54 protein-coding genes and 1 other RNA gene are annotated in these 50346 nt (G+C 44.1%); 20 read left to right on the forward strand and 35 right to left on the reverse strand.

The genetic code is table 11. The features are described 5' to 3' along the window. Positions 1–240, reverse strand: a 240-nt coding sequence (locus tag BCT34_RS24690) for a VOC family protein (RefSeq protein ID WP_241906877.1), incomplete at its 3' end; no start/stop codon positions are given. Positions 241–579: 339 nt separating this feature from the next. Here BCT34_RS24690 and ahpC point away from each other — a divergent pair. Further along, complete coding sequence (gene ahpC / locus BCT34_RS19340; protein WP_061018894.1) at positions 580–1137, forward strand: alkyl hydroperoxide reductase subunit C; 558 nt, start codon at positions 580–582, stop codon at positions 1135–1137. A 198-nt stretch (positions 1138–1335) separates the two neighbouring features. Next, on the forward strand, positions 1336–2928 hold the full coding sequence (gene ahpF, locus BCT34_RS19345; RefSeq protein WP_076650933.1) for an alkyl hydroperoxide reductase subunit F: 1593 nt from the start codon (positions 1336–1338) through the stop codon (positions 2926–2928). 151 nt (positions 2929–3079) lie between these two features. Here the strand turns inward: ahpF and BCT34_RS19350 are convergent, their stop codons facing one another. After that, positions 3080–3679: a LysE family translocator gene (locus tag BCT34_RS19350; RefSeq protein ID WP_076650932.1), complete on the reverse strand. Its 600-nt coding sequence runs from the start codon at positions 3677–3679 to the stop codon at positions 3080–3082. A 122-nt stretch (positions 3680–3801) separates the two neighbouring features. Between BCT34_RS19350 and BCT34_RS19355 the strand changes: the two genes are divergently transcribed. After that, positions 3802–4287, forward strand: a complete 486-nt coding sequence (locus BCT34_RS19355) for an Lrp/AsnC family transcriptional regulator (protein WP_076650931.1) — start codon at positions 3802–3804, stop codon at positions 4285–4287. A gap of 377 nt (positions 4288–4664) precedes the next feature. Here the strand turns inward: BCT34_RS19355 and BCT34_RS19365 are convergent, their stop codons facing one another. Next, positions 4665–6035, reverse strand: a complete 1371-nt coding sequence (locus tag BCT34_RS19365) for an L-serine ammonia-lyase (RefSeq protein WP_076656600.1) — start codon at positions 6033–6035, stop codon at positions 4665–4667. Between the two features lie 26 nt (positions 6036–6061). Further along, positions 6062–7603 (reverse strand): sodium/solute symporter, encoded by a 1542-nt coding sequence (locus BCT34_RS19370; RefSeq protein WP_076656597.1) that lies wholly within the window; start codon positions 7601–7603, stop codon positions 6062–6064. A 348-nt stretch (positions 7604–7951) separates the two neighbouring features. Between BCT34_RS19370 and BCT34_RS19375 the strand changes: the two genes are divergently transcribed. The 4 genes from BCT34_RS19375 (at position 7952) to BCT34_RS19390 (ending at position 12989) form a co-directional block, all read left to right on the forward strand. Continuing rightward, positions 7952–9247 carry an MFS transporter gene (locus tag BCT34_RS19375; RefSeq protein WP_076656594.1) on the forward strand — a complete coding sequence of 432 codons (1296 nt, stop codon included), beginning with the start codon at positions 7952–7954 and terminating at the stop codon, positions 9245–9247. 125 nt (positions 9248–9372) lie between these two features. Next, positions 9373–10389: a nuclear transport factor 2 family protein gene (locus BCT34_RS19380; protein ID WP_048616719.1), complete on the forward strand. Its 1017-nt coding sequence runs from the start codon at positions 9373–9375 to the stop codon at positions 10387–10389. Between the two features lie 248 nt (positions 10390–10637). Further along, positions 10638–11759 carry a porin gene (locus tag BCT34_RS19385; protein ID WP_076656591.1) on the forward strand — a complete coding sequence of 374 codons (1122 nt, stop codon included), beginning with the start codon at positions 10638–10640 and terminating at the stop codon, positions 11757–11759. Between the two features lie 198 nt (positions 11760–11957). Then, positions 11958–12989, forward strand: coding sequence for a LacI family DNA-binding transcriptional regulator (locus BCT34_RS19390; protein WP_102305865.1), 1032 nt, complete (start codon positions 11958–11960; stop codon positions 12987–12989). Positions 12990–13102: 113 nt separating this feature from the next. Here the strand turns inward: BCT34_RS19390 and BCT34_RS19395 are convergent, their stop codons facing one another. Next, entirely contained in the window at positions 13103–14605 is a 1503-nt protein-coding gene (locus BCT34_RS19395; protein WP_076656586.1) for an arylsulfatase, read from the reverse strand. A 9-nt stretch (positions 14606–14614) separates the two neighbouring features. After that, entirely contained in the window at positions 14615–15004 is a 390-nt protein-coding gene (locus tag BCT34_RS19400) for a DUF4345 domain-containing protein (protein ID WP_076656583.1), read from the reverse strand. Between the two features lie 139 nt (positions 15005–15143). Here BCT34_RS19400 and BCT34_RS19405 point away from each other — a divergent pair, with 139 nt between their 5' ends. Continuing rightward, the gene (locus BCT34_RS19405; protein WP_076656580.1) at positions 15144–15914 is read left to right on the forward strand and encodes a hypothetical protein; all 771 of its coding nucleotides are present in this window, start codon (positions 15144–15146) and stop codon (positions 15912–15914) included. A gap of 190 nt (positions 15915–16104) precedes the next feature. Here BCT34_RS19405 and BCT34_RS19410 read toward each other — a convergent pair whose 3' ends face one another. The 3 genes from BCT34_RS19410 to BCT34_RS19420 form a co-directional block, all read right to left on the reverse strand. Further along, positions 16105–16506 carry a globin gene (locus BCT34_RS19410; protein ID WP_076656577.1) on the reverse strand — a complete coding sequence of 134 codons (402 nt, stop codon included), beginning with the start codon at positions 16504–16506 and terminating at the stop codon, positions 16105–16107. 99 nt (positions 16507–16605) lie between these two features. After that, positions 16606–16986 (reverse strand): VOC family protein, encoded by a 381-nt coding sequence (locus BCT34_RS19415; RefSeq protein ID WP_076656574.1) that lies wholly within the window; start codon positions 16984–16986, stop codon positions 16606–16608. Positions 16987–17062: 76 nt separating this feature from the next. After that, entirely contained in the window at positions 17063–17947 is an 885-nt protein-coding gene (locus BCT34_RS19420; protein WP_076656571.1) for a LysR substrate-binding domain-containing protein, read from the reverse strand. A 104-nt stretch (positions 17948–18051) separates the two neighbouring features. Here BCT34_RS19420 and BCT34_RS19425 point away from each other — a divergent pair, with 104 nt between their 5' ends. After that, positions 18052–19389 (forward strand): 6-phospho-beta-glucosidase, encoded by a 1338-nt coding sequence (locus tag BCT34_RS19425; RefSeq protein ID WP_076656569.1) that lies wholly within the window; start codon positions 18052–18054, stop codon positions 19387–19389. A 75-nt stretch (positions 19390–19464) separates the two neighbouring features. Then, a complete protein-coding gene (locus BCT34_RS19430) occupies positions 19465–20235 on the forward strand; it encodes a carbohydrate deacetylase (RefSeq protein ID WP_076656566.1) in 771 nt (256 codons plus the stop codon). Positions 20236–20284: 49 nt separating this feature from the next. On the opposite strand, the gene soxR is transcribed toward BCT34_RS19430, so the two are convergent. From soxR to BCT34_RS19445, 3 genes are all read right to left on the reverse strand, one after another. Further along, positions 20285–20725: a redox-sensitive transcriptional activator SoxR gene (soxR, locus tag BCT34_RS19435; protein ID WP_076656563.1), complete on the reverse strand. Its 441-nt coding sequence runs from the start codon at positions 20723–20725 to the stop codon at positions 20285–20287. A 163-nt stretch (positions 20726–20888) separates the two neighbouring features. Further along, positions 20889–21410, reverse strand: a complete 522-nt coding sequence (locus BCT34_RS19440) for an NAD(P)H-dependent oxidoreductase (RefSeq protein WP_076656560.1) — start codon at positions 21408–21410, stop codon at positions 20889–20891. Positions 21411–21675: 265 nt separating this feature from the next. After that, positions 21676–22233, reverse strand: a complete 558-nt coding sequence (locus tag BCT34_RS19445) for a DUF1439 domain-containing protein (protein WP_076656557.1) — start codon at positions 22231–22233, stop codon at positions 21676–21678. Positions 22234–22395: 162 nt separating this feature from the next. Here BCT34_RS19445 and BCT34_RS19450 point away from each other — a divergent pair, with 162 nt between their 5' ends. The 4 genes from BCT34_RS19450 to BCT34_RS19465 all read left to right on the forward strand — a co-directional run bounded on the left by BCT34_RS19450 (position 22396) and on the right by BCT34_RS19465 (position 25606). Beyond that, positions 22396–22782: a DUF393 domain-containing protein gene (locus tag BCT34_RS19450; protein WP_076656555.1), complete on the forward strand. Its 387-nt coding sequence runs from the start codon at positions 22396–22398 to the stop codon at positions 22780–22782. Between the two features lie 398 nt (positions 22783–23180). Beyond that, positions 23181–24527: an AarF/ABC1/UbiB kinase family protein gene (locus tag BCT34_RS19455; protein WP_076656552.1), complete on the forward strand. Its 1347-nt coding sequence runs from the start codon at positions 23181–23183 to the stop codon at positions 24525–24527. 69 nt (positions 24528–24596) lie between these two features. Beyond that, the gene (locus BCT34_RS19460; RefSeq protein ID WP_076656549.1) at positions 24597–25142 is read left to right on the forward strand and encodes a glutathione peroxidase; all 546 of its coding nucleotides are present in this window, start codon (positions 24597–24599) and stop codon (positions 25140–25142) included. After that, complete coding sequence (locus BCT34_RS19465) at positions 25139–25606, forward strand: DUF3429 domain-containing protein (RefSeq protein ID WP_076656547.1); 468 nt, start codon at positions 25139–25141, stop codon at positions 25604–25606. Before BCT34_RS19460 ends, BCT34_RS19465 begins: the two co-directional genes overlap by 4 nt. A 35-nt stretch (positions 25607–25641) precedes the next feature. Here the strand turns inward: BCT34_RS19465 and BCT34_RS19470 are convergent, their stop codons facing one another. The 5 genes from BCT34_RS19470 to BCT34_RS19490 form a co-directional block, all read right to left on the reverse strand. After that, a complete protein-coding gene (locus tag BCT34_RS19470) occupies positions 25642–26076 on the reverse strand; it encodes an N-acetyltransferase (RefSeq protein ID WP_076656544.1) in 435 nt (144 codons plus the stop codon). 46 nt (positions 26077–26122) lie between these two features. Continuing rightward, a complete protein-coding gene (locus BCT34_RS19475) occupies positions 26123–26737 on the reverse strand; it encodes a LysE family translocator (RefSeq protein ID WP_076656541.1) in 615 nt (204 codons plus the stop codon). A 109-nt stretch (positions 26738–26846) separates the two neighbouring features. After that, positions 26847–27179 (reverse strand): hypothetical protein, encoded by a 333-nt coding sequence (locus BCT34_RS19480; RefSeq protein ID WP_076656538.1) that lies wholly within the window; start codon positions 27177–27179, stop codon positions 26847–26849. Between the two features lie 135 nt (positions 27180–27314). After that, complete coding sequence (locus tag BCT34_RS19485; RefSeq protein ID WP_076656536.1) at positions 27315–28751, reverse strand: lipopolysaccharide biosynthesis protein; 1437 nt, start codon at positions 28749–28751, stop codon at positions 27315–27317. 16 nt (positions 28752–28767) lie between these two features. Continuing rightward, the gene (locus BCT34_RS19490) at positions 28768–29694 is read right to left on the reverse strand and encodes a glycosyltransferase family 2 protein (protein ID WP_076656533.1); all 927 of its coding nucleotides are present in this window, start codon (positions 29692–29694) and stop codon (positions 28768–28770) included. A gap of 315 nt (positions 29695–30009) precedes the next feature. Here BCT34_RS19490 and BCT34_RS19495 point away from each other — a divergent pair, with 315 nt between their 5' ends. Continuing rightward, complete coding sequence (locus BCT34_RS19495) at positions 30010–31158, forward strand: glycosyltransferase family 4 protein (protein WP_076656530.1); 1149 nt, start codon at positions 30010–30012, stop codon at positions 31156–31158. Between the two features lie 176 nt (positions 31159–31334). On the opposite strand, the gene BCT34_RS19500 is transcribed toward BCT34_RS19495, so the two are convergent. The 4 genes from BCT34_RS19500 to BCT34_RS19515 all read right to left on the reverse strand — a co-directional run bounded on the left by BCT34_RS19500 (position 31335) and on the right by BCT34_RS19515 (position 34182). Beyond that, the gene (locus tag BCT34_RS19500; RefSeq protein WP_076656527.1) at positions 31335–32102 is read right to left on the reverse strand and encodes a ribonuclease H family protein; all 768 of its coding nucleotides are present in this window, start codon (positions 32100–32102) and stop codon (positions 31335–31337) included. 81 nt (positions 32103–32183) lie between these two features. Beyond that, positions 32184–32513, reverse strand: coding sequence for an AzlD domain-containing protein (locus tag BCT34_RS19505; protein ID WP_076656524.1), 330 nt, complete (start codon positions 32511–32513; stop codon positions 32184–32186). A gap of 2 nt (positions 32514–32515) precedes the next feature. Next, entirely contained in the window at positions 32516–33244 is a 729-nt protein-coding gene (locus tag BCT34_RS19510; RefSeq protein ID WP_076656521.1) for an AzlC family ABC transporter permease, read from the reverse strand. A 104-nt stretch (positions 33245–33348) separates the two neighbouring features. Then, entirely contained in the window at positions 33349–34182 is an 834-nt protein-coding gene (locus BCT34_RS19515) for an AraC family transcriptional regulator (protein WP_076656518.1), read from the reverse strand. 236 nt (positions 34183–34418) lie between these two features. Between BCT34_RS19515 and BCT34_RS19520 the strand changes: the two genes are divergently transcribed. After that, on the forward strand, positions 34419–34757 hold the full coding sequence (locus BCT34_RS19520) for a hypothetical protein (RefSeq protein ID WP_083702856.1): 339 nt from the start codon (positions 34419–34421) through the stop codon (positions 34755–34757). Positions 34758–34839: 82 nt separating this feature from the next. Here BCT34_RS19520 and ffs read toward each other — a convergent pair. Together ffs and BCT34_RS19530 are read right to left on the reverse strand one after the other, a co-directional pair. Continuing rightward, positions 34840–34936, reverse strand: an RNA gene (gene ffs, locus BCT34_RS19525) — signal recognition particle sRNA small type. 196 nt (positions 34937–35132) lie between these two features. Next, positions 35133–35876: a hypothetical protein gene (locus BCT34_RS19530; protein WP_076656512.1), complete on the reverse strand. Its 744-nt coding sequence runs from the start codon at positions 35874–35876 to the stop codon at positions 35133–35135. A gap of 214 nt (positions 35877–36090) precedes the next feature. Here BCT34_RS19530 and BCT34_RS19535 point away from each other — a divergent pair, with 214 nt between their 5' ends. Further along, positions 36091–36393, forward strand: coding sequence for an MGMT family protein (locus BCT34_RS19535; RefSeq protein WP_076656510.1), 303 nt, complete (start codon positions 36091–36093; stop codon positions 36391–36393). 75 nt (positions 36394–36468) lie between these two features. Here the strand turns inward: BCT34_RS19535 and BCT34_RS19540 are convergent, their stop codons facing one another. Continuing rightward, the gene (locus BCT34_RS19540; protein ID WP_076656507.1) at positions 36469–36909 is read right to left on the reverse strand and encodes a YbaY family lipoprotein; all 441 of its coding nucleotides are present in this window, start codon (positions 36907–36909) and stop codon (positions 36469–36471) included. A 168-nt stretch (positions 36910–37077) separates the two neighbouring features. On the opposite strand from BCT34_RS19540, the gene tesB reads away from it, so the two are divergent. Further along, positions 37078–37938, forward strand: a complete 861-nt coding sequence (gene tesB, locus BCT34_RS19545) for an acyl-CoA thioesterase II (RefSeq protein WP_076656606.1) — start codon at positions 37078–37080, stop codon at positions 37936–37938. 104 nt (positions 37939–38042) lie between these two features. Here tesB and BCT34_RS19550 read toward each other — a convergent pair whose 3' ends face one another. Both BCT34_RS19550 and BCT34_RS19555 read right to left on the reverse strand, forming a co-directional pair. Then, positions 38043–38708, reverse strand: coding sequence for a hypothetical protein (locus BCT34_RS19550; protein WP_076656504.1), 666 nt, complete (start codon positions 38706–38708; stop codon positions 38043–38045). Between the two features lie 63 nt (positions 38709–38771). Beyond that, positions 38772–39245: an Lrp/AsnC family transcriptional regulator gene (locus BCT34_RS19555; RefSeq protein WP_076656501.1), complete on the reverse strand. Its 474-nt coding sequence runs from the start codon at positions 39243–39245 to the stop codon at positions 38772–38774. A 128-nt stretch (positions 39246–39373) separates the two neighbouring features. Here BCT34_RS19555 and BCT34_RS19560 point away from each other — a divergent pair, with 128 nt between their 5' ends. Continuing rightward, positions 39374–40441 (forward strand): PLP-dependent cysteine synthase family protein, encoded by a 1068-nt coding sequence (locus BCT34_RS19560; RefSeq protein WP_076656498.1) that lies wholly within the window; start codon positions 39374–39376, stop codon positions 40439–40441. Between the two features lie 89 nt (positions 40442–40530). Here BCT34_RS19560 and BCT34_RS19565 read toward each other — a convergent pair whose 3' ends face one another. The 6 genes from BCT34_RS19565 to BCT34_RS19590 form a co-directional block, all read right to left on the reverse strand. After that, complete coding sequence (locus BCT34_RS19565; RefSeq protein WP_076656495.1) at positions 40531–40812, reverse strand: hypothetical protein; 282 nt, start codon at positions 40810–40812, stop codon at positions 40531–40533. Positions 40813–40896: 84 nt separating this feature from the next. Beyond that, positions 40897–41424: a DUF3332 family protein gene (locus tag BCT34_RS19570; RefSeq protein WP_076656603.1), complete on the reverse strand. Its 528-nt coding sequence runs from the start codon at positions 41422–41424 to the stop codon at positions 40897–40899. A gap of 36 nt (positions 41425–41460) precedes the next feature. Next, positions 41461–42138, reverse strand: a complete 678-nt coding sequence (locus BCT34_RS19575; RefSeq protein ID WP_076656492.1) for a hypothetical protein — start codon at positions 42136–42138, stop codon at positions 41461–41463. A gap of 162 nt (positions 42139–42300) precedes the next feature. Then, positions 42301–43167 (reverse strand): DUF302 domain-containing protein, encoded by an 867-nt coding sequence (locus BCT34_RS19580; protein WP_076656489.1) that lies wholly within the window; start codon positions 43165–43167, stop codon positions 42301–42303. A gap of 54 nt (positions 43168–43221) precedes the next feature. Beyond that, the gene (locus tag BCT34_RS19585) at positions 43222–43938 is read right to left on the reverse strand and encodes an NAD(P)H-binding protein (RefSeq protein WP_165690311.1); all 717 of its coding nucleotides are present in this window, start codon (positions 43936–43938) and stop codon (positions 43222–43224) included. 433 nt (positions 43939–44371) lie between these two features. Next, positions 44372–44866 (reverse strand): hypothetical protein, encoded by a 495-nt coding sequence (locus BCT34_RS19590; RefSeq protein ID WP_076656486.1) that lies wholly within the window; start codon positions 44864–44866, stop codon positions 44372–44374. Between the two features lie 232 nt (positions 44867–45098). Here BCT34_RS19590 and BCT34_RS19595 point away from each other — a divergent pair, with 232 nt between their 5' ends. After that, positions 45099–45422: a DUF1244 domain-containing protein gene (locus BCT34_RS19595; RefSeq protein WP_076656483.1), complete on the forward strand. Its 324-nt coding sequence runs from the start codon at positions 45099–45101 to the stop codon at positions 45420–45422. A gap of 195 nt (positions 45423–45617) precedes the next feature. On the opposite strand, the gene vexH is transcribed toward BCT34_RS19595, so the two are convergent. From vexH to BCT34_RS24765, 3 genes are all read right to left on the reverse strand, one after another. Beyond that, a complete protein-coding gene (vexH, locus tag BCT34_RS19600) occupies positions 45618–48731 on the reverse strand; it encodes a vibriobactin export RND transporter permease subunit VexH (protein ID WP_076656480.1) in 3114 nt (1037 codons plus the stop codon). Further along, positions 48731–49807 (reverse strand): efflux RND transporter periplasmic adaptor subunit, encoded by a 1077-nt coding sequence (locus tag BCT34_RS19605; RefSeq protein WP_076656477.1) that lies wholly within the window; start codon positions 49805–49807, stop codon positions 48731–48733. The genes vexH and BCT34_RS19605 overlap by 1 nt, the downstream gene beginning before the upstream one ends. Positions 49808–50001: 194 nt before the next feature. Then, a complete protein-coding gene (locus tag BCT34_RS24765) occupies positions 50002–50124 on the reverse strand; it encodes a hypothetical protein (RefSeq protein WP_277869196.1) in 123 nt (40 codons plus the stop codon). Positions 50125–50346: the final 222 nt, after the last annotated feature.

Below are 50346 nucleotides of genomic sequence, written 5' to 3' on the forward strand. Positions count from 1 at the left end.
GCCGATTGCTGATTCGCGCTCTTCCATCACTTTAGTGTTGTTCATTACAACTCTTAGACCTAGAGCCTTGGTGTAGAACTCTACCGCTTGGTCCATATCGCCAACCATGATGCCTACGTGATTCATTTTCATAACTTTCTCCAATTCGTTTTTTATTCTGTGCTTTTCGAAGTCTAGCTTCGGTATCTCGTTTCGATGAAGAGAGTATAGGTAGAGATTTTGATTAACTGAAATTATCATAATTTATGTTAATAATAATTTTTTGTTATTTGATGATTGAAATGGGATCTCAGCTCACTTAAAGAAACGCTATCTACATACATGCTCTCACTATAAATAGACACTCACGTTAGTCAGAGGAAAGCCCAATATAGAGAACAACCTAAAGAGCATAGTCACTCAAATCGAGTATTGCTGATGTTTGATAGCTTCTGTCGATAGCTTTCTCCTTTCAAAGATAGGAATCGCCTATTGAATCTATAGAAATGTCCGATTTCACTAATTTTCGGTGTGGATGCAATATATCTCCATCGACGCGGGATAGCGTTAAACACTACAAATTAGAAAGAGAGTCAAAACATGATCAACACAGAAATCAAACCATTCAACGCAACAGCATTCAAAAACGGCGAATTCGTAGAAATCACTGAGCAAGACGTTAAAGGTAAGTGGGCAGTGTTCTTCTTCTACCCAGCAGACTTCACGTTTGTATGTCCAACTGAGCTAGTTGACCTACAAGACAAATACGCAGAGCTTCAATCTCGCGGCGTAGAAGTTTACTCAGTATCAACTGACACTCACTTCTCTCACAAAGCATGGCACGATACTTCTGACAAGATCGGCACTATCGAATACTTCATGGTAGGCGACCAAACAGGCACTATCACAAACAACTTCAACGTAATGCGTGAAGGTCAAGGCCTAGCAGACCGTGCTACGTTCCTTATCGACCCAGAAGGCGTTATCCAAGCAATGGAAATCACTGCTGAAGGTATCGGTCGTGACGCAGAAGACCTACTACGCAAGGTTAAAGCAGCACAATACGTAGCGGCTAACCCAGGTGAAGTTTGCCCAGCTAAATGGAAAGAGGGCGAAGAGACACTAGCACCATCTCTAGACCTAGTAGGTAAGATTTAATCTAAGCCTATCTAAAAAGAACAAATAAAACGGTTCTACAGGCGCGCTTCGGCCCCCCTCCTAAAGGGCAGTTGCGCGCCACCCTTTCAAACCATCGACACCACAATATTTGCCGACTTGCGCCCCCTTTTTATTTTCCTTTTTCAGCAAGAAGGTATTGTCAATACCAAGACACAGAATTTAAGAGCAGGCACGATTATGTTAGATCAAGCAATGAAGCAGCAGCTAAAAGCATACCTAGAAAACCTAAAAACCAACGTTCAGTTAGTGCTGACCCTAGATGACAGCGATACCGCAAACAAACTCCAAGACCTAGCGAATGATATCGCGTCTTTAACCGACAAAATTGAAGTGACTCGCGATGATAGCGCAAGCACGCGCAGCCCTATCATGCAGGTAGTGAACCAAGAGAAAGGCACTGCGATCGGTTTCGCGGGTTTACCTATGGGTCACGAGTTCACATCATTGGTTCTTGCACTGCTTCACAGTGGTGGTCACCCTATCAAGCTTGAAGCTGATGTAATCGAGCAAATTAAAGAATTAGATCAAGAACTTAATGTAGAAGTTTTCATCTCATTATCGTGCCAAAACTGCCCAGAAGTAGTTCAGGCATTCAACATGATGTCGGCGCTTAACCCTCTGGTTAAAACAACCATGATTGATGGCGCTGCATTCCAAGACGAAGTGAAGTCTCGCGATATTATGGCGGTACCAAGCGTGTTCATTAATGGTGAACTATTCGGTCAAGGCCGTATGTCACTGGCTGAGATTCTTAATAAAGTAGACTCAGGCGCAGCGGAAAAAAAAGCGGCAAACCTAAATCAACAAGCACCATTTGATGTACTGGTTGTGGGTGGTGGTCCTGCTGGTTCTTCAGCAGCTATCTACGCAGCACGTAAAGGCATTCGCACTGGTGTTGTTGCTGACCGGTTTGGCGGTCAAGTGATGGATACCATGGCGATTGAGAACTTTATCTCAGTGAAAGCGACAACGGGTCCTAAGTTAGTCGCAAGCCTGGAAGAGCACGTAAAAGAGTACGGTGTTGAAGTAATGACAGAGCAGCGCGCTGCCAACATCATTGCTGCGGAAGACACGAAAGACGGCTACATCCACGTTGAATTAGAGAGTGGCGCAACACTGCGAGCTCGTACCGTCATCACAAGTACGGGTGCACGCTGGCGTGAAATGAACGTTCCGGGCGAGCAAGAGTACCGCAACAAAGGCGTAGCTTACTGCCCACACTGTGATGGCCCTCTGTTCAAAGGCAAGAAAACAGCCGTTATTGGCGGTGGTAACTCTGGCATTGAAGCTGCAATCGACCTAGCAGGTATTGTGGAGCATGTAACTGTACTTGAATTTGCCGATACATTGCGCGCTGACCAAGTGCTTATCGACAAAGCAAACGCAACGCCAAACATCGAAATCATCAAGATGGCGCAAACGACACAAGTGCTGGGTGACGGCAACCGTGTAACAGGTCTGGAATACAAAGACCGCAACACCGATGAACTTAAACAGATCGAACTCGCAGGTATCTTTGTTCAAATTGGCCTAATGCCAAACAGCGAATGGTTGAAAGGTTCAAAAGTTGAGCTTTCACCACGCGGTGAAATTGAAATTAATGCTCATGGCGCAACATCAATGAAAGGTGTATTTGCAGCGGGTGACGTAACAACCGTCCCTTACAAACAGATCATCATTGCGATGGGTGAAGGTGCGAAAGCAAGTTTAGGCGCATTCGACCACCTAATCCGTAACTCGGCTCCTGTTAAAGAGGCTGAAACCGCTTAATCGTTAAACTGAAAAGCTTAAAACTGAAAGGCTTAAAGATTTTAACTTAAGTTCCTTAAATATTTGTTAACTTAATTCTTTACTGTTAACGACTTAGTCGACATTTAGACGCCACTCCTATGGATTTAGGAGTGGTTTTTTTCTTTGTAATTTATGCTGGTTGATAAAGCATGAAAGCAACAACCAGAGCCAGGCTTCCACCCAAGCAACGATTCACAAACATCATCTGTTTTGGTGACTGAAGCAGCTTTTTAAGCATAGTGCCGCAATACGCCCACACCAACATGCAAGGTACACCCGTAACAACCATACCCGCGATAATGGTCACTACTTGAATCAAATAGTCTGCATTTGGAGTAATGAACTGCGAAAACACGGTTAATGATGCTATCCAACCTTTAGGGTTTAACACCTGCACCAACACGCCTGACATGAAACCCGAGCGATTGTCGATAGCGCTCTCTTCGATTTGCATATTCGCAATCGACCACGCCATGAACAGCAAATAAGCCGCACCCGCGTATTTCAAAATATTGTAAAGCTCTGGGTAAAGGGTAAACAGGCTCACCAATCCAACACTGGAACCCGCCAATACAATGATGATGCCAACAGCGTTTCCAGAGATAAAAGGTAAAGTCGCAGCAAATCCATAACGACTTGAAATCCCAAGTAATGCGATATTGCCTGCCCCAGGTGTAATTGCGATTGATGTTGAAAATAGCAAGAACGCCAGCATTAATTGAGAGCTCATTTCCTCTCACTCCTAGTAAGCAAAGTATTTATACGGAGAGAGTTTACAGATTCGACGAGGAATTAAATTGCTATATACGCTAGTATTAATTCAAATTTGAGCAGAACTTTCCCGAAATAACCATGAAACAGAAAGAATCCACCAAAGAAGTGTTAGATGACACAGATATCGCCATCTTGGAACACATTCAACAAGACGGACGCATGAGCAACAGCAAGCTCGCAGAGAAGGTTAACCTGAGCGAAACCCCATGCTGGCGCCGTTGGAAACGCATGGAAGAAACGGGCTATATCGATGGTTACGCTGCGAAGCTAAATCGCAAGAAGCTTGGTTTGCATGTGGCGGGTTTTACTCTTGTGACCTTAGGCAACCATGAAGTTGAAAACACAGAGCCATTCGAAGAGTTTGTCGCAGTAACCGATTGGATTCCCATGTGTCACTGTATTGCAGGCGGTGCCGATTACATGGTGCAAGTGTTGGCGAAAGATTTGGAAGAGTACTTTGAGCGCATTAGCTCGATCAGAAGAGTCAAAGGCGTGAGTGCGATTCAATCAAATATCTCAGTAAAAGAGTTGAAAAACAGTTATCAACTGCCCCTATCAGTTTAGGGCGTGTTGATCTTTCGAGCTGATTTTTGCAGCGAGTTGCTGGGTATTTATACAAGGCAGAGGCGTCGATGTGTAGCTAGCCTACATGAGAAGCCGATAACGTAGTAGAAATGACCAGCAAACGCTGCCCGAAGGGTTCGGCTAAAAGCGTTTTACTCTTTGTTGAGGGAGATTTGCTTAGAATGACTAGGCTACTTCGCCCTCGCCGCGATTAAAACGCTTTTATCTCGAACAAAATTTAACCACGAAAGGTCAACAAGCCCTAGTCAGCTATCTCTCCCTAAAAAACACCAAACAAAAAGCCCAGCCGCTATAGATTTCTGAAGTCTAAAAGCTCTGGGCTTAACATGATTGTTTGCTTGGTTTAACTAACTTAGTTATTCACAAGGGGGAGCTAAATGAATCAAGGCTAAACCGCCTAATGATGTTTCACGATACTTCTTGTTCATGTCCTTGCCCGTTTGGTACATGGTCGCGATAACCTTATCCAACGAGATCAAAGATTTACTGTTACGTTTCAATGCCATGCGAGATGCATTAATCGCCTTCATCGCACCCATCGCATTTCGCTCAATACACGGTACTTGTACTAGGCCACCAATAGGGTCACACGTCATACCCAACGAGTGTTCCATCGCGATTTCCGCCGCGATACAGATCTGCTCGTTACTGCCGCCGCGCAGTGCCGTTAATCCCGCAGCCGCCATAGAAGACGACACGCCAACTTCACCTTGGCACCCTACTTCCGCACCAGAAATTGAAGCATTAGTTTTATACAAAATACCAATCGCGCCCGATACGGCTAAGAAATCTTTTAACTGCTTGGTATCCAACTCTTTAATGAAGCGATGGTAATACATCAATACAGCAGGAATCACGCCCGCCGCGCCATTGGTTGGAGATGTGACAACTTGGCCACCTGCGGCATTTTCTTCGCTAACCGCAAACGCAAACAAGTTAATCCAATCCATGATTTCCATTGGGTCATTTTCAACGGCTGCGTTGGCTTCAAGTTTTTTCAGTAGATTTGGTGCACGACGAGTAACGTTCAACCCACCATCAAGAATGCCTTCAGTTTCAAAGCCACGTTCCATGCAACGGCTCATCACTCGCCAGATTTGATCCGCTTTGTCTGAAATAATGTCAGCGCCTTCGAATTCCGCTTCATTTTTCAGAATCATGCCACCGAGGCTCATCCCGCTATTGTCAGCTTGTTGCAGCATTTCATCGGCGTTTTTGAACGGGAAAGGGACTTCTACTGCTTGGGTTTGAGTGCCATTTTGCAACTCATCAGCAGTTGCGATAAAACCGCCACCTATCGAGTAGTAAGTTTCATCAACAAGCACATTTCCTGCTTGGTCAAATGCGGTGATCATCATGCCATTTTCATGCAAAGGCAGATTGTCTTCATGGAACAACATGTCGGTTTCATAGTTGAAGGCAATGTGCTTCGTGCCCGCAAGATCCATCTCACCACTATCTACGGCATGACGCATTGCTTGGTTCGCACTGGTGATCTTGATGGTGTCTGGCTTATTGCCAAGTAAACCTAATATAGTTGCTCTGTCGGTGTGGTGACCAATACCAGTCAACGACAAAGAACCATATAAATCCACCTGAACACGCGTTACTTCTGCGATTCTATCGGCGATTAATTGTGTGAAATGAAAACCCGCAATCATTGGGCCATTGGTGTGTGAGCTCGATGGCCCCACACCAATTTTGTAGATATCAAAGATCGATAACATAGATATACCAGTAAAAAATCGGTCAATTAAGAAAGAACGGCATAAAGCCAATCAGGGATAACAGTACAAGCAGCAATCGTCACAACAGCGAACACCAACAAGCCGTAATGACTCGCGGTAGGCTTTGCAAACAAATGCTTTTGCTTGGCTATAAATTCATTCTGTTGCTCGGTTACTTCGCCCCAGAAGCGACTCACAACAACACCTAACACTAAGAAAACCACAGTGCCAATCAAGGCAAACCAAGGCCAAGAGATGCCACTGTATTTAGCAACGAATACCACGACCACGCTGCCAATACTGCCTGCAATCACCCCTTTTTCGTTTGCTCGCTTGAAGAACAAACCTAGGATGAAAGAGCCAAGGCGAATACCGACAAAAATCGAAGTTAAGCTAGCAATCGTTTTGAGTACAGATTCATTCGAGATGGCCAGCAAAGCAGGCACAACCACTGAAGCCGCAGCGACAAGGCTCATTTTTCTTGCTACCGATTCGTAATGTGCATCGGAGGCTGATTTACGGAAAAAGCGCTTATAAAAATCGAACGTTGCCACGGTTGCCATTGAGTTATACGTCGAATCAAGTGTCGACATTGCCGCAGCAGAAAGAGCCGAAATCACCAAACCAACAATGATTGGGTTGGTATGGTTGAAAACAAAATCGAGGATCACTTCGTTGCTGTTCTCAAAACTGCTGTCTTGATAAAAAACGCTCAGTAACACACCCATCACAGCAAAGAACAGATAAACAAAGAACGCACCATAGCCGCAAAGCAGCATCGACTTTTGTGCGGTTTTAACACACTTAGTCGCGAGTGTTCTTTGAATAATCAATTGGTTAGTACCATAGACACTCAGATGTAAGAAGCTCACAGCAACTAAACCTGCCCACAATGTGGTATCGACACCCAAGTCGAAATCAAGGTTGATGATCTCTAGATGCTCTGGAGACAGCGCCTCACCCGCGTCAATCTTCATCAGCAATAAACCAAAAATCGCAATGCTGCCAATAATCAGCACAGCTGACTGAAGCATGTCAGTCCATATTACTGTCGAGATACCACCGGCATAGGTGTATAACGCGGTGAACAAACTGATGTAAATAATCGCCTCAGAGATACCTATCGGTAGCACTTGCACCAAGATCAGAGCAACCGCATACAGAATCACTCCCGCCGAAATGCACTGAACCACAATAAACACAATCGAATTGATCGTGCGAGCAACAACGCCAAAGCGGTGCTCTAGGTATTCATAGATAGAGGTCAAGCCGAGCTTGTAAAACACAGGAACAAAGAAAACCACAGCGAAAAAAATCACTATTGGGTAATTAAGATGAACACTCATCGCTTCCATACCAGAGCTGTAAACCCAGCCCGGCATACCGACAAATGTCATCGCACTGATGTAGGTTGCTAGAATCGACACACCTGCCGTAAACCAACCAAATTGTTTTCCACCTGTGGAAAAATCACCACCAGCGTTATAACGCCTATTCACTAAGTAACTGATAAATAGAGTAGTTAGCACATAAAGAGCAATAACCACGAAACTTGAGTACGTAACCATTTTTAGATTCCGTTTAATGTATGTCGCAAATCATTCGCCGCCAATATTACTCAAAATTGGATATTTTCCCTCAAAAACCCACAGTAAGTGTGACTATTATCACTAAGATAGCTGATTAAACGTTCAAAAACCCTTAAATTGCTCAAAAACACGATCTAATGGGATCAAGATCACTAAAATACACAAAGTGGGTACGCACTCATTTTAAAATTGACCTTGATCACGGATCTAATAACCACAAAAATTCTATTATCTCTCCCGAAATGAAGACGGTGTGATGAAGTTCAATAATCACCACACAATAATCAAAACTATAAACACCCTATAAAAAATAAAGGTTTATCGGTCATGACTACTAAAAAACACATGAGCGAAGTTCCTATGATTCAAAGGGTAGCCGCATATCTAGCAATTCTAGTGGGTTACTTTTTCTATTGTTATAACTTTGTAATTATTGACTACGTACGCCCATACATCGTTGAAGCGTATGATGGTATTAACCTGTCAGACACTGCCCAGTTCTATACATGGCAGTCGGTTGGTGCACTTATTGGTGCATTGAGCTGTGCTTGGGTAGCAACAAAATTTGGTAAAAAACCCACTCTTATTGCCATCACAGCTCTAAACGGCGGCGCTACCATCATCAATATGATGTTTACCGACTACGCAACTTGGGCTGCAATGCGTTTCATCATTGGTTTGTCGCTAGGTGGTTACTTCACTGTAGCAGTGAGCTTGATGATCGGCCTATTCACCCCGACTGTTCGCGGTAAGTTAACTGCATTCGCATCTTCTATGTTCTCTGTTGCACTGATGGTTATGGGTGCGTATGCAGCATTCATTTCAAGTATTGAAGCTCCTTGGGAAAGCCTAATGCTTGTTGGTGGTATCCCACCGTTGGCAGCAGCGGCAGTCATGATCTTTGTTTTACCTAGCGATAAGAAAGTGATCGCTTACGGTGAAGAAGAGCAAGCAAAAGCAGAAGCATCAAATGCACCTGCGAAGAAAGGTTCTTGGGGCGAAATGCTCAGCAAGCCTTACCGTAAGATCACATTAACGTGTCTATTACTGGCTGGCCTTAACTTCTACGGTTTCCAATTCTTCGGTGGCTTCGTTACCACTTACCTACGTGATGTACGTATGTTCGACGGTGCAACCATCGGTCTTATCTTCTCTATTTCAGCGTTTGGCTCACTGTTTGGTGCATGGTTCTGGGGTTGGGCGGCTGACAAATTCGGTCGTAAGGTGAACGCATTTGGTTTCATCCTAGCGGGCATCATGGTTTCAATCTTCTTTGTTGCGCCTGGTGACATGGTGATTGGCGGCCTAAACATGCTGGCTCTACTTGGTCTGATTTACAACTTCGGCCTGTCTTCTTCAGCAGTATGGGGTGGTTACTTCTCTGAACTGTTCCCAGCACACCTACGTAGCTACGGTGCTGCTCTGTTCCACGGTGGTCGTATCCTGGGTATGTGGGCTCCAATGGTACTTATCTTCATTCAAGAACGTACCGACCTACAAACAGCGATGTGGGGTTCTCCAATCGTATGGATCCTTGCAGGTCTTCTATGGCTAACACTGCCAGAAACACTGAAAGGCGGCATCTTCGATAAAAGCAAAAAAGCGGAAGCAGCAAAAGCTTAATTCGAAACTCATAAGTTGAATTTCAAATACGAAAAATTTAAAGCCGGCTGATCAGTCAGCCGGCATCAAAATCCAAATCGAGTCCTGTTCCGAATGTTGACTCGACAACACAAAGAGAAATTATTATGTCTAAATATCAAGAAGCTAAACGCATTGTTCGCGAATACTTTGATGCAATGGAAAACGCAACTCACGAAAACGTTGCAGAAGTTCTGAAAGCACACACTTCTGAAGATTACTTGTGGCGTGGTGTTTACCCATTCCGTGAGCAAGAAGGCGCGCAGGCTGCGGCTGACGTATTCTGGGCTCCAATGATGAAATCAATGACACGCATGCAGCGTCGTCAAGATATCTTCATCGGTGGTAACAACGAAGTTAACCCAGATGAGATTTGGGTAATGAGCATGGGTCACTTCATGGGTCTATTCGACGCTGAATACCTAGGCATGCGCCCTACTGGCAAAATCATGAACGTTCGTTACGCAGAATTTAACTGTGTTGTTGACGGCAAAATCACGAAAACAGGCTTGTTCCTAGATCTACTAGGCATGATGGACCAAGCGGGTTGCTACCCACTACCACCATCAACAGGTAAGCACTTCGTATACCCTGGACCACGTAACCACGATGGCCTATTGTTTGAAGATGCGGCTCCAGAAGAAGGCGTTGCGACTCTTGCTCTAGTAAACAAAATGGTTGATGACCTATCTGCTCTTAACGACAGCGGCGCGATGGGTTGCCCACCAGAAGTACTAGCGAAGAGCTGGTCAAAAGACATGATTTGGTACGGCCCATGTGGTATCGGCGCGTCTTACACAATTCCTCGCTACCAACAGCAGCACCAACTTCCTTTCCGTAACAACCTGAAAGACAAGAAGTTCAACGGCCACGTTTGTCGTTTCGCTGAAGGTAACTTCTCTTGTTTCTTCGGTTGGCCAAACCTATCAAACACACCAACAGGTGGCTTCCTAGGTATGACTGGCGGTGAAGTACGTGCAAACATGCAAGTGGTTGACGTTTACTACCGTGACGGTGACAAACTGTCTGAGAACTGGGTTCTTATCGACCTTCCTTACTGGCTACAACAGCAAGGTCTAGATGTGTTTGAACGCACTTCAACCATCATGAACCCAACGCTGTAATCGAAACGCTTTAATCCCAAAGATTGAAACGAAATAGTGGCAACCTAAATGGACATCTGATTTAGGTTGCTACGCTTACTAGGAGACCCTTCTCGCTCCTAGTAAGTGCTCCACACCATTCATTATTGCTCCACTAATAATTGAATCAACTCGTGCCTCATGGATGGGGTACACCCTGCCAAACCATTACTAATATAACGGGCTCGAAAGCACGGTGGCTTTCTGCGGCCTGAATAAAGAGAATAACAATGAACAAGTCGATTCTTTCTGCAGTGATTCTGACAGCACTTACATCGGGTTCTGCTTTTGCTGCACACACTTTTACCAATGACGCGGGCGATAGCCTTACTTTAGACGGTCGTTTTGACGTTCGTTACCAAGATAAGGGCGGCGACCACAACGGTGAATGGAACAGCGGTAGTTCTCGTTTCGGCCTTAAAGGTCAAATGGGTCTAGACAACGGTTGGACTGGCTTTGGCCATGCCGAATGGGGTTACAACTCTGGTGCTAACGGCGACAATATTTACGACCGACTTCTATACGCTGGCGTAGAGCACGACAAATACGGCAAGATTGCTGCAGGTACTAAGCAGTGGTCTACTTTTTATGACGTAGCATGGTACACCGACTTAGGTCGAGTCTTCGGTACTCGCGGTTCAGGTGTTTACAACCTTTCTGACTGGGGTATTGCATCAGGTACAGGCCGTGCTGAAAACTCCATTACTTACCGCAACTCAATCAACGACGAAGTAAGCTACGGTTTTACTTACCAAACGACACGTGAAGATGTTGCACTATCGGGTTCAGATCGTAGTTCAAATTCAGGAACAGATAACCGAGCAGCTGCAACTTTGAAGAACGGTATGGGTGCATCGATCACTTACAAACCATTTGATGGCATCACACTTGGAGCGGCTTACCACCAAAATGAGCTAGATGATCTTTCAACTGGTGTTGAAGGGGCTAAAAATGGTGACAACATGCGCATCATGTTGTTGGGTGCAAACTACAGCAACGGTGGCTTCTACGCAGGTGCGACTTTCCACGTAGGTGAAAACTGGGAATCTGTTGAAACCTCAACAACACGCAACGCATTAATAGATACTCTGGGTGGCGAAGTCTACACGTACTACCATTTCGACAACGGCCTACGCCCTACGTTGAACTACAACTACATGGAAGATCGTGGCGACGAAACTCAAGGTTACGAGCGTAACTTGCTTATCCCCGGTGTTGAATACCACTTCCAGAAGAACAAATTCTTAGTTTGGACTGAGTACCAATTCGATCTAGGTAAAGATCAACTCGTTGGTAGCAAGTTCGAAAACCGTGACGACCAATTTGCTGCGGGTATCCGTTACTACTTCTAACACCCAGTTAGTCGAGTCATAAATTCTTTAAACAAAGCTCTGCTCTTAACGCAGAGCTTTTTTGGGTCATACCCAGAATAATATTCAACACCCTCTATTAACCCTTATTTTTCATCCAATCATGGCACATTGTATTTTTGAGTACGTACCTAATTATGTTACTCTATGCACAATCAATTTGGTTCAAAAGTATGGTCTATGAACTCTCCAAAACACTCTTCGGTGTCCAAAACAACCGTAACCTCAAAAGATGTCGCTAAGCTTGCTGGCGTTTCTCAATCCTCTGTTTCTCGTGTATTTGTCCCGGGCAGTTCTGTGTCTGAAAAGACCAAGCAAAAAGTATTCGATGCTGCGAAATCTCTGAATTATCGTCCCAATGCCTTTGCCCGTAGCTTGACGACAAACGAATCCAAATTGATTGGTTTGGTTTTCCCAGACGCTGATTACCCTATTCATATGAAAACCCTGCAGCTTATCTCTACTGAGCTACAAAAACAGGGTTACTCTGCAGTATTGATCCCTTGGCAAGTGGATGGCAATGACAACCACTCTATTCCCAATATCTTCCAATACCGAGTTGATGGTGTGATTGCCGCTTCTGCGACCTTTAATAAATCGCTTTATGAAGAGTGTGAAGAGTTCGATATCCCTATCGTTCAGTATGCTCGTGTGGTTGAAGGCACCAAGAGTAGCCATGTGGTGAGCGACAACTACGCCGCAGGTCAATTTGCTGCGCAGCATTTTCATAAGCTTGGCATCAAATCAGCCGCTTACGTTACAGGTAACGTCCCGACCTTTACCAATGGCGAGCGCCAAATCGGTTTCTGTACAGAGTTTGAAGACTTAACAGGGAAACAGGCTCGTGTGATTGAGGCTGATTACGATTACCTGGATTCACTCGAGATCATCAGAGCAATGTTCAAAGAAGCTTCCCACCCTGAAGCCATCTTTTGTGCAACCGACAACCTTGCAATGGCTGTGATGGATGTGGCTCGCTTAGAATTCGGACTGAGTATTCCTCAAGATCTACAAGTAATCGGGTTTGACGATATCCCACAAACTCAGTGGCTGAACTACCAGCTCACCACTTTTAAGCAGGATTTCCGTCGTCTTGCACGTGAATCGGTCAAGATCGTGGTAAACCAAATTCAAGAACAAGACACCAGTTTGGTTAAGTTAATGGTGCCTGTTCAATTTGTAGAGCGTAATACCACGTTGAAACTCAACTAGAAATCGTTCACGATTCAATGCATAAAAAATCCCGTTGGTGACGAAAGGTCTCCAACGGGATTTTTGTTTCTAGTCAGCTTTCGCTGTTCAAACTAGTTGAAAAGAATTGAGCATCAGTTGCCTACACCACCCGTTTTCTCTGCCGGAGCATCAGGCGTTACCGGAGGCCACTCTTGGAAGGTGGCTAGATGTTGTTGCACAGCCGCTTGCGCTGGGCCAAATGCCCACATTTTTTGCCCCATCCATTTTAGGTACATGCCCGACTCTTCTGCCGCTCGCTCATATGGGTCACGACGTAAGTTAAACAGCAATGGCGCGTTTAGCTCTTCTTTAGGGCCACTCCAACCGTGGTTCTGTACAATGAAGTGCGCCTTCCAATCGCCAACACGAACCGCTTGTAGCTTGTCTCGTTCGTAGTAGTAGATCTCTTTACGGTTTGACTCGCCTTTCTCAGTCAGCATGTCCACTTGGTTGTACCCATCGAGATGCGCTTTGAAGCCATCATGACCTTTGAGCATTTTCTCTTTTAGATCTGTTGGACCACCAGCAGCAGCGACCAGAGTTGGCAACCAGTCCATACCGTCAAAGATGCCATTGCCTACGCTACCTGCAGGAATCTTACCCGGCCAACTTACGAGAGCTGGAGCACGAACACCACCCTCCCAAGTTGTGCCTTTTTCACCGTGGTAAGGCGTCATACCACCATCAGGCCAAGTCATGATCTCAGGGCCATTATCTGCAGTGAAAATGATGATGGTGTTGTCGGCAATACCGAGTTCTTCCATTTTCGCCATCATCTCACCGACATGGTCATCAAGATCTTTCATGACCACTTCTTGAAGACCCCAACCGTTTTGACCAAGCATGGCTTCGTATTCGGGTGAAAGGTGCGTCCAAACGTGACCACGTGACGGGCAATACCAAGTGAAGAACGGCTTATCCGCTTCAACCGCTCTTTCAATGAAGTTGATGGCGTGTTTGTTCACTTCATCATCGAGTGTTCTCATACGCTCTATCGACAACGCACCATCGTCTTCAATCGTTTGGCCACCTTTACCGTCTGATTTTGCGTAAATAACATTACGAGGCGCGAACGCATCCAAAGATCCATCTTTTGGCCAATCTGGATCTTCCGTGTACTCCATTGCATTCAAGTGATACAACCAACCCCAATATTCATCAAAGCCGTGCATTGTCGGTAGGAATTCATCTCGATCACCAAGGTGGTTTTTGCCAAATTGCCCTGTGACATAGCCCATAGTTTTAAGGATCTCAGGAAGCGTTGGAGTGTCAGCACTTAAACCCACTGGGCCACCCGGTAACCCGACTGTGTGCATACCTGTTCTCACAGGAAGCTGACCCGTTAAGAACGCAGAGCGACCTGCCGTACAAGAGGGTTGCGCGTAATAATCAGTAAGCAGCATGCCTTTTTCGGCAATACTATCAATGTTCGGTGTTTCACTACTCATCACGCCATTGTGATAAGCACTCAGGTTTGATATCCCAATATCATCCGTGAAGATAACAAAAATATTCGGTTGTTCTTGGGCTGACCATGCCGATAGCGAAAAGCTACTCAACACACTCAGAACGACAAGGTCGAAAATCCTTTTCATAGAATGTCCTTATACTGTTTCAGATTGCTCTTTGTGAACCATTTTTATTCCTACCAAACCAAAGCCAAGCTCCAATAATAGATAAACAACAAGTAGCCAATGAGGCATACCATCTATTAGCAAGCTAATGACTCGGCCGGCAGCCAAACCCAACATGAAGACCACCAAACTGTAGAGCGCTGGCAGTCGGTATTTCTTTAGTAGCGCCCCTGCGATCCAAAACAAAGCTAACGCTAAGTACAAACCCATCACAGCACGAAAGATGTGGGTGACATTGACGGGAGTTGCATCAATTCCGAAAAGATAATCGAGGGAGACAACGGGAGCATAACCGTACGACAATGCAATCGGTGTTAAACCCAAAACAGCGACGAACAAAAAAACACTTTGTGGCTTCATATCCTTACTTTTTTAATTTGGCTCTTTTCAAAAAACATAGTCTACAATCAGCAATATGCAAGTTGCATATGTAGAAAATGAATGGTCAAAACATACATTTATAACAGTGCAATTTCACATCGAGGATAAGGATATCAATATGACTAAATGGCGTTATCTACTCGCATCAGCACTGGCTGTTAGTTCAACTGTAAATGCTCAACAAACAACTCAACCAGCAAGCACAGTGCAATGGCAACACAGCTTCGAAATTTACGCTCTCGCGCTCAACATCCACGGTGACAGCACCATAGGTAACCTTTCTACAGACGTTGATATCGATCCCTCGTTCATCATGGATCATATCGATATGACGGCGATGGTTCGTTTAGAAGGCGTTTATGACAACCAATGGGGTTACTACATCGATTACAGCTACATGAAGCTTAGTGGCAAAACAAACTCGGTATTAGGTTCCAATGCAGAGTTATTAAGAGGCAATCTTGATATCCGACAAGGTGTTTTAGATGTGAAGGGGTTTAAGCGCTACCAATACGATTTTGGCACGATTGATTATCTGTTTGGGCTTCGTTGGTGGGATAACGACATTGATGCCAAGCTTTACGGTTCAGGTGGTAAGCTAAGTGTCGACCGATCACTCGATGAAGATTGGGTTGACTACCAAGTAGGTGTGAGATGGATTACGCAGATCAATAAGGACTGGAAGTTTCACGCAACCATTGATGCAGGGCTTGGTAGCGATACCGACTTTACCTCTTCTCTATTAACTGGCGTGCGATACCAAATAAACAATTGGTCTGACTTAAATGTCGCCTACAAATCGACCTGGGTTGATTACGAAAACAAGGGAACCTTTGAATACGATACCGCATCGCAAGGGTTCCTGATTGGCTGGGCTGCTCACTTTTAAGCCACTGGTTACTTTACCCTTACGCACAAGCGGAAAGGTTAGTCATCCTTGGCATTTAATCTCTATTAAATTGCTCTCTAATTCAATCTAAATGAAGCTCTAGCGAAGATTCATCGTTAGGGCTTTTTTATGGTTCATCGCGGCTTTCCCCGAAAAGCCGCGATGAACCTTATTTTATTCAATTTTTCAGTCAGATAACGCACTCATTCTTCATGATAGTTAAGCCTGCTTCAAGAGTTTCGGTCCAAGCTTTCTCTACTTGCTCATTGTAGTGCGGGTCATATTTTTTAACCGTATTGAGTAGCGAATTAAACCATTCGTTTAGCTCAATTTCGGAAATATCCAGCCCTAAATCTTTGTGCTGCTTCCCCAATCGCTTTACGGAATTGCGCACACTCGGTAACCCAGAGGAGTTATAGATGAGGATGATTGAAGCCTTGAGCATCTTAGTTTGTTGTTCTAACCCTATCTTTTCAAAACGCTCTGAAAACCTTGGATTATGCTCGCAAAAATCCGCCAGAAAGCTCTCCAAGAATACTTGGTCGATTCGGCAGCGCTCAAAGCTTTCATAAAACAGTTCGTTCGGTTTCATCTAGCAAGTCCTTTGCAATAATCAGCCTGTAAATAACGGGTGGATTCAGAGCAGCTATAAACTCACTCTGAACCATTGACATGACCTAAGTATACTCCACTATGGCATAAAGTGAGTTGCACAGATCTTGTTCCCATCAGGATCTCGCAAATAAGCCATGTACAAGCGACGCTCGTCAGAGCCTCTCGCTCCAGGGCCGTTTTCAATGCTGGTACCGCCATTTTCGACGCCAATACGATGCCACTCATCCACAATTTCAGGTGAAGATGCTAGAAAGCCGATCGTCATACCATTACCGTGAGTCGCAGGCTGACCATCAATCGGCTTGGTTAAACCCAACACACCCGTTTGGCTAACGTAAACACAGCGCCCTTTAGGATCAATAGAACCCTCGTTGTAACCAAGCACCTTCATGATGGGATCATAAAAAGTCTTTGCGCGTTCAATATTTTCGGTACCGAGAAAAACATGGCTAAACATAACTAACCTCTTCTTTTATTGAAAGAACCACCTAAACTAGACCTATAATTCATATTTGTCTAGGCATGCTATTCGGTCACAACTGCTCCTTAACCCATTGAGCAAACACTTGAAACTTAGTTCGTTGCTCCATCCCTTTCGGGCACACTAAGTCATACCCTTTACCTGATTCAATGCTCATAAAAGGCGTAACCAACAAGCCTTGTTCAATCTGTGGCTGCATAAATTCGAGCCGACCGAGTGCTACCCCCATTGATAACATCGCGGCGTCCATCGCTAAACGGTTATCACTGTAATAGTCACATTGCACTGTGCAATCAACATCACTTTGGGTCTCACTCAACCAACGCTGCCACGCCGTAACATCACCACTATGAATAAACTGAATTCGATCTAAAGTGTGTAAACCCTCTTTCAAGCAGAACTTTTTTGCGTATTCGGGGCTGCACACTGGCGCTCTTAAACCATTAAACAGCCGTTCACTGTAATGATTAGGGTAATGACCTTCGCTATAAAAAATTGCCACATCATAAGGTTCAAACTGAAAGTCTGACTGATTCTGTTTCGTTTGCAGTTTGATACTTAAATTCGGGTATAGCTTTCTAAATTCAGGTAAACGCGGCATCAACCAAGAAGACGCGAAATAAGGTGACGTCGCGATGTACAACTCCCCACTCAATTCCCCAGTTTGAATATCCATTAACTCAGAAAAAATAGACTCAAACGAGACATTCAACATGGATAGCACCCGCTGACCCTCTGGCGTTAGTTCTAGTTTTCTGGTCTTACGCACAAAAAGGTTGAACTTCAGCTGTTGTTCTAACTTTTTGATGCGATGACTCACCCCTCCCTGAGTTAAAAAAAGTTCATTAGCAGCTAATGTGAAACTCAGATGTTTGGCTGCAACACTAAAGGTATGCAGCAGTGACAGTGTTTGTTGACGATTTTCAAACAAGCTCATGGATTAACCTCACTAATTCATAACTCATCATAACTGGTTTGTAGATATATATGGCCATCATATAAATTAAATCACGTAATCTACAATATCAAATGGTGAACAACATGGAACAGAATCAAAAACTCAAAGTAACCGTGATTGGTGGTGGCTCAAGTTACACACCAGAGCTCATAGAGGGCTTAATCAAACGCCATCACGAATTACCCATTTCTGATCTGTGGTTGGTTGATATCGAAGAAGGTATGGAGAAAGCAGAGATCATATCGGCGCTCACTGAACGCATGATTAAAAAGGCTGGCTGTGAAATTAATGTTCACCTTACCACCGACAGAAAAGCAGCTTTAAAAGACGCCGACTTTGTCTGCTCACAATTTCGAGCAGGAAAATTAGAAGCAAGGATTCGTGACGAGCGAATTGCATTAAAGTACCGAATGATAGGCCAAGAAACGAATGGCTTGGGCGGCTTCTCTAACGCTTGCCGAACCATACCCATTGCTTTAAAAATCGCGAAAGAGATGGAAGCACTCTGCCCAAATGCATGGTTACTCAACTTCACCAACCCATCAGGTATGGTGACTGAAGCCTTGATTAAACACTCAACCATCAAAACGGTCGGTTTGTGTAATATCCCGGTGAATATGGAACGTGGAGCAGCCAAAATGCTTAACGCTGAACGGGAAGACATCACCATGCAAATCGCTGGTTTAAATCACCTTGTATGGGCTCGTAAGGTACTTCATAACGGTGAAGACAAGCTCCAAGAAGTGATTGAACAGCTCCTTGGTGGCAACGACCAAATGATGCCCAAGAACATCCCTCCTTATGAGTGGGACGCAGAACTGATTCGTTCTCTGAACATCATTCCTTGTGCTTACCTACGTTATTACTACCAGTCGCGAGACATTCTAGACAAAGAGTTTGCCGCGTCTGAAAACAGCGCCAACCGCGCAGACTTAGTCGCGAAAGTTGAGCAACAGTTATTAGAGATCTACAAAGATCCAACACTCGATACTAAACCTCAATTACTAGAAGAAAGAGGCGGCGCTTATTACTCTGAAGCGGCCTGTGAGCTAATGAGCAGTATTCACAATAACAAACGCTCTATCATGCACGTCAATACTCGCAATAATGGGGCAATTCAAGGATTACCCGACGATTGCGCGGTAGAAGTAAGTTCAGTGATCACCAACAGTGCGATCCTGCCACTGAACGTTGAGCCTTTTGACAGCGATACGCTGCGCTTGATTCAACAGATGAAAGAGTTTGAAACCCTGACCGTTCAAGCAGCCATGACAGGAGACATCGCGATAGCAAAGCGCGCTCTAATCTTAAACCCTATCGTCGATAGTGGTTCGCATATCGAAGAGGCTCTACAAGAAACGATCAGCGAGAACTTAGACTTCATGTCTGTGTTCGCTCACCATCTCGCACAAACTGAATAATAACCTTGGGAGTAGCTCAGTGAAAGCTGAGCGAATTCAAGTCATTGATATCCAAAATTATAATATGAGGTCGCGATGAAATTAATATTCAATGCCGATGATTTCGGTCTTACAGAAAGTGTTAACCACGGCATCGTCGACTGCTTCAAAGCGGGCATCGTGAAGTCGACCACCATCATGATGAACCAACCCGGCACACAACACGCCGTCGAGCTCTACCACCAAGGTTTAGTGCCGGAAGTGGGTTTGCACTTTACCGTTACTTCAGGAAAGCCACTGACGCCACCAGAGCTGGTTTCAAGCTTGGTAGACGAACACGGTGATTTTTTGGACAAAGCCACCCTTTTTGACAAGAGTGATGTGGTTGAAAAAGAAGTAGAGCTTGAGCTTAACGCTCAGTATCAAGCTGCGCTTTCTGCGGGTCTAAAGATCAACCATATCGATAGTCATCACTTTGGTGGTGTCTATAAGGCATTAAAAGCGGCATTTACTCGAACGGTAAACGACATCGGCCTACCAGTAAGGCGTATAGACAATATTCTGAGCGGCCAAGATCTGCTGTCAGTGCCAACTCCTGACGCTTTCGATATGCGTTTTTTTGATGGCGGGATTTCATTAACTGATTTACAAAATGTACTGCTAAGCCACCAAAGCACTACGCCAAACGGCATAATCGAATTGATGTGCCACCCTTCATTAGCCGCTAGTGACGAGCTAAAGTCGTTGTCTGGCTACCACGAAAAGAGAGTGGAAGAACACGCGCTCTTAACCAGCCCGACATTGAAACAGTGGCTTGCAGACAACCATATTGAATGCATAGGCTTCGATGATTTGACACAGATATAAACCAGAACCTAAAACTTGAGCCTAGTAAGCTCAACTTAAAGCAAAAATGCTACTCAACAATACGCTGAGCACCCTGCCCTTGGTCATGCAGAATATCTTCTGGGTTCAACAGATGGCACTTTTGCATACTCAAACAACCACAACCAATACAACCTGTTAGATTTTCTTGTAGCGAACGTATTTGAGCCATCTTGCTATCGAGTTGGCCTTGCCACTTCTTCGCTACTCGCTCCCAATCTCGCTTGGTTGCGGTGTGGTTCATCGGTAGCGTCGATAACTCTTCAGTGATCTCTTCCAGAGTGAACCCTATGGACTGAGCGACTTGTATCAACGCAATTCGACGCAGCATCGCAGATTGATAACGACGCTGATTGCCGTTAGTTCGGATAGAGGCTATTAACCCCTTGGTTTCGTAGAAGCGCAACGCAGACGGAGCAACGCCACTGCGCTCTGCCAACTGGCCTATGGTGAAGTATACGATGTTTCTCATTGCTACACGATCCTTGATATCGCAAATATCTAAAGTTTACTTTAACTTGATAATAGCGAGCTATACCAGCCTTCACCAACGGCGACTTTTACTTTGTTAGATGATTCAACAAAAAGCAGTCATGAACAAAACGGCTCTGTTGAATCAAAATCTCATTCGATGTCTAAATATTGCTCATGATTGATTTCAGGTTCTTTGCCATTTCAACATCGGTCATTTCTCCCGTCTCGACATTAAAGTTGTCATAGAAACTCGGTACTGACATTGAACCCTTCACATCAGCATCAAAGTAAGGTGCCGAATTTACCGCAGACGACAACACCGAACTTGCGCCACCAGGGCCTGGTGATGTGGAAAGCATAACCACAGGTTTACCTTGGTACACTTTCATGTCGACTCGCGATGCCCAATCGAACACATTCTTGAAAGCTGCTGTGTATGAACCGTTGTGTTCAGCAAAAGAGATAACTATCGCGTCTGATTCTCCGATCTTTTCAAAGAAACGCTGAGCATGTGGATGAACACCAAACTCTTTTTCTCTGTCTTCACTGTAAATGGGCATCTCGAAATCATTGAGGTCGAGCACCTCGACTTGAGCGCTCTCAGCTAAGCTTGCGGTGTACGCAGCCAATTGTTGGTTAATTGATGCTTTACTGTTGGTCGCGCCAATCGCTAATACTTTCATTATTTATCCTCGATATTCGGTTAGAAACATTTCTTTAAAAATGACAAGAGATGCCTGATGTTTTTGGATTCGGGATGATGATAAAACCTCAAATTAACTTGAGGTAAAGCGATAATTTCAAAAAACAGGAAATAATTTTAAATGGCTTTTTAATGACAAATTTCTAGAAGAAGACTAGGAGCTTTTCTCGCCTGAAAATAAAAAATGGCCACCCAGTAGGTAGCCATTATGCGTGAGAGCTTAGTCAAAACTAACTCATGTAGGGTTAATCGAACAGTTCAATCACCAACTTGTTATCTCTAATCACCAGATTCGGTTCCGATGACTTAATCAACGACTCTTGAACCTTGTTGCTGTCGAGTTTGTACACTGGAGACTGAGACAAAGCAAAACCGATCATAGATACTGCCGGTTTGAGTAGCGTCTCTATTTCAGGAGAAAGCTGTTTGCCCTTCTCCTCAAAGCGCTCTAGACGCAGAGACTTTAAGTACACCTCACCACTTTCTTTATCATATTCAGGAATCGCACTGAACTCCAAGTCTAGGTCCAACCCCATATTAGGCATATTGAACACCTGAACTTTTGCATTGGTGTTCGCTAACACGGACACGCGTTGTTCATCGGCTCGACCAATTTGAACTTCCAGATCATCCACTGCCACTTGTGCGTACATCACACTCTGTACACCAACCTCTTGCTCGAGCATCACTGAATCTTCAAGGTATTTCGTCATTTCTTGCTCGGTGATGCTATAGCTAACACAACCGCTTAGCATCAGGGCAGTCATAGCTATAATGAAACGATTCATTAACTTTATTGTCATTGGAGATAGGCTCTTCTTTTTTAAATGCATGGAACGGATATTACCTCGAGATGATACTGTAAATTCGTTGTCTCCATAACAGTGTCGGATAACTGGGCAGAATGATCCACCTAAATGGTGATGTCGTATCAATTGGAATTGACGAAAAGAGTAAGAAAAACAATGACTGTATTAACGATATTCTACGACGGGACCTGTCCACTTTGTGCAAAAGAGATGACAGCGCTGACCAAGTCTGACACCAAAAACCAAATTCAGACTGTCGATATCTACAGTGAAGCGTTTTCAAACTACCCTCAAATAGATGCGGAAGCGGCGAACACGATTTTGCATGCACTGGACGAAAACGGAAAACTGTTGCTCGGTTTAGACGTAACTTACCAAGCGTGGAAGTTAGTAGGAAAAGGTTGGCTCTATGCTCCGTTGCGTTGGGCGATATTCAAGCCAATGGCAGACTGGTGTTATCTACGGTTTGCCAAGAATCGATATAAAGTTTCGTTCTGGCTAACCGGAAAATCACGTTGTAACGGAAACAGCTGTACTAAATAGCCGTACTAAATAACATCGGAATTAAGACATGCCACTGGCGACTTTGTAGTAAACGACGCCAAAGAGTGCGGCAAACACCAATACTGTGACGGCGACTTTCAACCAAATAAACTTCATGCTTTTTCCTTTTAATTCTGTTTACTGTTTCACGCGACAAGTTATCACAACAAGACACAAGGTTGTGTAACGATTTATAGAACTTTGTGGTCATACCAATAACAGTAAGTAAGTGTTCAAAAATAGCGCAGGAAAAAAGCTTGAGAACAAGGCGGATTTTTTCGATAAGTAGTTATTCTACAATCAAAAAATCTAACGACGTTATCGAGTTTTTTAACAAGCTAGGGTGAACAGTGATTTACTACGATTGGTATCAACCCTGATTCCCAGAGAGAACCTTTATGTCGGCAAAAGAGAGAAACCTTCCCACTCATCGACTTTCTAGATTCAGTAAGTTTGCCTCGCTGGCAACAAGAGTCGCGGGTAATGTGATAACGGAAGGCACCAAGCAGATTGCACAAGGCAATAGGCCCAAAGCAAAAGACTTATTGTTAACACCACAAAATATTGCTCGCCTAACCGATCAACTGGCGCATCTGCGCGGTGCGGCAATGAAGCTAGGGCAAATGCTATCAATGGATGCGGGTGATGTCTTAGAGCCTGAGTTAGCCGACATTCTTTCTCGCCTACGCTCCGATGCCGATCCATTGCCAACCAAACAGCTCAATCAAGTTTTAGAGAGCTCGCTTGGTATTCATTGGAAAACCGAATTTCTTTCCTTCAACTTTAAACCGATTGCCAGTGCATCTATCGGCCAAGTCCACCAAGCTTACAGCGATGCGGGAGACAAACTGGCCGTCAAAGTCCAATACCCAGGTATTCGGAAAAGTATCGACAGCGATGTGGACAACGTCGGCACACTGCTCAACATTGTTGGCTTGATACCAAAATCGGTCGACTACAAAGGTTTGTTAGAAGAAGCGAAGAAACAGCTCCACGATGAAGCAGACTATGCTCGCGAGGCTGACTACGCCACTCGTTATCATGACGCGTTAAAAGAACACTCTCACTTCGTCGTACCCAAAATTCATCCTCAAGTCTCTTCAGAATCGGTGCTCGCCATGGACTTCATTGAAGGCGTATCCATAGAGCAAATAGAAAAATACGACCAAGGTACCCGCAACTTTGTGATGCACAGCCTGCTAGAGCTTCTGTTCCGAGAGTTATTTGATTTTAAGATGGTGCAAACCGATCCTAATTTCGCCAACTACCTTTATGTTGAAAACACCCGACAAATTGGTTTGTTAGATTTCGGAGCAACCCGTGAATACAGTGACCGCTTCAGCGAGGGCTACCGCTTAGCCTTTACCTCTGTGATTAATCGCGATGAGCAAGGGCTGAACCAAGCTTTAGAGCAGATTGGATTCTTTAGCGAGACGATTCTTCCCGATCAACGCCAAGCGATTCTAAACCTCGTCAAAATGGCCTGTGAACCGATGTTGGTTGACGAAGAATACGACTTCAAAGCGAGTGGTTTGGCACAAAGACTTCGTGAAGCAGGCACCATACTCAGCATGGAACAAGAGTATTGGCATACACCGCCAGCCGATGCGCTGTTCCTGCACCGAAAAATTGGTGGTATGTATCTACTCGCCGCTCGTCTTGGTGCGAAAGTGAATATCAGCCGTTTAGTTGCTCCTTACCTCATCGCAGATGACAAATTCGCTAGCAAGAGCAACATGAAATAATCAGCAAAGTGATCATTTCATGGAGCTCAAGAGTAATAACCATAACGCCCACTAAAATGAGCCAAACTCATGAAATGTTCACTACTTTGCTCAACCTTATTGGTTACCAGCCTAACGAGCTCCATCGCTTTTGCAGCGAGTTGTCCCGAGATACTTAATGGCAAACAACGCTTGTTAAATTCAACCGAAGAAATTGCCTTGTGTGATGAGTTTCAAGGCAAAACCTTATTAGTGGTAAACACCGCAAGCCAATGTGGCTTCACTCCGCAATTTGAACAACTCGAACAGCTTCATCAGACATACAAAGACCAAGGCTTCACAGTGATCGGCTTTCCCAGTAACGATTTTCGCCAAGACAGAGGAAGCGAAGAGAAATCGGCCAAAGTCTGCTATCTCGACTACGGTGTAACCTTCCCAATGATGGCGCGAGCTTCCCTATCAGGCAGCAACGCCAATCCTGTGTTTACAGAGATACAGCAACAAGCAGGCGTTACACCTAAGTGGAACTTCTACAAATTCTTAATCAGTAAAGAAGGCAACGTAATCGCAACCTTCCCTAGCTCGACATCACCAATGAGCGCTACGCTCAAAAACGCGATAGAGCAACAGCTATGAAGGCGGCTCACATGGCGACGACTCAAACTCGCAACACCATGGCCAAACTGGGGTACATGGGCTTAGTCCCTTTCCTATTCGGCCTGCTTCTATCTCTGACCAACAGCCAATTAATAGGATTGAGTGGAGAAACGCTGTTCATCACTTACAGTGCGGTTATCTTGAGTTTTCTTTCAGGGATATTATGGGGAAACGGGATAGAGAACTTCGAAAGCCAAACAAGCAACAAGGCGCTGATTCTCAGCAATATTATTGTGTTAGCAGCGTGGTTAGCGGTGGTGCTCGGTGAACAGCAAGAGTTTCTCACCACTCTCCTTCTTATCATTGGCTACATTGCGGTTTGGCGAGCAGAAAGGTCGATGAGAGAAGAGAATCAGAGCCAAGGCCCCGATGGCTACTTTGATATGAGGACTCGATTAACGTCTAGCGTGGTGTTGATGCACGGTATCGTGATGTTGACTTAACTGACAGCACCCAAATAGCTGGTTTTGAGAAAGAACTAGATGATGAGTTGCATCACTAATCTCGGCTCATCATCACCAAAATAGTTTTCTTCTTGTTTAATCGTAGAAAATCCCATCGACGCGTAAAGCGCGCAAGCAGATGTGTTATTTGGGTCTACAGTGAGCAAAAGCTTAGCGTCTCGGGGCAGCTGCTCAACCGCCTGTCGCATCAGTTTCCGGCCAATTCCCATACCACGATAGTTCGGGTCTACCGCCAATGATAAGACCCAAAACTCATTCTGCTTGTCCGTGGTTGTCATCAAGGCATAGCCCGAAATCTTTGAGTCTTGCTTAGCAACTAATAAGCCTTTTCCCCAGCAATCAAATGCCTGACGAATGAAAAATTGCGGATAGGCATGGTCACCAAACAAAGCATGTTCAAGCTGGTAAATTTCAGCCAGTTCCTGTTTTTCCGCACAGACAATATTCATAGATAGACCTTTATAGATTAACTACAACTTAGACTACAGAAGAGCCCTACTGTCGACTAACCAACAAATTCGCCCCAGACAAGGCAAGAAAGACTGAACACGCTTTATTGAAGCGCTTGGCCATCTGAGGTTTTGAAAACCAATTTCGTAGATATAAGCCAAATGCCGCATAAATAGAAATCGCGAGCATTTCTAACACAAGGAACGTGCTGCCTAAAGCAAAGAATTGAGTATTTAGGTTCGCAGAAACATCAACAAATTGAGGAAGGAATGCAGTAAAAATGAGAATCGCTTTTGGATTACCAGCCGCAAGCGCGAACTCTTGTTTAACAAGGCCAACCCAATTCTTATTTCGTTCGATTTCCACGACTGGGCTAGCTTGTGAGCGCCACAGGTTAAACGCGATCCACAACAGATACATCGCACCAAATAACTTGATAAGGAAGAACAGAGTTTCAGAAGTATAAAGCACGACAGCCAAGCCAGATGCAGCCAAAGCAATCATGCCAGAAAAAGCGAGGATTCGCCCTAGGCCAGCGACAAAGGCAGCTTGAAATCCGTAACAACGGGCGTTGTTCATTGACAACAAATTGTTTGGGCCCGGAGTCATGTTGAGTGCAAAACAAGCCGGGATAAACAGCAGTAACTTCCATATTTCCATTGGTACTTCCTAGTCTCAACATGCAAAGGTTATCGTATCATCAAATGAGATATGACCTTTTATAGCAGCTATTAAAACCAGTACCAATCTTACTGTTGTGTCCTTTCAACTAATTCTCAAAAAATTTCTCATATTCTGGCGTAGACAAATTTTCCGCAACGCCAATTTCACCCACGATGTAAATAGCACTGGCAAGCGTTTCGATGGTTTTATTCGGCTCTCTGTCAGGCACTTCACCAACAACAGGGACTGGTTGACGCACAGATGTTGAATTGCAGACCACGCTTTCACAAACGATATTATTTTGTTCCTGTCGAGAAACTTCAGGCGGCTTGAAATCCTGTGAATTGAGATCGGGAGCGGCAATGCCCTCGCTTGAAAAATCAGAGGAGCTGTACGAGGCAGCTGAAAACAGAGAAAGGAGCAGCATCCACTTTTTCATATATCGTTCCATAGTTAGCATTCACTGAATTTATAAATACTATCTAATCCGAACCGTTATGAACAGTGTTTTATTATCACAAATAATGATGTTTCTAGCTGCGAATTCCTCTCTTTGTCTTTGGATAACGCGAACTCAACTCACATGTGACTGCTTACCCAACATAAATTTATCAAGCAGCGCCTGTGGTACAGGGATTACAGAGTATCGAACGAAGGCCACCAGCGTCACTATCGCCACAAAGCTGCCTAAAACAAAATCATGAACATTAACCAGCACTAAGCCAAGAATTCGGTCACAAGTGATGGCCAGTATCGCGATACTCACCGCTGCCACCCATTTTCGGTGGTCGTAAGGTAAATACTCCATCTTTTGGCTCACGATATAGAGTAGTGATAATCTCATGGCATAAGTGCCACAAAGCACCAACACAACGCCCCATACTCCATAGATAGGTGTCACAACAAAATAGCCAATCGCAGCTAAAATTGCACACCCGCCTTGTATCCACATCTGTGATTGGCTGGAATCACCGCTGAAACAGCCAAGGTTCAGGTAATCTCCTGCGCTCTTAATCACACCAATCGCCAAGAGTGCTACCACGATAGTACCTGCATACTGATAACTGCTTGGCAAAATCAAAACAATAAACCCGGGTACGGTGAGGATCATCAAGCACCCCAACACAATGGCTAGGTTCACACCGACTAACGCTCTATCCGCACACTCTTTCTTTCCATCAGGTTGTTGCAGCATGGCCACCCGATTTGGAAACCACCACAGAGCATAAGGCTGCAGTAGCAAGCCGAGAAGCAATGCAAACTTGCCACTGACCGCATAGATAGCCAACTCTTCAACGCCGACAAAGCTTGCCATCACCCAACGATCTAGCCCGGTGATCATGTAGATCGAGGCACCACCAACTAAGGTGGGTAATCCAAATTTTAGAATCTTAACGGAGTATTTGAGGCTGCCAAATGAACCCATCTCCTGCCATTGATAACGCAGTAAACACATCATCAACAACACACTAGAAACAGCGGAAGATATGAGTACACCATCGATGCCGTAACCTGCTTCAAGCAGAATAAATGTCATTGCAGCTTGAACAGTCGCCTTCATTACATTGAGCATACAAAAACGTTTGGCCATCGCATTCATTCGCATCAGCGTTAGCGGGATAGAAATCGCACCGTCGAGCATGGTTGGTATCAGCAGTAGTAGGATTTGATAAGGTTGGAACTCAACAGGCAACATCAGCAACAATAGCGGCATACTAAGCGCAATTAAGCTCCCGCCGAGCACACACACCAACACACTCAATGTGAAACAGTTCGAGATAAGCTTCTTCTTTTCTTCACCTTCAGCAATGCCAACATATCGATACATGGCTTCAACAATCCCAAAACTAAAAAGGATTGTCCCAATGTCAGCCAACAAGACGATGGCTTCTAAGGAGCCGTATTCTGATAGCGACATCTTATGAGTGATATAGGGGATCATCACGAGTGATATCCCTTTCATCATCACAATGCCGATAGCGTAATAGGCGGACTGTTTTAGTGACCCCATAGCAGACACCTATTCCTTACAATGCAGGCATTAGGAAACTCTTACAGTCTCCAAGAAGGTGCTTTAGCGTTCGTTTTTGCGGAGCCAAAACTAACGAGCGAATACTGTATGAGATGGCCAATCGGTTTTTTTGTAAGCCTCGATAATAATCAGCGTAGCCCTCAAGTATTCTCGCCTTTGCGATTTTGAAACTTGAAGTCGGCAGATTCCATCGTTGACTGTCATTTTGGTAATGTTGAAGAATGGTCTCAACAGACTGCAAATTTCTCAGTTTAAGACTTTCAGTTTGGGTAACAGAGCTCGCTCTCATCAAGTAGCCAACCTGCACAGAGTTCAATACGCCAATCTGATGGTTTTCACTCATTCGAAGCCACAGCTCCCAATCTTCGCCATACTTGATATCAGCATTGAAGCTGTCTGTTTGAGAAAAGACATCCGCTTTCACCATGACCGTCGATGTGCCAATCACATTATTTTCAATGATGAACTCCAGCGGGTTCTCGATATTGATGAACAGATCATCTTGATCTTGAAACTGCGACCAGTAACTAAAGCAATCGACTATTACTTGGTAATCTTCAGTGAGATGCTCGTAGTTAGTAAAGCTCATCGCAAGGTCAGGAAAACGTTGATGAAACTCAAGTTGACGCTCGATTTTTTCTGGAAACCAGAGGTCGTCCGCGTCTAAGAAAGCGATGTATTCACCCGACGCTTTTTCTATGCCGAGGTTTCTCGCTTGAGGAGCACCAACGCCCAATGTGGATATAGTCACAATGCGTTCATCGTCTATCGATGCGAGATACGTCGACGTTCCATCATTACTGTTGTCATCAATTACGATGAGCTCAACATCTTGATGAGTCTGTTTAAGTACGCTGCCAATTGCCTTCGGCAGGTAATCCAAACAATTGTAGGTAGGAATAACAACACTTACTTTAGCCATGATGACGCCCTCAATTATATACGTTATATGGTTGACGTTGCATGTTCTATGCCGAGAGTGCCTCGTTATTAAGCCACTTATAGATCAATCACCTACGTACTGATTCTCAAAATGGTGATAAAACACAACCCACCGTGGAACTTACAATTCCAATTTGATTATCAATTTGAGAAAACGGTCGACTTCTAAAGAGAAAGCTTCAAAAAACCGTCGAAAGCCCCGCCAAAGCTACGATTTGATCTTGGTTCGTATCTTGCTTTATTGGTTATTACCTTGGCTTAATAGCTTTAATCACATGGATTTGAGGAATAAGGAATGAAGAAAGTAGCATTTGTAGCGCCAACCTATCCTGTACTCAGTGAGACCTTCATCCAAACGGAAGTCGACTCTGTGAAAGCATGTGGGCATGACGTTTGCGTAATGACGTTCAAAATTGAAAACTGCGACAAACAGTTTGACTACGACATTGTAGAAATAGGCAAAGATGTTCGAATGGGTAAGGTCTCCAACATTAACTGGTTGGGATTCATCAAGGCTGTCTCATTTATCTCTAAGCAAACCAGCATGCCCAAAAAGTCGCTATTTGCTTATGGGTTTAAACTCGCACTGCAACTCGCGGAAAACGACGTCGAACACGTTCACGCGCATTTCTGTCAGCACACGACAGCGCACGCCATCGTCGCGGCAAAACTGCTGAATATCACCTGTTCGTTCGTTGCTCACGGTCATGATGTTTACGAGTTTGCTTATGATATTGAACATAAGATTTCATCGAGTGATTTTGTAGTTGCCGTATGCAAAGACATGCTCGCTGACTTCAATACCATGGCGAAAGGAAACATCAAGCTTCTACACTGCGGAGTGAATACCCAACAGTTCCAACTCAACCCAAAAACCGAATCGAAGCAACTTCGCTTTGTTTTTCTAGGTCGATTAGTCGAGCAAAAAGGCATTCATCACCTTATAGACGCATTAGCGCCGATTGCAGAACCTCTCGACATTCACCTTGATATCATCGGCACTGGCGATTTAGAACAACAATTGAAATCGCAGGTAAAAGAGCAAGGGCTCACTCGAAACGTGACCTTTCTTGGCGCCAAACCCCATGAGTGGGTGAAACAGAAACTATCGAACTATGACAGCCTAATTGCGCCATTCTGCTTTTCCGAAACCGGATGTGTCGATACTGGGCCATTGGTTTTAAAAGAAGCGATGGCAGTGGGAACACCCGTCATTACCACCAATATCATGGGGTGCAAAGAGATCGTTTCACCAGACACAGGGTTTGTCGTTAGCGAAAAAAACGTGGAAGAATTAAGAGGTGCGATTGAACGTTTTGCGCAGTTGAGTAGCCGTGATAAAACATCGATGGGGTTGAAAGCACGCCAGAGGGTGAAAGACAGTTTTAACTCGATAAAACAAGCTCAGCAATTATCTCGCTGGATAGAGAATCCAGCTCAATAAGGACTAACTCAGGCATCTAAGCACCTCAAAGACAACTTAGCACTGCAAGAGCAACTAAGAGCCATGAAAACCAAAGAGCGCTACATCAATTTGAGATGTAACGCTCAAGTAGCACTGCCCAGTAGTGAGCCTTAGGCTTTAGGTAACTTTTATTAGTTTTGCTTTAAGAAACCTGACTAGCCCGCTCGCAGTGCCAAAATAGACTCAATATCTTCGATGTCACGATATTGAGCGAGTTGTTGCTCTTTCGATGAAATAGCGACAATCGACATTCTATCGGCCAATTCGTTACCTTCAATGCCAACGTGACCGTTAACATGGTAGATGGTAATTTTTGAAGCTAGTTCTTGGTAGAGTGCATACGCAGGTTTAATAATATCGAGGTTTTTGATCTCGCCACCCGACTTAGTCCAACCCTTTTTCTCCCAACCTGTTGCCCACTTAGTGATGCAATCTATCGAGTATTTAGAGTCACAATAAATCGCAACAGACAGGCCCGCGTTCAGCTTCTCTTTCGCGAGCAAAAACGCTTGCTTAAGGCCATGTAACTCGGCGGTATTGTTGGTACCAACAGGCTGATACAAGCCATACCACAATTCTGTTAATTGATTTTTTTGGTAAACCGCTAAACCCGTCCCAGCTTCGCCAGGGTTTGGCTCACATGCACCATCGGTAAAGATCTTGATATCAAAAGGCATATCCGTGATTTGCTGCTCCGAAAGAGGCGGTACCTTTGCTTTAGTCGCCTTCCCCGCAGAACTTGATTTCGCTGTGCTAGACGTGACCATAGCTTTACCGCCGAAAGCAGACTCAGCCTCACCGAGTGTTGGAAACGATTTGTATCTCGCGCCAGCAAAGCCATCGACCTGCGCTTTACACTCGTTCCAAGTGGTAAAAATACCCGGTATGCGACCTTTCCAAACCACATAATATTTCTTAGCCAAATTAACTCCTTACCAAAACCTAAATACACAAACAGTGAATAGCCCCATTAGATGCCACCACGCTATACGTTGCAAGGTCTATCAGTTAAATAGGTAATCAACAGCGACAAGGTTGTAGAACAAAAACACCGCCATGCTGACGCCGATCGTAAGTAGCACATTGCCTGTTTTCCATGTCAACAATCCGGTCACAAGAGCGCCTATCAAATATGGGTTTTCAAGGCTTGGCCAAAACATTTGTTCAGGAGCAAATACAATTGGCCCCCAAATCGCAGTCAGCACTGCTGGGCTTGAATAGCGTAATAGGCGCCTTGCAGTTTGATTGAGTCGAAGCGGAATTGCAGGTTCAAGAAACAGATACCGACTAAAGAAAACAATCGCAGTCATGAGTAATATCGTTAGCCAAATCATCTCTATTTACCCTCCACGATTGTCTTGTTACCGTTGTTTCGCTCTTGGAATGATTCGCTGAAAAAGCCTGCTAACATACCGGCAATGGCTGCAATCATTAATCCACCCTCAATATTGTTAACCGACATGGCGACCGAAGTGATCAGTGAAACAACCACACACAAGACGACGGGCAGAGTTCGGATTAATGGGAACACCAAAGCGATAAAGGTTGCTGCAACCGCGAAGTCGAGCCCAATCTCATTAAGCGAAGGAATTTGGCTTCCCGCGACAATGCCAACGAAGCTCGCGATATTCCAAACAAGATAAAAACCACCGCCCACACCTGCAGCGTACCAACGATTAAACTCTTGCTGAGACTGCCCACTACAAATCGCAAATAGCTCGTCAGTGAGCCAAAATCCAAGTAATAGACGCCAACGCGCAGGAAGATGACTGATTTTGTCACGCATCGAAACGCTATATAAAAAGTGCCTAGAAGTGATGAACAATGTGGTCAGCAACATGGTGCCTAAACCGATACCCGCTTTGAACATACCCGCGGCGACAAGTTGCGCTGATCCCGCAAATAGAATCGCTGACATGGCTTGCGCTTGAAGCTGATTCAATCCGGCGTCTATCGCATAAGATCCGGCTAGAATTCCCCAAGGGATAACCGCAATGCTCAACGGCATTCCCGCTAAAACTCCCTTCCATAACTGTGTTCGTCTATCCATTTTTTCACTGTCCATATCATTCTTTGCTCTCTTCACATTGGCTATTCAATGTAAAAAGAGTTGAGTCGGTTCGATTGTATAAACTTGCTCGATTAAGCGACCGTATTTTTCGCCTACGCTCAAAGCATCTTGATGTACTGTCCCGGCGTGTAGCCATTGGCCTTTTTGAAGTGTCGATGGAAGTGACTTTGGTCGTGAAAGCCACACTCTTGAGCAGTATCTGAAATGGTATGCCCTTGTTTCAATAACTTACGCGAAAGCCTTAACCGAGATTGAATCTGATACGCGTGAGGTGGAAGGCCGAACTCTTTCTGAAAAGAACGCACTAAGTGAAACGGGCTCAAAGCCGCAAGTTTAGATAGTTCTTCTAGGGACACATCGGCTTGCGGAAAATCGTCTAAGAACTCCTTCACCAAAACAAGCTGTCGCTGAGTTTTTCCATCGAGTTGAGGATTCAGCGGAGATTTACCGTGTCGGCTAATCAACTTCACCAACATCCCATACATCAAGGTTTCTCTTAACAAGCGATTATCGGATTCATCAATCGTGTTGAAGAGCAACCTCAATTGATTGGCAAGCTCAGGGTCTTCTACAACCGCTCTTGGAAAGTAAGGCGCACCGTAATTCGGTAGGTTTAGCTCTTGAGTGATCTTGGCAAGTTGGTCTGGGAGTGGATACATCGCTCGATATGCCCAACCGCCTTCAGTGGCAGAGTGTCCGCTATGAACTTCATCAGCGTTGACCAGAATAATCGCATCTTGAGGTGCAATATGATGTCCGCCCGTTCGATAAAAACGCTGAGCGCCCTGCTCAATAACCCCAAGTGTATAACCCTCGTGGCTATGGCGTGAAAAGTTCTGCTTTTCGTATTCAGCATTAAGAATTTCAAGGCCACCGAGCTCTTCCGTGATCTTATATTCTGCCTTTTCTTTAGAGCGTTTCTTGTTCTCCATAACAATTCCCAAGCCTGTTAATTATCGAGCGACTTATCAGTCTACTCTATAGGCTCTTTGAGCTTTTGTACAAAATTGCGCTTTTGAAGGTTAATACTGTTTCTATCGTTAGCTTTATAGCGCTTTCAAACTGGGAGGAACGTCTTGGTATGTAACGAGTTAGCGAGAAATTGACAATAATTTAATCATACAAGCCGATACTGTCTTCAAATCATCGGCAACCGACCTGATACACAATGAAAAACATACTATTCCTTTTCTTTTTCCTGAGCCTAACTGGGTGCACTCATAATCAATCCAAAGCACTGAGCATGAACTCCTCTTCAGTAAATACGTATCCTCAATCCATGTCGAACCTACAACTGTGCGATACCTTGTATTATGGGCGTTCAAGTAACCAGACACTCGCTGCCATTGGCAGTGAATTTAATCGAAGAGGATTATCAAAGAGTTGGTGTGATACCGAAACCAACAAGCTCTATTTAACAAAGACAATTGATTGGGTTGCTGATCAAATAGAAGACAAAGAAGATTCAGAGGAAGAAGCACCTGCCGTTGTTCTGCCTGCGAATTGAGAAAAACGAAACGTTCTTGAACAAGAAAAAGGCAAGCAGATAGCAAAAAGCCGCTCATAAAGAGCGGCTTTTTTAAGGGGTGGGAACCCAGCCACATCCCGGCACACAAGTCACTCGCTGCGGCTGCTCCCTTCCAGGCCTGACCGAGTTCACGAGCTATTGTTGCGGGAGGACCAGGCCCCCATAGATTCGTTTTCTAAGAGGCTTGCCTCAAAGAGTGATGGGATTATTAAGCATCACAGCAACCATTGCAAGCCCTTCCACCCTATTTTTGAACAATTGCGGTCTAAGTGCTTATCCTTTATTCAAACCACTAGAAAATCGCAGGTAAATTCACCATTTACCTGCATTGGGGAGGTTTGGATTGCCGCAGTATCAGATATCGATGTCTTCGTTATCTTCTGTGCGAATGATGTAGTCCGTCATCCACGCGGTGCCCAATAGACACAACCACACAACAAAGACGGGACTTGGCACTTCGATGCTTGGAGTAATCACTAGAGCCGCAAAACCGACCGTTGGCAGTGTCCAACACAGCAGCTTATTCCAGCGAAAGGTCTTCAAGCGCGTCAGCGTTTCCATTGATGCCATGATGCCAGTTATACACAAGGCCACCAAAGCGGCATAAGGTAAATCGGCTATCCATAATGGAAGTATTAATCCTAATGACCACCAGCTGTGTCGGCTGGCTGGTTTAAGATGATTTGCCGCCCACCAAATTACGATAATTGATAAGGTTTGAAGCGTGGTCACCCACGGTACGCCTTCAAGCTTGCCAGCTGATTGCGTGACCATAATCCCGACTTGCAAAGTCGTCACAATCAGGCCAGAAATAATCACGACCGACAAACTACTGCGTCTTGAGAAAACCACCATCAATAGCGGGAATAGAACCCAAGCACTGACGGACAGCGTGATGGGTTGCAAAGGAAGCGTGAGACCATAAGTGGTCATGGAAACAAGCAAAGCTAATCCTGCTATGCCTCCCTGCGGTAAGATCCATAAAGCCGGAATTACCATTGCAAGTACTGGGATGTCACCGTCACTTAAACTGATTGCTCTTGCGCAAACAACCGCTAATAATGTGGTGATCAAGAACTGAAACGTTGAAAATACCATAGCCCTCTCCTTCTACCGATCCGTGGTACCATACCAATCGTAGTAATTAACTGGTCACCCTAGCTTGTTAAAAAACTCGATAACCTCGTTAGATTTTTTGATTGTAGAATAACTACTTACCGAAAAAATCTGCCTTGCTCTCAAGCTTTTTCCCTGCGCTATTTTTGAACACTTACTTACTGTGATTGGTATTTATGAACTAGGAACATTTAGTATGGACCAATTTTTGAGCCAAATCTTTGCTGTGATTCACCAAATTCCATATGGGAAAGTAACAACTTATGGAGACATAGCACGTTTTTCAGGATTTCCGGGCTATGCGCGCCATGTTGGCAAAGCGCTGGGCAACTTGCCAGAAGGTAGTAAACTGCCTTGGTATCGAGTGATAAACAGCAAGGGTGAAATCTCTTTAAAGGGCGATTCGTTCGACCGACAAAAGCAGCATTTGGTTAAAGAAGGAGTTGAGGTGAGTGAGGCAGGAAAGATCAAACTCAGAATATACAAATGGCAGCCCTAGAGCTGCCACTAATCGCCAATTCAACTGGCTGAGTTAAGCTAACCAAGATGCCTTAACAATGGCATCTATTTCTGATTAACGAACACCAACCAAACGTAGGTCTGCTTGCTGTGTATTTTCTACATCAGTAATAACCGACTTGATAGTGTCAGTAGTAAAACGTAGTTTGCCGTCAACATGAATCGTTGCACGCATGTTGTAACGGTGGTTAGGCTGAATCTTGTTGTCGTCGTAGCTTAGTTCGAACGCAAACGGCACTTGTTTACCATCAGTTGTGAACTCTTGTGTTGCGATAACCGTTGATGGAGCGTCTGCTAGTGAAATATCTTCTAGCGTTACAGTAACCAATGCATTCTCCGGTAATGCAATTCTTTCGCGGTAGCTAACTGTTCCTGAAATCACTTGAGTATTCTCTGCAACCGCTTCTTGAGAAACGTTCGTTTCTGATGTTGTTTGGCAACCAACTAGCAGGCCAAACGATACTAAAGACGTTAGAAGAATTAGAGCCTTTTTCATATTCAATTTCTCTCAACATGTTTGCCGGACTCGGCAAATCTACTCACCAATTATAAGAGAGCTTTCATATTCTGTCTTGAAACCCTATGATTTATTGACAGATATCTGACTAAGCTAAATGATTAACACCATAATCTGACACCCATTTTACGAAGAGGAATGCTGGCGATGAGTCAACCTTTACAAGAATTACTAAGTTTACTTCAGCTAGAAAAACTGGAAGAAGGTTTATTCCGTGGGCAAAGTGAGAACCTAGGATTGCCACAGGTATACGGCGGTCAGGTATTGGGACAAGCACTTTCTGCAGCTCGTTATACCGTTCAAGACGACCGTAGTGTTCACTCGTTCCACAGTTATTTTCTGTTTCCCGGCGATCCTGAAAAGCCAATTATTTATGATGTTGAGAACCTAAGAGATGGACGCAGCTTCAGCACACGCCGTGTTAAAGCGATTCAAAATGGCCGCCCTATTTTCTATCTCACAGCTTCTTATCATGGCGATGCACCTGGCTTTGAACACCAAAACGCAATGCCAGATATTCCGGGGCCTGAAAATTTTGCATCTGAAACTGAGCTTGCGAGCCATATAGCGGAGTTCTTACCGGAGAAGTTGCGCAAAACTTTCTGTGGCGAGAAGCCGATTGAGATGCGCCCAGTGACGGTTGTGAACCCACTCAATCCTAAGAAAACCGAAGCGAAACAGTATCTTTGGGTAAGAGCAAATGGCGCGATGCCAGACAACCAATTGATCCATCAATACTTGCTTGCTTACGCATCGGATTGGGGATTCTTGGTGACGGCGCTTCACCCTCATGAAGTCTCTATCATGACGCCAAACTTCCAAGTGGCGACGATCGATCACTCAATCTGGTTCCACCGCCCATTCAAGATGGACGAATGGTTACTTTATGCGATTGAAAGCCCAACGGCGGCGAACACTCGCGGCCTAGTTCGTGGCGAGATCTTTAACCAAAAAGGTGAATTAGTGGCGACGGCAGTACAAGAAGGTGTGATGCGTTTTACTAAATAGCAATCAGGCGTTGTTTTAAAAGCCGTAAAAAAGAGAGGCTAGGTTTAATACCTAGCCTCTCTTTTTAATTCTAATGATGAGTGATTACGTTGAGCCAGTAACCTCTACTCAGCTTCTAACGTTGGCTCAAACTCGCTTTGTACTCGCGTTTTAATACCATCGCCTGCATCTCGCAGAAGATTAAACGGCGACATGACAACACCTTTCACTGCGCCTTCTGCCGCGCCCTGAGCGAGTTCTTTACTCTTATCGGCCAGCAGATTTGCCTCCGCTAAAATACCCGGGACTTCCGCTCGTAACATCTCAGATTCCGCGATAACCACAGGGATCGTCTGTTCGCGGTAAGACTTACTTTCAGCGAGCACTGGTGGCATTACGTCGGCTCGGTATCTCTTCAATTCCGTTAATGTTGGTGGAATAACATCGGTTCTTACCTGCTCGACTTCCGTTCGAACATTTTTTACTTCGTCTAAAATTGCAGGGATTTTGCCATCAACTGACGAAACGGTTTGATTCACGTCATCGATCGTCTTTCTTACGTTTTCGACAGTATCTAGAACCTGAGGAGCAAGCTCATTAACATGCTCAGCAAATTCCAACATTTCTTCTACTTTTAGCCCTTTAGTAAGAACAGACAAGTCTTCAATTACCTGCGGATAGGTATCAACGATTTCACCAACTTTATTGGTAAATGAGTAAATGGTGTAGCCCAAGTAAAAAATCGCGACAGCTAACACCAATTGGATAGCGGTAGATACTTTTGCAAACATGAATAATCCTTTTCTTTATCGCAGAGGCGATGTTTAAATTCGAAGCTAAACGAGTCGGTATGATTAAAGTGGCAGAGCCGTCGTGTATTTCAATGGTTCCATCGCAAACGTCGAGGTCACATTAGAAATCCCATCAATACTATTCACCAAGCGCTTATAAAAATCATCAAAGCACTTCATGTCTTTAACTTGCACCTTCATCATATAATCATACTCACCGGCCATGCGATAGAACTCCATCACTTCTGGAAATTCCGACACAGTGTTCACAAAACGACCATACCACTCATGAGAATGATCACTGGTTTTCACCAATACGAACGCGGTAAAGGAAAGATCCAACTTTTCCGGGTTCAGCAGCGCGACTCTTTTCTCAATAATGCCGTTCTCTTCTAGGCGTTTAAGCCTTTTCCAACAAGGCGTTGTAGTGAGGTTGACGGCTTCAGAAATATCGTTCAATGACAGCGTGCTGTCTTCTTGCAGTAAACCTAATATTTTTTTATCTACGGCATCTATCACACTTTCACCAGATCGCATTTAAAGAGAATAATTTTCTACAATTTAAGCAAAACAAAGCAAATATGGCAAAGTTTTTCTCTCGGATTATAGATAAATTAGAACTATACCAATTACAAGAATTCCTACACTCGATCAGGAGAACGCTTATGTGCACTGACCATCAATGGATTAACAACGCGATTCGTAAAATTGAAGCAGACTACCAACGCTCAGCGGATACGCACCTTATCAAGCTCGATCTACCAAGTATCGAAGGCATTGATGTTTACCTTAAAGATGAAAGCACACACCCTACCGGCTCTTTGAAGCACCGTTTAGCGCGTTCTCTATTCTTATACGCTATCTGTAACGGTTGGGTTGGTCCAGAAACAACGATCATTGAATCGTCTTCTGGTAGCACTGCCGTGTCTGAAGCGTACTTTGCTCGTCTACTTGGCCTGCCGTTTATTGCGGTAATGCCCAAATGCACGGCGAAGAAGAAAATTGAGCAAATTGAATTCTACGGTGGTCAAGCGCATCTTGTTGACCGTTCTGATGAAATTTACGATGAGTCTCGCCGTTTGGCGGCAGAACTCAATGGTCACTACATGGACCAATTTACATACGCTGAGCGCGCAACCGACTGGCGTGGTAACAACAACATCGCAAACTCGATTTTCAATCAAATGCAGATGGAAGATCACCCAGTTCCAGCTTGGGTAGTAATGAGCCCAGGTACTGGTGGTACTTCCGCGACTATTGGCCGTTTCATTCGCTACCAACAGCATGAAACTAAGCTATGTGTTGTCGACCCTGAGAACTCTGTATTCCACGAATACTTCCAAACGGGCAACATGAACGTAAAAGGCAGTACATTCAGCAAGATTGAAGGCATTGGTCGCCCACGTGCAGAACCAAGCTTCATTCCTGGTGTGGTTGACGAAATGCGTAAAATCCCAGATGCAGCAAGTATTGCAACGACACATTGGTTGTCTGACATTCTTGGTCGTAAGGTTGGCGCATCAACCGGTACTAACATGTACGGCGTGCTTCAGCTAGCAAGTGAAATGAAAGCACGTGGTGAGAAAGGCTCTATCGTGACTCTGTTATGTGATAGCGGCGAGCGTTACCTGGACACCTACTTCAATGACGAGTGGGTAGACAACAATATTGGTGACCTACAGCCTTACGCAGCGAAGCTAGAAGCTTTCTCGCAAACGGGTGAGCTGGCTTAAGTTCATTAACTAACAAGTTTACAATGACAAAAAAGGACGAAGTTAACTTCGTCCTTTTTCTTTATAATAAGCCCCTATTAAGACACTGATTAATCGCTATACTGTGTTATTTTTGTCACTACAGACAAAGACGCATTATCGCTATAAGTATCTACAAATAAAAACCCTTCTAGTTTAACTTTTCCTTCTATGTTATGAAGAGTTTCAAACGCATTATGAATATATTTATCTAATGAACAACATGACACTAGAAAGTTATCTGTTTGCACTAAAAAACTACATCCCGGATAAGAAATATCATCTACAGGTTGAATATTCTTTTTAGTAAGGCTACTTTTCACAATAAAACCAGTCACGCCAAATTGATTCATATTAATATCCTGAAAGCTTGATTATTAATCGTAAATATTTAGAAATAATAGGCGAACAATAACGTTCACTTTAACAATGGATGGTTATGAGCTCACTTCAAATGCTTCTGATAACGCCTCTACAGATGTTTCAGAGACAAACTCACCATCAACAAAGTACTTAACGTTTACACCTTCCTTCACGCCCGTTACCGTTGAAGAAGTGCCGTCAACATAAGTCACTTCCATCTCAATAGTATTTTCGTCAATAGTTCTTATATGACTGTCTTCAATGTTGTGGTACGTCAGAGGATCAATCGGTGCATCACGAAGTGAAGGATCAAGATCACCGTTAATATCAATCATTGTCTCGACTTTACTATCAAAGATATGCGGAGTGCCGTCGAAAGGGTTTGAACCCGTCCAGAACTCGATTGAGTTAACAACGAAGTAATCTGCCAATGTTGTAAAGCCATAAACAGGTGCCAATAAGAAGTTAACACCGCCACGTGCATAGCGGTTATCAACAACCTTAACATTAAATTCCATCAGTTTCTTGGTCGTAAAATTACTACCGACGCAACCAGTTACAACCGGCACAATTAACATCAAAGCTGATAATTTTAGTACCATTTTTTTGTTTAAAAAATTCACTTTCTCGCCTACAACTTAAAAAATATAACCCAATTCAACACCAAAAAACGTATCTTCACCTAATTCATAGGTACTTACTGATGCATTAACGTCAATTTTTCCGTTTGTCCATCCAAGTTTATTTTCGAAGATATTGTCATACCCCTCTGCATCAACAAAATACGTAAAGTCACCACGGTAGTACATATTACCAAATGGAACCAAAACCCCAGCCTCTACGTCAAAACCATCAGCAAGGTCACCACCATAGTAATTTGCACCAACATTCCACGCACCAAACCTAGCATCCCCTACATAATTACCTCCAAATCGATAATTATTATATTCTCCATCTATGTTATTCCAAACACCATCAATTACGACATTACTGGATATATTGTATTGACCTGTTAGCGACATGACGTCTGATGCTTCATCATCGTAGTCAAACGAGTAGTTTTTATATGTTATACCAACACTTGCTTTATCATTAATACCGTATGTACCGTCCAAAGATATTGCATCAGCATCTTCATAAGATTCATATTCACCTGTAATACTACTCTGGACATTTCTAATATCTTGACTGTGATAACTTTTTTTAACTTGATTTTTTTGTTCTAGGCTTTCATTAACAATAGCGTCACTTGCAAGAACTGAACCAGATAAAGAAATAAAGAACAAAGAAGATAATGTAACTAATTGTGTTTTCATGATATTCCAATGGTTGAATTTTAATGCCAAAATGGCAGTGTTAAAATTAGGCTATTAAATTAGCCGTTATTTTTAGGTAATAAAAAGCCACACCATGATTTTAAAATCATGGTTTTTTATTAATGTAAATTAATTAGACGTTAATTATCGTAAGGCGATAGATTATTTTCCTACCGCACCGCCGAGAGTTTTACCTAATCGAAAATTGATGACCTTATGAGAAATTGCATTGTCCTTATAATGGAGTTCAGACATGTCGACAATATTATTATAAGCAACCGTCACTTGACCGTTTTCTTCAGTCACTAATACTTTTTGGCCAAAAGCATCCAATCCAATACTTGGGAATTCGGTCATTGCTTTGGCACCTGGCGCTGGCCCACCAAAAACGAGCAAGGTCGCATTAGGTAGTGACTCCCCTATAGCTTCTGCTTTAGCCTTAAAGTCCCAGTTCATAAACCAAACCGTGTCACCTTGAGCAAGAACATCTCGTTTAATATTGTTCAGTGTCGTTTCAAAATCATACTCTGATACTAATGTTTCAATGCCGTAGTTCTTTGCTAAACCTTCGCTCTGCACTGGCGCAATGTTATCTAACCCATTAGTTAGCGATGCCGTTTCTTCTGCATACTGCTCAAGGGCTCCGTTATCCATTATTCCGTGTCGCTTTTGAATAAACTTAGCATCGGTATAAATTACTTTTTGCTCACCATTTTCAACATAATTCAAAATACGAAATGGCAAATCGAGCCCCACCTGTAAACTGTCTTTGAGCAACTGGGTATTCAACTTATCGTCGGTATAAAAGTCCACTCGACTTGGTGCTAAATATTCATTTGCCAGATCTGCTAACCGAGAGTGGTCGATAGTCAAAACTTTATCTAGCCCTTTATCTTCAGCGTTTCGATCAACAATGAGCACACTCTCATCAACGGCATTTAGTTGTGATTGATGAGCGTTCTGATCAACAGTCGTTTCACAACCTAGAATGGGCAGAACAAACAAAGCAATTAAAGACAGTTTTTTCATAGATAACCTCTCTAAAGTTTGAAAGTGATTGAAGGCAAAACGAAACCATCAAATCTATTGAATATTATGCTCGGAAACAAAGTCTTCAAGGACCGAATGGGCGTGCTTTGGGTCACCATCATTCAAGTGGGCTAAATACCCATACAGCGCTTTTTCATGCTCTACCATATAAGTCATTTCTTTTTCATAACCGACTGGGCTGGATGCTTGAATTGGTAAGTATTTTTTCATTCTGCCAATCATCATCGGCTTAATTACCTTTAGAGCACCTTGAAGTAACTTTTCGTCAGTTCTCGTTTCATGTCGGTCACCCGCCAACGGGCCTGGATGTAGGAAAGTCGTTTTCTCAAAATCCAGTAGTTCAACTTCATTTTCCATCTCTCCTTTACAGCGAAGATAATGAGAACGAGCTTTGCTATCAGCACCAAGACATGACACAACGATCAAGTGTTTCACTCCAAGATCTTTCATGTTTTCTGCGGTAGACACGACTAGGTCAACATCAATTGCACGTAGTTTATCTTTGGTACCCGATTTTTTAATCGTGCTACCTAAAGCAATAATCCCAACTTCCGGAAGCTCTGAGCCTAAATGGATGGCAGGAACACTTAGATCACAGTCAATTATCTGCTTCAATTTCTTATGCTGCGTATTGAGTTCACGTCGAGACAGTGCGTAAACAGTACTGATATTCTGACTGCTTAATAAAGTACTCAAAGTTTCTCGTCCAACTAAGCCACTCGAACCAGCAATAATGATTGATCTATTCATATAACATTCACCGTTTAAGTTAGGTCGTCTCGACGTTGTGTATATAATAAACACAACAAACCGACCGGTCTAGTCAGGATATTGTCAACATTGTCAGAATTAGACTGATCGGTTTGAATATTCGAAGGAGAATCGCATTGTCCTTTGAAATATAAATCTGGCTGGTGAGGAATTAAGACAGGAGCTCTCGACAGGTTTGGGGGGAGTCCTCACTGACGCACCAAAAACCGATGAAAGCCCATTCAAGTATCAGTATATATATTACTTGGTCATTAAATGAGTCGTTCAAATATTTGGGACTTAAAACTGAGCGAGTACTCAATGAGGATATTTAGGGGGACAAGCTTTCAAATCACCAATGGCTACGAAACAAATCTAACACATTAAGTGCTAGAGGTAAGGTCACATCTTTCCAACTACAAGTCTGTGTTATTTATTTCTTGGTATTTTCAAGAATAGACTCGGGAATAATGTTCTCTATCGCAATATACTGACCAACATCTAGGAACGCAAAACAGCTATAAGCCAAGCTACTCCAGCCTAAGATCGACAATGTCAGCATACCAAAGGTTTTCACTCCACTTTGATTCAATCGTTTCGAAACAAAGGTATAACTCGGAATTCCCACTAAGACTGGAGCTAAAATAACCATCGAAAGTTGGCCGTATTGATTCCATTTTTTCATGAATTTTCTGAGCTTTGGTTTAAAGACTGCGCCTTTTTGTTTCTTGAACAAGGTTGAATAGACGGGAGCAACTTTCCAACCTGCATATGCAGCAATCATTGCTGGGATTAAATTAAACAACAGCATTTCTGGGTAGGAGTAAGATAGAAACGCAGCAATAGCCGGCCCTGAATAGGTTTTCCAAAGGCTTAAAAGCGCCATCGATAAACCAATAGCCAAGTATGTTTCAAATGCTAATGTCATGCCTATTCTCCTCTCACGGGTATACAGTTTCAACGAACCGATTGTCTGATTTGAAGTGCTGAATGAATCACACACAACACAGACCGACCGGTCTAGTTGTTACTTTGTTATCCTATGCAAACCTAGAAAGCTGGGAGTTACATACTCAAACCAGTGAATGAGTATTGGCGTCAATCTCGCAGCCGTGTAGACTCTAACTAAGGATAACCATTGACTTGAAAAGGAAAGAGTTTTGGCAGAATTCAAATACAAGCAACTAACTCAAGAAGAACAAGACAAGCTAGATGCAGCTGCATTTCGTCGCCTATTATCTCATCTAGACAGCAATAAAGACGTGCAAAACATCGACCTAATGATCTTGGCTGGCTTTTGCCGAAATTGCTTTAGCAAATGGTATGCAGCAGAAGCTGAATTGATGGGAGTCAATTTAGATTTAGACGATGCACGTGAACGTGTTTATGGTATGACTTACGATGAGTGGAAAGCTAACCATCAACCGAAAGCAACTCCTGAACAATTGGCCGCATTTGAAGCTCGCCAAACGAAAAAGAGTTAAGAAATTGAACGCCAAATGAAAGTTCGTATTCTGAGCGAGCTTTTATTATCGATTGAACGAATCCCTACTTTCAATCATCAATATTCAATTAACAAAAAGCCCAGTAACTCAAACAGTTACTGGGCTTTCTTTATCAAGCTTTAAACTTATACTAGCTATAAAAACTATCTATAGTCTAGCCCTTCGTTTTACCAACTAACCGTGACTGCTTCTTCCAACATTGTCATGGCTAAGCTCTTTATTAAGCACCGCTTCCACGTGGCCCGGAGAGCGTGTTGAGCCAGAAATCAGTCGGTACATCGCAGGAATCACGAACAGAGTTACCAGTGTCGCGAAGCCCATACCGAAGAAGATAACCGTACCCACAGCCACTCGGCTTTCATAGCCAGCCCCCGTTGAGGTAATCAATGGAATCGCACCCGCTAGCGTAGTAAACGCGGTCATCATGATTGGACGTAAGCGTCGAGCAGATGCATCAATGATCGCTTTTTCGAACTCAATGCCACGGTCACGAAGTTGGTTAGCAAACTCAACGATCAAGATACCGTTTTTGGTTACCATGCCGATCAACATGATCATACCGATCTGGCTATAAACGTTGAGCCCTTGGCTCATCAACACCAAACCTAAGAAGCCACCAAAGATACCCATAGGTACGGTGAACATCACCACCAACGGGTTGATGAAGCTTTCAAATTGTGCGGCCAATACCAAGTACGCTACCAACATCGCTAGCGCAAACACCACTAGGATACTCGATTGGTTCTCTTTAAAGTCTTTTGACTCGCCAGAGTAGCTCACTGAAATATCACCCGGTAGTTGCTCAATTGCTTGCTCATCAAGGAAATCTAGAGCATCACCCAGTGTGTAACCTTCCATTAGGTTCGCTTTAATAGTCACCGATTTTTGCTTGTTGTAGTGCGACAAACGAATCGATGAAGCCACTTCTTCAATGTGCGTCAGCGTATCGAGTGTAACCAACTCTCCAGACTGAGTTCGCATGTAGATTTGGCTTAGGTCGTTCGCGTTGTTGAAGCTGTTTTCATCACCACGAAGGTAAACGTCGTACTCCTCACCGCGCTCAACAAAGGTCGTTTCACTGCGACCACCAAGCATGATTTCCAAGGTATCTGAGATATCAGAAACACTCACACCTAGCTCTGCAGCACGCTGCTTGTCTACAGTAACCAATAGCTCTGGCGTTTTCTCGGAGTAATCGATATCCGCACCTTCCATCATTGGTGAATCTTCAGCCGCTTGCTTTAAGCTCTCTGCCCACTTTTGGAGTTCAGTGTAATCAGAACCGCCAAGTACAAATTGAACAGGCTCACTTGAACCACCTTTGAAGCCCGGCATGAACGGAAATACACGTACATCAGGAATACCATTCAACGATTTACGAACTTCGTTCAAGGCTTGTTGTGCTGTAACGTCACGCTCATCCCAATCTTCTAAGATCATGATTACAAAGCCCGTTTGGTCGCCCGCATTACCACCAAACGCTGGAGACTGAATACTGAATGACTTCAAGAAGCCTTGACCAAGCAATGGCATTAGACGCTCTTCTACGATGTCCATGTTGGCAGACATACGGTTGTAACTGGTTGCATCAGCACCACGAACAAACGCAAAGATAACACCACGGTCTTCTTGTGGCGTCAGTTGCGATGGCACTTGTTGCATCAAGCCATAACTGCCACCCATACACGCGATAATGATGATTGGAGCAGCCCAGCGCCAGTTTAGAGCACGGCGCAATACCGAGCGGTATCCAGACTCAAGCTTGCCAAATACGCGTTCAACAAACAGGTTAAAACGGTTTGGTTTAACGTTCGCTTTAAGGATCTTACTGCCTAGCACTGGCGTTAGCGTCAATGCGACGAGCGACGAGAAGATCACCGACATAGCAAGCAATACAGAGAACTCGGTAAACAGAAGACCAACCATGCCGTCCATGAACGAGATTGGTAGGAATACCATCACCAATACAAGTGTCGTTGCGATTACCGCGAAGCCAACCTCTCGTGTCCCTTTATAGGCCGCAAGCAGTGGCGATTCACCACGTTCAATGTGGTGGAAAATGTTCTCAACCACTACGATTGCATCATCAACCACCAAGCCAATCGATAGGATAAGTGCCATCAAGGTAATCAGGTTGATAGAGAACCCAAAATAGTAAGCCGCAATAAACGACGAGATCAGAGATACAGGTACCGTTACCGCTGGAATAAGTGTTGCTCGAGCTTGACCAATAAAGATGTAAAGCACAAGGATAACCAAACCACCCGTAATAAAGAGTGTGCTGTAAACTTCTGAAATCGAACGGTCGATAAAGACTGTGGAATCATAGTCGACAGCCAAACGAGTACCATCAGGCAAGAACTTCTGAATCGCTTCGACTTCTTTATGGACAAGGTCAGCAACTTCAAGTGGGTTCGCATCTGACTGAGGCACAATACCCATGCTTACGTTGACTACGCCGTCACTCTTAAAGGTCGAGTTCTCGTTTTCTGCACCAATGTAAACATCCGCTACGTCTTTCAAGTAGATAGGTGTGTTATCAGAGGCACGCTTTACCACTAGGTATTCGAAATCTTCAGCTTCAGTGTAAGAACGAGCGGTACGAACCGACATCACAATCGCATCGTTACGTACTTCACCACCTGGGCTTTCAATGTTCTCACTGTTCAACGCAGAAGTGATGTCCGAGGTAGTAACACCACGACCAGCCATCTGAGCAGGTTTCAGCTTCACGTACATTACTTTGTACAAACCACCTGAGATATCCACCGAGCTCACACCTGAGATCAAACTAAAGCGGTCAATCAACACACGTTCTGTATAGTCGGTTAACTGCGTTCGGTCCATCTCCGTCGAGCTTAAGTTGATGTAGACCGAGGCTTCACCACTACCATTGTTCTTGTAAACAATCGGGTCGTCAGCTTCGTCTGGCAATGAACGCTGCGCACGCGCTACGGCATCACGGACATCACTCACACCAGTATTAAGATCGTAACCAAGCTCAAAGGTAATCGTAATACGCGACATACCGTTACGGGTTGTGGATTCGATCTCATCGATACCACTGATGCCGGATAACTGGTCTTCAAGGTTGGAGGTTATTTGGCTTTCAATGATGGTGGCAGAGGCACCCTCATAACGAGTACTGATCGATACTACCGGGCTCTCAATATCAGGCATCTCACGAACCGCGAGCTTATTGAAAGAGACAATACCAAACACAACCAATAGTAGGCTCAATACGACGGCCGCTACTGGTCTCTTTACAGAAACATCAGATAACAACATTAGTTAGCGCCTTCTTGTGCTTTTTTGTCACTCGCTGTACCAGTAGGGCGATTAACGGCAAGCTCTTGAACCAAGACGCCGTCACGCATGTTCACGATACCTTGCACCACGATCTTCTGACCAATTTCGATACCTTTGTCGATCACGACTTCGTTATCAATACGTGCTCCAAGGAAAACTTCTGTACGTTTTGCTTTGTTGTCTTCGTCAATAACATAGACGAAACGCTTCGTTCCTGAATACTCAAGCGCTTGAACTGGAATGATTGGCGCTTCCACTGGTGGAAAGTCCATATCCGCTGCCACTAACATACCCGGCTTTAGATAGTCATTATTGTTGTCGAAGTGGATTCGAACTCGAAGGTTCAAGGTTTCAGCGTTAATACGAGAATCGATGCCTACTACAGTACCCGTGAACTGAGTGTCGCCCCATGCGCTGGTGCGCGCGGTTACTTTCATACCTTTTGATAGTTTAGAAAGGTAACGTTCCGGGATCTGCAGGTCTAATTGCATGACCGATAGATCATCTAGGGTCACAAGTTCAGTACCTGCTGTGACCATTTTACCGCGGCTAAAGTCGATGAAACCAACAGTGCCCGAGAATGGCGCGCTGATGTGAAGATCTTTCAGATTGGCATTTGCAGCAGCTAAACGAGCGTTGGCGATCTCTACGTTGGTTTTCTGAGCATCAATTTCAGTTTGCGTGATCGCGTTACGTTTCACTAGGCGTTGAAATTCCGCTAGCTTACGTTGCTCGTCTTTTAGATAAGCTTGAGCTTCTGCTACCGCCGCTTTCGCTTTGTCATCATCAAGTTGAACCAACATCTGCCCTTTAGTGACATCTTGGTTTGCTTTGATGTTGATAGAATCCACTCGGCCAGCGACTTCAGAAGTGATCATGACCGATTGCTCGGCTTCTAACTTACCAACCAACGAAAGAGATTGGCTAACTTGGTGAATATCAACCTGCTCAGTAACAACAGTGACAGTGCTCGGGCCCATACGCTTTGCAAGTACGGCTGGAGACGCCATGAGAATAGACAAGCTCAGCAGGGTTAAAACAGATTTATTCTTCATAATTATGGTCTGCAAGTAAGGTTTATACCGATCACAGGAGTAAGTGGTCAGGAATAGCGCTTTAACAAGCTACGATGACCAATTATTTACTACGATTGGTATTATTATCTATAAATGAAATTAACCGTATTCTATCAACTGATGAATACTGTAACGTCAAGAAGTGTAAATCTAGATTAAATTTCGTTTACGTTTTATGTGGGTTTAGCCGAAACAATAGCAATACCGAAAGCCAACAACCTCAATGCCTTACCTCTTAGTACGTAGACCTTAGTACAGATGTTCACTTCACGAGCAATATGCGTACTTTTCGCCATCTTTGCCCAAAAAGGCAGCATTTAACACAAAACCATAAGAAAAACCCTTTACAGGTTTAGCGTGTTTGCTATGATGCGCTCCGCACTTGAGAGATGCGTTGGGAAAAACATCTCTTTAGCCTATCCATTATGAGTTAGGAAAAAACACCCTGGAGGGGTTCCCGAGTGGCCAAAGGGAGCAGACTGTAAATCTGCCGGCTCCGCCTTCGATGGTTCGAATCC

This window comes from Vibrio sp. 10N.261.45.E2 (assembly GCF_002875705.1).
Taxonomy (GTDB): Bacteria; Pseudomonadota; Gammaproteobacteria; order Enterobacterales; family Vibrionaceae; genus Vibrio.

Excerpts from the sequence above, each read along its gene's own strand:
- BCT34_RS19380 (WP_048616719.1), top strand. The coding sequence starts at position 9,373 with ATGTCTAAATATCAAGAAGCTAAACGCATTGTTCGCGAATACTTTGAT.
- soxR (WP_076656563.1), bottom strand. The coding sequence starts at position 20,725 with ATGAGAAACATCGTATACTTCACCATAGGCCAGTTGGCAGAGCGCAGT.
- BCT34_RS19510 (WP_076656521.1), bottom strand. The coding sequence starts at position 33,244 with ATGGACAGTGAAAAAATGGATAGACGAACACAGTTATGGAAGGGAGTT.
- BCT34_RS19550 (WP_076656504.1), bottom strand. The coding sequence starts at position 38,708 with ATGTTTGCAAAAGTATCTACCGCTATCCAATTGGTGTTAGCTGTCGCG.
- BCT34_RS19490 (WP_076656533.1), bottom strand. The coding sequence starts at position 29,694 with ATGGCTAAAGTAAGTGTTGTTATTCCTACCTACAATTGTTTGGATTAC.
- BCT34_RS19420 (WP_076656571.1), bottom strand. The coding sequence starts at position 17,947 with ATGAGCTTGTTTGAAAATCGTCAACAAACACTGTCACTGCTGCATACC.
- BCT34_RS19505 (WP_076656524.1), bottom strand. The coding sequence starts at position 32,513 with ATGATTTGGCTAACGATATTACTCATGACTGCGATTGTTTTCTTTAGT.
- BCT34_RS19375 (WP_076656594.1), top strand. The coding sequence starts at position 7,952 with ATGACTACTAAAAAACACATGAGCGAAGTTCCTATGATTCAAAGGGTA.
- BCT34_RS24765 (WP_277869196.1), bottom strand. The coding sequence starts at position 50,124 with ATGGCGAAAAGTACGCATATTGCTCGTGAAGTGAACATCTGTACTAAG.
- BCT34_RS19580 (WP_076656489.1), bottom strand. The coding sequence starts at position 43,167 with ATGAAAAAACTGTCTTTAATTGCTTTGTTTGTTCTGCCCATTCTAGGT.
- BCT34_RS19530 (WP_076656512.1), bottom strand. The coding sequence starts at position 35,876 with ATGGTATTTTCAACGTTTCAGTTCTTGATCACCACATTATTAGCGGTT.
- BCT34_RS19520 (WP_083702856.1), top strand. The coding sequence starts at position 34,419 with ATGAAAAACATACTATTCCTTTTCTTTTTCCTGAGCCTAACTGGGTGC.
- BCT34_RS19485 (WP_076656536.1), bottom strand. The coding sequence starts at position 28,751 with ATGGGGTCACTAAAACAGTCCGCCTATTACGCTATCGGCATTGTGATG.
- ahpF (WP_076650933.1), top strand. The coding sequence starts at position 1,336 with ATGTTAGATCAAGCAATGAAGCAGCAGCTAAAAGCATACCTAGAAAAC.
- BCT34_RS19555 (WP_076656501.1), bottom strand. The coding sequence starts at position 39,245 with ATGCGATCTGGTGAAAGTGTGATAGATGCCGTAGATAAAAAAATATTA.
- BCT34_RS19455 (WP_076656552.1), top strand. The coding sequence starts at position 23,181 with ATGTCGGCAAAAGAGAGAAACCTTCCCACTCATCGACTTTCTAGATTC.
- BCT34_RS19465 (WP_076656547.1), top strand. The coding sequence starts at position 25,139 with ATGAAGGCGGCTCACATGGCGACGACTCAAACTCGCAACACCATGGCC.
- BCT34_RS19470 (WP_076656544.1), bottom strand. The coding sequence starts at position 26,076 with ATGAATATTGTCTGTGCGGAAAAACAGGAACTGGCTGAAATTTACCAG.
- BCT34_RS19605 (WP_076656477.1), bottom strand. The coding sequence starts at position 49,807 with ATGAAGAATAAATCTGTTTTAACCCTGCTGAGCTTGTCTATTCTCATG.
- tesB (WP_076656606.1), top strand. The coding sequence starts at position 37,078 with ATGAGTCAACCTTTACAAGAATTACTAAGTTTACTTCAGCTAGAAAAA.
- BCT34_RS19565 (WP_076656495.1), bottom strand. The coding sequence starts at position 40,812 with ATGAATCAATTTGGCGTGACTGGTTTTATTGTGAAAAGTAGCCTTACT.
- BCT34_RS19450 (WP_076656555.1), top strand. The coding sequence starts at position 22,396 with ATGACTGTATTAACGATATTCTACGACGGGACCTGTCCACTTTGTGCA.
- BCT34_RS19515 (WP_076656518.1), bottom strand. The coding sequence starts at position 34,182 with ATGGAGAACAAGAAACGCTCTAAAGAAAAGGCAGAATATAAGATCACG.
- BCT34_RS19540 (WP_076656507.1), bottom strand. The coding sequence starts at position 36,909 with ATGAAAAAGGCTCTAATTCTTCTAACGTCTTTAGTATCGTTTGGCCTG.
- BCT34_RS19405 (WP_076656580.1), top strand. The coding sequence starts at position 15,144 with ATGACTAAATGGCGTTATCTACTCGCATCAGCACTGGCTGTTAGTTCA.
- BCT34_RS19410 (WP_076656577.1), bottom strand. The coding sequence starts at position 16,506 with ATGAAACCGAACGAACTGTTTTATGAAAGCTTTGAGCGCTGCCGAATC.
- BCT34_RS19585 (WP_165690311.1), bottom strand. The coding sequence starts at position 43,938 with ATGAATAGATCAATCATTATTGCTGGTTCGAGTGGCTTAGTTGGACGA.
- BCT34_RS19400 (WP_076656583.1), bottom strand. The coding sequence starts at position 15,004 with ATGAAGCCACAAAGTGTTTTTTTGTTCGTCGCTGTTTTGGGTTTAACA.
- BCT34_RS19535 (WP_076656510.1), top strand. The coding sequence starts at position 36,091 with ATGGACCAATTTTTGAGCCAAATCTTTGCTGTGATTCACCAAATTCCA.
- vexH (WP_076656480.1), bottom strand. The coding sequence starts at position 48,731 with ATGTTGTTATCTGATGTTTCTGTAAAGAGACCAGTAGCGGCCGTCGTA.
- BCT34_RS19590 (WP_076656486.1), bottom strand. The coding sequence starts at position 44,866 with ATGACATTAGCATTTGAAACATACTTGGCTATTGGTTTATCGATGGCG.
- BCT34_RS19460 (WP_076656549.1), top strand. The coding sequence starts at position 24,597 with ATGAAATGTTCACTACTTTGCTCAACCTTATTGGTTACCAGCCTAACG.
- BCT34_RS19495 (WP_076656530.1), top strand. The coding sequence starts at position 30,010 with ATGAAGAAAGTAGCATTTGTAGCGCCAACCTATCCTGTACTCAGTGAG.
- BCT34_RS19370 (WP_076656597.1), bottom strand. The coding sequence starts at position 7,603 with ATGGTTACGTACTCAAGTTTCGTGGTTATTGCTCTTTATGTGCTAACT.
- BCT34_RS19475 (WP_076656541.1), bottom strand. The coding sequence starts at position 26,737 with ATGGAAATATGGAAGTTACTGCTGTTTATCCCGGCTTGTTTTGCACTC.
- BCT34_RS19390 (WP_102305865.1), top strand. The coding sequence starts at position 11,958 with ATGAACTCTCCAAAACACTCTTCGGTGTCCAAAACAACCGTAACCTCA.
- BCT34_RS19385 (WP_076656591.1), top strand. The coding sequence starts at position 10,638 with ATGAACAAGTCGATTCTTTCTGCAGTGATTCTGACAGCACTTACATCG.
- BCT34_RS19425 (WP_076656569.1), top strand. The coding sequence starts at position 18,052 with ATGGAACAGAATCAAAAACTCAAAGTAACCGTGATTGGTGGTGGCTCA.
- BCT34_RS19350 (WP_076650932.1), bottom strand. The coding sequence starts at position 3,679 with ATGAGCTCTCAATTAATGCTGGCGTTCTTGCTATTTTCAACATCAATC.
- BCT34_RS19395 (WP_076656586.1), bottom strand. The coding sequence starts at position 14,605 with ATGAAAAGGATTTTCGACCTTGTCGTTCTGAGTGTGTTGAGTAGCTTT.
- BCT34_RS19430 (WP_076656566.1), top strand. The coding sequence starts at position 19,465 with ATGAAATTAATATTCAATGCCGATGATTTCGGTCTTACAGAAAGTGTT.
- BCT34_RS19440 (WP_076656560.1), bottom strand. The coding sequence starts at position 21,410 with ATGAAAGTATTAGCGATTGGCGCGACCAACAGTAAAGCATCAATTAAC.
- BCT34_RS19560 (WP_076656498.1), top strand. The coding sequence starts at position 39,374 with ATGTGCACTGACCATCAATGGATTAACAACGCGATTCGTAAAATTGAA.
- BCT34_RS19445 (WP_076656557.1), bottom strand. The coding sequence starts at position 22,233 with ATGACAATAAAGTTAATGAATCGTTTCATTATAGCTATGACTGCCCTG.
- ahpC (WP_061018894.1), top strand. The coding sequence starts at position 580 with ATGATCAACACAGAAATCAAACCATTCAACGCAACAGCATTCAAAAAC.
- BCT34_RS19365 (WP_076656600.1), bottom strand. The coding sequence starts at position 6,035 with ATGTTATCGATCTTTGATATCTACAAAATTGGTGTGGGGCCATCGAGC.
- BCT34_RS19575 (WP_076656492.1), bottom strand. The coding sequence starts at position 42,138 with ATGAAAACACAATTAGTTACATTATCTTCTTTGTTCTTTATTTCTTTA.
- BCT34_RS19355 (WP_076650931.1), top strand. The coding sequence starts at position 3,802 with ATGAAACAGAAAGAATCCACCAAAGAAGTGTTAGATGACACAGATATC.
- BCT34_RS19570 (WP_076656603.1), bottom strand. The coding sequence starts at position 41,424 with ATGGTACTAAAATTATCAGCTTTGATGTTAATTGTGCCGGTTGTAACT.
- BCT34_RS19415 (WP_076656574.1), bottom strand. The coding sequence starts at position 16,986 with ATGTTTAGCCATGTTTTTCTCGGTACCGAAAATATTGAACGCGCAAAG.
- BCT34_RS19480 (WP_076656538.1), bottom strand. The coding sequence starts at position 27,179 with ATGAAAAAGTGGATGCTGCTCCTTTCTCTGTTTTCAGCTGCCTCGTAC.